38 protein-coding genes, 1 pseudogene and 1 riboswitch (1 of these 40 cut by a window edge) are annotated in these 43,446 nt (G+C 48.6%); of the genes and pseudogenes, 37 read left to right on the top strand and 2 right to left on the bottom strand.

What is annotated here, in order from left to right; all coding sequences use genetic code 11:
* The first annotated feature begins 264 nt into the window (after positions 1-264).
* The 15 genes from FD32_RS08985 (at position 265) to pepT (ending at position 17,502) form a co-directional block, all read left to right on the top strand.
* Positions 265-1,500 (top strand): argininosuccinate synthase, encoded by a 1,236-nt coding sequence (locus tag FD32_RS08985; RefSeq protein ID WP_047769990.1) that lies wholly within the window; start codon positions 265-267, stop codon positions 1,498-1,500.
* Positions 1,490-2,872: an argininosuccinate lyase gene (gene argH, locus FD32_RS08980; protein ID WP_047769992.1), complete on the top strand. Its 1,383-nt coding sequence runs from the start codon at positions 1,490-1,492 to the stop codon at positions 2,870-2,872. Before FD32_RS08985 ends, argH begins: the two co-directional genes overlap by 11 nt.
* Before the next feature lie 162 nt (positions 2,873-3,034).
* Entirely contained in the window at positions 3,035-4,042 is a 1,008-nt protein-coding gene (locus FD32_RS08975) for a PhoH family protein (RefSeq protein ID WP_047769994.1), read from the top strand.
* A gap of 2 nt (positions 4,043-4,044) precedes the next feature.
* The gene (gene ybeY, locus FD32_RS08970) at positions 4,045-4,524 is read left to right on the top strand and encodes an rRNA maturation RNase YbeY (protein WP_047769996.1); all 480 of its coding nucleotides are present in this window, start codon (positions 4,045-4,047) and stop codon (positions 4,522-4,524) included.
* Positions 4,508-4,903: a diacylglycerol kinase family protein gene (locus FD32_RS08965; RefSeq protein WP_191980306.1), complete on the top strand. Its 396-nt coding sequence runs from the start codon at positions 4,508-4,510 to the stop codon at positions 4,901-4,903. The genes ybeY and FD32_RS08965 overlap by 17 nt, the downstream gene beginning before the upstream one ends.
* A 10-nt stretch (positions 4,904-4,913) precedes the next feature.
* Complete coding sequence (gene era, locus FD32_RS08960; RefSeq protein ID WP_047769999.1) at positions 4,914-5,819, top strand: GTPase Era; 906 nt, start codon at positions 4,914-4,916, stop codon at positions 5,817-5,819.
* A 21-nt stretch (positions 5,820-5,840) separates the two neighbouring features.
* Entirely contained in the window at positions 5,841-6,626 is a 786-nt protein-coding gene (gene recO, locus FD32_RS08955; RefSeq protein ID WP_047770000.1) for a DNA repair protein RecO, read from the top strand.
* Positions 6,627-6,910: 284 nt separating this feature from the next.
* On the top strand, positions 6,911-7,909 hold the full coding sequence (gene glyQ, locus FD32_RS08950; RefSeq protein WP_235803798.1) for a glycine--tRNA ligase subunit alpha: 999 nt from the start codon (positions 6,911-6,913) through the stop codon (positions 7,907-7,909).
* Position 7,910: 1 nt separating this feature from the next.
* Positions 7,911-9,986: a glycine--tRNA ligase subunit beta gene (glyS, locus tag FD32_RS08945; RefSeq protein WP_047770003.1), complete on the top strand. Its 2,076-nt coding sequence runs from the start codon at positions 7,911-7,913 to the stop codon at positions 9,984-9,986.
* A 139-nt stretch (positions 9,987-10,125) separates the two neighbouring features.
* Entirely contained in the window at positions 10,126-12,003 is a 1,878-nt protein-coding gene (gene dnaG, locus FD32_RS08940; RefSeq protein ID WP_047770004.1) for a DNA primase, read from the top strand.
* A 1-nt stretch (position 12,004) separates the two neighbouring features.
* Complete coding sequence (gene rpoD, locus FD32_RS08935; RefSeq protein ID WP_047770005.1) at positions 12,005-13,147, top strand: RNA polymerase sigma factor RpoD; 1,143 nt, start codon at positions 12,005-12,007, stop codon at positions 13,145-13,147.
* Positions 13,148-13,382: 235 nt separating this feature from the next.
* Positions 13,383-14,567, top strand: a complete 1,185-nt coding sequence (locus FD32_RS08930) for an aminotransferase class I/II-fold pyridoxal phosphate-dependent enzyme (protein ID WP_047770007.1) — start codon at positions 13,383-13,385, stop codon at positions 14,565-14,567.
* A 148-nt stretch (positions 14,568-14,715) separates the two neighbouring features.
* Complete coding sequence (locus FD32_RS08925; protein ID WP_047770009.1) at positions 14,716-15,417, top strand: tRNA (adenine(22)-N(1))-methyltransferase; 702 nt, start codon at positions 14,716-14,718, stop codon at positions 15,415-15,417.
* A complete protein-coding gene (locus FD32_RS08920) occupies positions 15,410-16,237 on the top strand; it encodes a Nif3-like dinuclear metal center hexameric protein (protein WP_047770011.1) in 828 nt (275 codons plus the stop codon). The genes FD32_RS08925 and FD32_RS08920 overlap by 8 nt, the downstream gene beginning before the upstream one ends.
* A gap of 14 nt (positions 16,238-16,251) precedes the next feature.
* Positions 16,252-17,502 (top strand): peptidase T, encoded by a 1,251-nt coding sequence (gene pepT / locus FD32_RS08915; protein WP_047770013.1) that lies wholly within the window; start codon positions 16,252-16,254, stop codon positions 17,500-17,502.
* A 67-nt stretch (positions 17,503-17,569) separates the two neighbouring features.
* Here the strand turns inward: pepT and FD32_RS08910 are convergent, their stop codons facing one another.
* Entirely contained in the window at positions 17,570-17,773 is a 204-nt protein-coding gene (locus FD32_RS08910; RefSeq protein ID WP_047770015.1) for a DUF2929 family protein, read from the bottom strand.
* Between the two features lie 119 nt (positions 17,774-17,892).
* On the opposite strand from FD32_RS08910, the gene dnaE reads away from it, so the two are divergent.
* The 18 genes and pseudogenes from dnaE (at position 17,893) to FD32_RS08820 (ending at position 38,090) form a co-directional block, all read left to right on the top strand.
* Positions 17,893-21,240, top strand: a complete 3,348-nt coding sequence (gene dnaE / locus FD32_RS08905) for a DNA polymerase III subunit alpha (RefSeq protein WP_047770017.1) — start codon at positions 17,893-17,895, stop codon at positions 21,238-21,240.
* Positions 21,241-21,408: 168 nt separating this feature from the next.
* Entirely contained in the window at positions 21,409-22,830 is a 1,422-nt protein-coding gene (gene pyk, locus FD32_RS08900) for a pyruvate kinase (RefSeq protein ID WP_047770019.1), read from the top strand.
* A 221-nt stretch (positions 22,831-23,051) separates the two neighbouring features.
* Positions 23,052-24,215, top strand: a pseudogene (locus FD32_RS08895) (RNA-guided endonuclease TnpB family protein).
* Positions 24,216-24,417: 202 nt separating this feature from the next.
* A complete protein-coding gene (locus FD32_RS08890; protein WP_047770021.1) occupies positions 24,418-25,299 on the top strand; it encodes a CvfB family protein in 882 nt (293 codons plus the stop codon).
* Positions 25,299-26,186: a tyrosine-type recombinase/integrase gene (locus FD32_RS08885; protein ID WP_047770023.1), complete on the top strand. Its 888-nt coding sequence runs from the start codon at positions 25,299-25,301 to the stop codon at positions 26,184-26,186. Before FD32_RS08890 ends, FD32_RS08885 begins: the two co-directional genes overlap by 1 nt.
* 12 nt (positions 26,187-26,198) lie before the next feature.
* Positions 26,199-26,555 (top strand): hypothetical protein, encoded by a 357-nt coding sequence (locus FD32_RS08880; protein ID WP_047770025.1) that lies wholly within the window; start codon positions 26,199-26,201, stop codon positions 26,553-26,555.
* Positions 26,548-27,336 (top strand): segregation and condensation protein A, encoded by a 789-nt coding sequence (locus tag FD32_RS08875; RefSeq protein WP_047770026.1) that lies wholly within the window; start codon positions 26,548-26,550, stop codon positions 27,334-27,336. Before FD32_RS08880 ends, FD32_RS08875 begins: the two co-directional genes overlap by 8 nt.
* The gene (gene scpB, locus FD32_RS08870; protein WP_047770028.1) at positions 27,299-27,904 is read left to right on the top strand and encodes an SMC-Scp complex subunit ScpB; all 606 of its coding nucleotides are present in this window, start codon (positions 27,299-27,301) and stop codon (positions 27,902-27,904) included. Before FD32_RS08875 ends, scpB begins: the two co-directional genes overlap by 38 nt.
* Positions 27,904-28,620: a pseudouridine synthase gene (locus FD32_RS08865; RefSeq protein WP_047770030.1), complete on the top strand. Its 717-nt coding sequence runs from the start codon at positions 27,904-27,906 to the stop codon at positions 28,618-28,620. The genes scpB and FD32_RS08865 overlap by 1 nt, the downstream gene beginning before the upstream one ends.
* A 117-nt stretch (positions 28,621-28,737) precedes the next feature.
* A riboswitch (FMN riboswitch) is annotated at positions 28,738-28,857 on the top strand.
* An 88-nt stretch (positions 28,858-28,945) separates the two neighbouring features.
* Positions 28,946-29,524 carry an ECF transporter S component gene (locus FD32_RS08860; RefSeq protein WP_047770032.1) on the top strand — a complete coding sequence of 193 codons (579 nt, stop codon included), beginning with the start codon at positions 28,946-28,948 and terminating at the stop codon, positions 29,522-29,524.
* Between the two features lie 107 nt (positions 29,525-29,631).
* Positions 29,632-30,663 (top strand): helix-turn-helix domain-containing protein, encoded by a 1,032-nt coding sequence (locus tag FD32_RS08855; protein WP_047770034.1) that lies wholly within the window; start codon positions 29,632-29,634, stop codon positions 30,661-30,663.
* Positions 30,656-32,098: a RecQ family ATP-dependent DNA helicase gene (locus FD32_RS08850; protein WP_047770037.1), complete on the top strand. Its 1,443-nt coding sequence runs from the start codon at positions 30,656-30,658 to the stop codon at positions 32,096-32,098. The genes FD32_RS08855 and FD32_RS08850 overlap by 8 nt, the downstream gene beginning before the upstream one ends.
* A gap of 86 nt (positions 32,099-32,184) precedes the next feature.
* The gene (locus FD32_RS08845) at positions 32,185-32,763 is read left to right on the top strand and encodes an SAG1386/EF1546 family surface-associated protein (RefSeq protein ID WP_047770039.1); all 579 of its coding nucleotides are present in this window, start codon (positions 32,185-32,187) and stop codon (positions 32,761-32,763) included.
* Positions 32,764-32,783: 20 nt separating this feature from the next.
* A complete protein-coding gene (gene cmk, locus FD32_RS08840) occupies positions 32,784-33,470 on the top strand; it encodes a (d)CMP kinase (protein WP_047770041.1) in 687 nt (228 codons plus the stop codon).
* A 72-nt stretch (positions 33,471-33,542) separates the two neighbouring features.
* Positions 33,543-34,784 carry a 30S ribosomal protein S1 gene (gene rpsA, locus FD32_RS08835; RefSeq protein ID WP_047770049.1) on the top strand — a complete coding sequence of 414 codons (1,242 nt, stop codon included), beginning with the start codon at positions 33,543-33,545 and terminating at the stop codon, positions 34,782-34,784.
* 83 nt (positions 34,785-34,867) lie between these two features.
* Complete coding sequence (der, locus tag FD32_RS08830) at positions 34,868-36,181, top strand: ribosome biogenesis GTPase Der (protein WP_047770051.1); 1,314 nt, start codon at positions 34,868-34,870, stop codon at positions 36,179-36,181.
* 192 nt (positions 36,182-36,373) lie between these two features.
* Positions 36,374-36,649: an HU family DNA-binding protein gene (locus tag FD32_RS08825; RefSeq protein ID WP_047770053.1), complete on the top strand. Its 276-nt coding sequence runs from the start codon at positions 36,374-36,376 to the stop codon at positions 36,647-36,649.
* 178 nt (positions 36,650-36,827) lie between these two features.
* Positions 36,828-38,090, top strand: a complete 1,263-nt coding sequence (locus FD32_RS08820) for a tetratricopeptide repeat protein (RefSeq protein ID WP_047770054.1) — start codon at positions 36,828-36,830, stop codon at positions 38,088-38,090.
* Positions 38,091-38,140: 50 nt separating this feature from the next.
* Here FD32_RS08820 and FD32_RS08815 read toward each other — a convergent pair whose 3' ends face one another.
* Complete coding sequence (locus FD32_RS08815) at positions 38,141-38,968, bottom strand: phage integrase N-terminal SAM-like domain-containing protein (protein WP_047770056.1); 828 nt, start codon at positions 38,966-38,968, stop codon at positions 38,141-38,143.
* A 148-nt stretch (positions 38,969-39,116) separates the two neighbouring features.
* Between FD32_RS08815 and FD32_RS08810 the strand changes: the two genes are divergently transcribed.
* The 4 genes in view from FD32_RS08810 to FD32_RS08795 are tightly spaced (at most 23 nt apart) and all read left to right on the top strand, a layout consistent with a single transcriptional unit that may run on beyond the window.
* Complete coding sequence (locus FD32_RS08810; protein WP_047770058.1) at positions 39,117-40,316, top strand: CCA tRNA nucleotidyltransferase; 1,200 nt, start codon at positions 39,117-39,119, stop codon at positions 40,314-40,316.
* 23 nt (positions 40,317-40,339) lie between these two features.
* Complete coding sequence (locus FD32_RS08805; protein WP_047770060.1) at positions 40,340-42,238, top strand: ABC-F family ATP-binding cassette domain-containing protein; 1,899 nt, start codon at positions 40,340-40,342, stop codon at positions 42,236-42,238.
* Positions 42,239-42,256: 18 nt separating this feature from the next.
* On the top strand, positions 42,257-43,219 hold the full coding sequence (locus FD32_RS08800) for a thymidylate synthase (RefSeq protein WP_047770062.1): 963 nt from the start codon (positions 42,257-42,259) through the stop codon (positions 43,217-43,219).
* An 11-nt stretch (positions 43,220-43,230) separates the two neighbouring features.
* A protein-coding gene (locus FD32_RS08795; RefSeq protein WP_047770064.1) for a dihydrofolate reductase crosses the window boundary here: on the top strand, positions 43,231-43,446 show its 5' portion. 282 nt of this gene lie beyond the right edge of the window; the window shows 216 of its 498 coding nt (coding positions 1-216); the start codon lies at positions 43,231-43,233; its stop codon lies off the right edge, out of view.

Below are 43,446 nucleotides of genomic sequence, written 5' to 3'. Positions count from 1 at the left end.
AAAAAAGCCAATAACCACACGCCTTTGGCGTGATTATTAGCTTTCAAGTTTCAGTAAGGATAATTAAAAAGCGGTTTGATTGCTCGAAAGCCCGGGTAGTTAAACCGCTCTTTTTACTTGTTTAAATACCGCCATTCCAGGTTGACTATACATATTTTTGAATAAAATACGGAAAATTTACAAAAATGCTTGATATATATTCAATAATGTTGTATATTAATTTCAATTAATAAATATGCAAATAAATGAATGGAGACGATATTAATGAGTAAAGAAAAAATTGTTTTGGCTTATTCCGGTGGCCTTGATACCTCTGTTGCAATTGCCTGGTTAAAGAACAAGGGCTATGACGTAATTGCCTGCTGTATTGATGTTGGCGAAGGCCTTGACCTGGAAGCTATCAAAAATAAGGCGGCGGCAATTGGTGCCTGGAAGTCAGTTGTGATTGATGCCAAGCTGGACTTCGCGGAACAGTTTGTTCTTCCTGCATTGCAGGCCCATGCAATGTACGAACAAAAGTACCCACTGGTTTCGGCACTGTCACGGCCACTGATTGTCCAGAAGTTGGTTGCCACTGCCAAGCAGTACGGGGCTACCGCAATTGCGCACGGTTGTACCGGGAAGGGGAATGACCAGGTCCGGTTCGAAGCTGGTATTCATGCCCTGGCTCCTGAAATGAAGATTGAAGATCCTATCCGGGACTGGCACTGGTCACGGGAAGAAGAAATCCAATATGCAAAAGACAATAATATTCCCGTGCCAATTACCAAGGCAAGCCCATACTCAATCGACCAGAACCTGTGGGGACGGGCCAATGAATGTGGGATTCTTGAAGATCCTTGGGCAGCGGCTCCTGAGGATGCCTACGAACGGACAACCCCAATCGAAGAAACTCCTGACCAGCCAACCGTAATGGAAATTACCTTTAAAGAAGGGGTCCCAACCGCCCTTGATGGTGAGGAATTACCCCTGGACCAGTTAATTATGAAGCTCGACAAGATTGCTGGTGATAACGGGATTGGCCGGATTGACCACGTTGAGAACCGGTTAGTTGGTATTAAGTCACGGGAAATCTACGAATGCCCCGCTGCAACCGTCTTGCTAGCTGCCCACAAGGACCTTGAAGACCTGACTCAAGAGCGGGAAGTTGCCCACTTCAAGCCGGTAATTGAAGGCAAGATGGCTGAAATCATTTATAATGGACTATGGTACTCACCTTTGATGAAGGCGTTAGTATCGTTCATTGATGAAACACAAAAGGTGGTTAACGGTGTTGTCCGGGTAAAGATGTTCAAGGGGAACGTCATTTGTGAAGGACGGAAGTCACCAAACTCCTTGTACGATAAGAACCTGGCAACTTATACCTCTGCGGACGAGTTTGACCAAGAGGCCGCAACTGGCTTTATTAAGCTCTGGGAATTACCCGACAAGGTCTATGCCCAGGTCCAAGAAAAAGCTAACCACCATTCACAGAAAGGGGAAGTAACGGATGCCTATTAAGAAGATGTGGGGCGGCCGGTTTGAAAAGGGCGGCGACCAGCTCGTCGACCAATTTGGCGCCTCCATTTCCTTTGACCAGGAGATGGCAAAAGAAGATATCATGGGCTCACTGGCCCATGTGAAGATGCTGAAGAAGACCCAGATTTTATCTGGGGCGGACGCTGACAAAATTATTGGCGGGTTAAATGATTTAATGACCGAACTTGAGGAACAAGGCCTACCGTTTGACGTGGAGAATGAAGATATTCATATGAATATTGAGGCCCTCTTGACCAAGAAAATTGGTCCAGTTGCCGGTAAAATCCATACCGGACGGAGTCGTAATGACCAGGTGGCAACCGATTTCCACCTTTACGTTAAAGAACGGCTGCCTAAGATCATCTTCGCCCTCAAGGATCTTCAACAGGCCCTAGTCAACCTTGCCGAAAAGAACGTGGAAACCATCATGCCGGGTTATACCCACATGCAACACGCCCAGCCGATCTCTTATGGTCAATACTTAATGGCTTACTTTCAAATGTTTCAGCGGGATGTGGAGCGCTTTACCTTTAACAAGCAGCATACCGACCTCTCACCGCTGGGGGCCGCAGCCCTTGCCGGGACGACCTTTCCGATTGACCGGGAAATGACGACGGCACTCCTCGGCTTCAAGAAACCGTACGCTAACTCGTTAGATGCCGTCAGTGATCGGGACTTTGCACTGGAGTTTTTGAGTAACGCCAGTATCTTGATGGTGCACCTTTCCCGTTTATGTGAGGAAATCATTTATTGGTGCAGTTATGAGTTTAACTACATTGAATTATCGGATGCCTATTCAACCGGTAGTTCCATCATGCCCCAGAAGAAGAATCCGGACATGGCAGAGCTGATTCGGGGGAAGAGCGGCCGGGTGTTCGGCAGCCTGATGGGACTCTTGACCACCATGAAAGGTCTGCCACTGGCGTACAATAAGGATATGCAGGAGGACAAGGAAGGGGTCTTCGATACTGTTAAGACCATTCTACCGTGTTTGAAGGTTATGACCGGGATAATTGAAACCCTGCATGTCAATAAGGATAAGATGGCCCATGCCACCCAGCACGATTTCTCTAACGCTACTGAGCTGGCTGACTACCTAGCAACCAAGGGGATCCCGTTCCGGCGGGCCCATGAGATTGTTGGTGAGTTGGTCCTCAAGGGGATTAAGGCCGGCACCGACCTAGCAGACATTCCGCTAAGCGAGTTTAAGCAGATTGACACGCGGGTTGAAGATGATGTCTACCAGGTCTTGAAGCCAGCCGTTGCGGTTCAGCGGCGGAACTCGCTCGGTGGGACCGGCTTTGACCAGGTTAAGGCCCAGATTACTGCCGCTAAACAAATATTAAATAAGTAATACAAGATTGAAAGGCCCTGATGTCAAGACTTACTTGCCGTCAGGGCCTTTTGGTGTCCCGTTGAAGGCGGTTGGGTGCGCTTTAGTTATTAACCCGGGGAAAGCTATGATATAATCAATCTGAAAAAGCGTAATTTAATCGTTAAAGGAGAATTGAATAATTTGGCAGAAAGTACGCAAGAATATGAACAAGTATTTCAAATTGACCAACCAGCAATCGAGGTTGGTATTTTAGGGCCCCAGGATAAGTTTGTCAGTCTGCTTGAGCAGGGGATGGAGGTTACCCTGAACCCCTTTGGCGGCAATTTGAAGGTTAGTGGACGTCGGGAGGACGTTAAACTGACGATTGACGTCTTCCATGCCCTGGTAAACCTTCTTCAACAGGGAATCCACCTGCACAGTACTGATATTGTCAGCGCAATGAAGATGGCCCACCGGGGAACGCTGGAATACTTTGCGGACCTTTACAGTGAGACCATTATCAAGGATCGTAAGGGGCGTGCGGTCCGGGTTAAGAACTTTGGCCAGCGCCAGTACGTCAACGCAATGAAGCATAACGACATCACGTTTGGGATTGGCCCGGCCGGAACAGGGAAGACCTACCTGGCAGTTGCGATGGCAGTGGCGGCCCTCAAGCGCGGTGAGGTTGAACGGATTATCGTTACCCGTCCGGCCGTTGAAGCTGGGGAGAGCCTTGGCTTTCTTCCTGGTGACTTGCAGGAAAAGGTTGATCCGTACTTGCGGCCAATTTACGATGCCTTAAACGATATTTTAGGTACTGATCATACCCAACGCCTGATGGAACGGGAAATCATTGAAATCGCCCCATTAGCATACATGCGGGGACGAACGTTGGACGGTGCCTTCGTTATTCTCGATGAGGCACAAAATACCACTAACGCTCAGATGAAGATGTTTTTAACCCGGCTGGGATTTGGCTCTAAGATGGTCGTTAACGGTGATATCTCACAGATTGACCTGGCCCATGGTGTGCGGAGCGGGCTAGTGAGTGCGCAGCGCATCTTGAATGATATCCAGTCAATTAAATTTGTTCGCTTTAGTGCTGAAGATGTTGTTCGGCATCCGGTTGTTGCGCGAATCATCACGGCATATGAAGAGCACGCAACCAAAAAAGTAAGCAAGGATAAAAAGACGTCAAAGGAGGAATAGTGGTGGACCTGACAGTATATGATGAAACTGGTGGCCAGGTAAGTGAGAATCAATTGACCCTGGTTAAGGACGTTTTGCAATTTGCTGCCTGTAAGTTAGCCCTTAAGGATAACACCGAGATGTCGGTAACCCTGATGACTAACCCCACAATCCGCAAACTTAACAAACAGTACCGGGGAGTCGACCGGGCAACCGACGTTTTAAGCTTTGCTGCGGAGGAGAGTGGGGACGAAACCCCCATCATTATGGACCCAGCGTTGGCAGCCGAACTACCGGAGAACCTTGGCGACCTCTTCGTCTCAATTGATAAGGTCGCAGAACAGGCTAAGTTTTTGGGCCATTCAAGTGACCGGGAACTGGGCTTTCTGGTTATCCATGGATTCCTTCATTTAAATGGCTATGATCATGAAAAACCGGCCGATGAGAAAAAAATGTTTGCATTACAACGGGAGATACTAGATGAGTATGGACTCAAGAGATAAGCACCAGGTAACCAAAAATAATCACCTCCTGCAGGCGATGAGCCACGCCTTTGATGGAATCATCACGATGCTGCGTGAGGAACGTAATATGCGTTACCACGTCCTGGCCGCATTTTTGGTTGTTCTCGCCGGAATATTCTTTCATATTCGGGCGACAGACTGGCTATGGCTCCTCCTGGTGATCTTTTTAGTCTTTGCCGCTGAGTTTTTGAACACCGTCACTGAGGCCGTTACCGACCTCTTGGTGAGCCACCACTATGATGTTGAAGTAAAGAAGGCAAAGGACGTGGCCGCCGGGGGTGTCTTGATTGCGGCGTGCTTTGCCGTCTTGGTGGGCCTGATAATATTTGGCCCATACGTTATGCGGTTATTGAAGTAGGGAGAAGAAAATGGATAATCCAAACTATAAATCAGGTTTTGTTGCGCTAATTGGCCGGCCCAACGTTGGTAAGTCAACTTTACTGAACTACATTGTTGGTCAAAAGGTCGCAATCATGAGTGATGTTGCACAGACGACCCGGAATAAAATTCAGGGGATCTACACGAGTCCCGAAGCCCAAATCGTCTTTATTGATACGCCCGGTGTCCACAAGCCGGTTACCAAGCTTGGCGATTTTATGGAGCGGTCGACCCTCTCTGCTTTAGATGAAGTCGATGCCGTGGTTTATGTTGTCAGTGCCAGTGAGAAGCGGGGCCCTGGTGACAACTTCATTATTGAAAAGTTACGGCAGGTTAAAAAGCCAATTTATTTGGTTGTTAATAAGATCGACCAGGTCCACCCCAACGAACTGCCCGACATCGTTAACCAGTACAAGGATGACCTTCCCTTCAAGCAGGTCATTCCGGTCTCTGCCCTTCAGGGAAACAACGTTAACGAGTTAATCAACCAGTTGGTTAAGGGCCTGCCCCATGGGCCCCAGTACTACCCAGATGATCAGATCTCCGACCACCCCGAGCGCTTTGTCATTGCCGAAATGATCCGGGAAAAGGTGTTCATGCTGACCAGGGATGAGGTCCCCCATTCTGTTGCCGTCGATGTCACCTCTGTTAAGCGTGAGGACGAAGAGCATGTCCATATTTCTGCTAACATTGTTGTCGAACGGCCAGGACAAAAGGGAATCATCATTGGCAAAAAGGGTCAGATGCTTAAGAAAATTGGGACAATGGCCCGTAAGGATATTGAGCGCCTGCTTGGTGACCATGTCTTCCTCCAGCTGTGGGTCAAGGTTGTGCCGAAGTGGCGCGATAAGTCGGCAATGCTTAAGGACTATGGCTACCGCAACAAGGACTACTAATTACTTCAAGGGGGCTTAATGATGGCCCGTGAGACCACTGATTTTACAGGGATAATTATCTACCGGCGGGACTACCGGGAGCGGGACCTGCTCGTCAAGATGTTGACGGATAAGATTGGCCCGGCAATGTTTCACATCCGTGATGGCAAGAAACGGGGCTTTCGCATGGCAAGCGACTTTTTGCCGTTTACGCACGGAACCTATATTGGAGCACTTGACAATCAGGGGCTTAGTTTTGTGAACACGGCGAGTGAAACGCACCAGTACCAGGGGATTGCTACCGACCTGCGGCGTAATGCCTACGCCACCTACATCCTTTCCTTGGTTGACCACGCCTTCACAGATGGCCAGGGGATTGGCGGTTGGTTTAACCAGGTGGCAGCTGCCCTTGACCTAATTAATCGGGGACAAGACGAGCAGGTTGTCACCAACGTAATCGAGACCCAGCTGCTGACGGTCTTTGGGGTTGCCCCGACCTGGGACCGGTGCGTTATTTGTGGCGAACGCCACCGTCCCCTTGATTTTTCGGAACAGTATGGTGGGATGCTGTGTGACCGACACTGGTACCTTGACCAGCGGCGCTTTCATCTTGACCGCCGGACTGCCTATTACTTGCAGCAGTTTGCGGCCCTAAACCTCCAGCAGGTGAACACCATTAAAATTAACTCCTTTACCAAGGAGCGCCTTCAGTACGTTTTGGATACTCTTTACAATGATCAGGTGGGTCTCCGCTTGAAGAGTAAACGATTCATCAACCAGATGAACCGTCTGGAACAAAAAATGGGTAAATTGTCGACCGACGATTGACAATTTGAGAAAGTTTATCTATTATAAATGATGTTTATTGGTAACACTTAATTTGAATATTGGTTGACGTTGACGGAGAAAAGCAATGGTTACGCCTTTATCAAGCGAGTAGGGGAGAGTGAAAGCCCTACTAAAGGTTCCGTTGTAGGCCCTTTACCAGTCATCTTTAACTAAGCTGTTTTGCAGAAATGCAAAAAAGCAGGGTGGAACCGCGATGTAATCTCGTCCCTGCAGTTACTATTCCGTAACTGTAGGGACTTTTTGATATGAAGGGAAGTATTCAGATGACAACAAAAAAGCTGAGTGTTCAGGATATCATCTTCACGCTTGAACAGTACTGGGCAAAGCAGGGCTGCATGCTGATGCAGGCCTACGACACGGAAAAGGGTGCCGGGACAATGAGCCCATACACCTTTTTACGGGCAATCGGTCCAGAACCATGGAACGCTGCATATGTCGAACCATCCCGGCGTCCGGCTGACGGTCGTTATGGTGAAAACCCGAACCGGCTTTACCAGCACCACCAGTTCCAAGTAATCATGAAACCATCACCGGATAATATTCAAGACCTGTACTTGGGAAGCTTAAAGGAACTCGGAATTGACCCGCTTGAACACGATATTCGGTTCGTGGAAGATAACTGGGAGAACCCATCCATGGGTTGTGCCGGTGTTGGTTGGGAAATTTGGCTTGACGGCATGGAAGTTACCCAGTTTACCTACTTCCAAGTCGTTGGTGAACTGCCGATGAACCCAGTGGCTTCAGAAGTTACCTATGGTTTGGAACGGCTCGCTGAATATATTCAAAACGTTGACTCTGTTTACGACCTGGAATGGGCTGACGGGGTCCTGTATGGTGATATCTTTAAGGAGCCAGAATACGAGCACTCCAAGTACGCATTCGAGGAAAGCAACCAGGATATGTTGCTGGCAGCCTTTAACGACTACGAAACCGAGGCTAAGCGGCTCATTAAACTGGGCTTAGTTCACCCGGCATATGACTATGTTCTGAAGTGCAGTCATACCTTTAACCTCCTGGATGCCCGGGGGGCAGTTTCCGTTACTGAACGGGCAGGTTACCTCCACCGGATTCGGATTATGGCAAAGTCAATTGCGAAGGCCTTTGTCGAAGAGCGGCGGAAACGGGGCTTCCCATTGATTCACGACGATAAACTACGGCAAAAGACACTCGATGAGTACACCAAGAAGGCTGAGAAGGCCAAGCAACGCGCGGCTAAACAAGCAGCCAAGAAGGCTAAAAAAGCGCAGAAGGGGGACAAGTAAGATGGCTAATTCATATTTACTAGAAGTGGGCGTTGAAGAAATGCCTGCACATGTTGTTACGCCAAGTATTAAGCAACTTCACCAGCGGGTAGCTGATTACCTGAAGGAACAACGGATTTCATTTGATGACATTCAAGAATATGCAACCCCACGGCGGCTTGCCCTTTTGATTAGTGGCCTTAGCGACAAGCAACCAGATGTTGATGAATCCGTTAAGGGCCCTGCTAAGAAGATTGCCCAGGATGCTGATGGTAACTGGACGAAGGCGGCAATCGGTTTTACCCGGGGCCAAGGGGCCAGCGTTGACGACATCGAATTCAAGGACGTTAAGGGTGTTGATTACGTCTTTGTTGAAAAGCACATTGCCGGAAAGCCAGTTGCCGAAGTGCTGAAGGGCTTACCAGACGTGATTACCGCAATGACCTTCCCAACACTGATGAAGTGGGGTTACCACAACTTACAATTTATTCGCCCAATTCGGTGGTTAGTTTCCCTGCTTAATGATCAGGTGGTCCCGTTTAAGATTCTTGATGTTGAGGCTGGTCGGACTACCCGGGGACACCGTTTCTTAGGACATAACATCGAATTACAAAAGGCCACTGATTATGTCGATGCCCTGTACAAGGATTACGTAATCGTTGACCCAGTTAAGCGTAAGCAGGTAATTAATGACCAAATTGATGCCATTGTTGAAGAACATGACTGGGTAATTGATAAGGATACGGACCTCTTGGAAGAGGTTAACAACCTGGTGGAATGGCCAACTGCTTTTGCGGGATCCTTTGATAAGAAGTATCTGGTGCTGCCAGATGAGGTCCTGATTACTTCCATGAAGGATAACCAGCGGTTCTTCTACCTTCGCGACCATGACGGTAACCTCTTGCCAAACTTCATTGCCGTCCGGAACGGGAACAAGGAATACCTGGAAAATATCATCAAGGGGAATGAACGAGTCCTGGTTCCGCGGCTTGAAGATGCTAAGTTCTTCTACGAGGAAGACCAAAAGCTGACGATTGACCAGTACGTTGACCGCCTGAAGCGGGTTAGCTTCCATGACAAGATTAGTTCGATGTACGACAAGATGCAGCGGACAGCCGTGATTGCACAGTTAATTGGCAAGCGGCTTAACTTAACGGATGATGAGCTGGCTGACCTTGACCGTGCTGCCCACATTTACAAGTTTGATCTGACCACCCAAATGGTCGGCGAGTTTGCCGAACTTCAAGGGGTAATGGGTGAAATCTATGCTAAACTCTTCGGCGAAAAGGACGACGTTGCAACTGCTATTCGGGAACACTATATGCCAATTTCTGCTGAGGGTGAGCTACCACAGACCAAGTTAGGAGCTATCCTTGCAATTGCCGATAAGCTCGACAGCATCTTGAGTTTCTTTGCGGTAGGGATGATTCCTTCTGGTTCAAACGACCCGTATGCTCTGCGTCGTCAGGCGTTTGGAATTGTGCGGATCATTAACGACCGGAATTGGCACCTGCCACTGCTCGGCATCCAGGCAGCCGTTATCAAGGCCTTTGCCGCCGCTAATATTAAGACTAACTTTGACCTTTCAAAGAATGCTGACGCTGTTCGTCAATTCTTCTTAGACCGGGTTAAGCAGGCGCTGAGCGAACGGAAGCTTCGTCACGATATAATTGATACCGTTAGTGATACGAAGGTTAATGACCTGGCGAACATCTTTGAGGCAGCTCAGACCATTGACGACCACAAGAATGATGGAGACTTTAAGGCCGCCATTGAGGCTTTGACTCGGGTCCTGCGGATTGCCAAGAAGGGTAACCAAGCTCCTACTGCTAAGGTTAACCCAGAACTGTTTGAAAACCCGTCCGAGCAAAAGCTTTACGATGCGGTTAATGACCTGAAAAAGCAAGCTGCAGGCCGGACGGTTGCGGAGAACTTTGCTGCATTACGTTCCTTAGAACCAGTGATTACCAGTTACTTTGACGAGAACATGATTATGGACAAGAACGAAGATATCCGTAACAACCGGCTCACTCAGCTGGGGATTCTCGCTCGGCTTGCTGGCGTTATGGGGAACCTAAACGATTTAATTGTTAAGTAAGCTTTTTGATTGTTTTACCGCTGACTTGTGGTATCATATATATTAAGTGAATTATGTGTTGATAAGTAGAGGAGGGTCGCATTCCGTATGGTTGCGACCTTTCGTTACTGTACGCAGATTAATCAAGTGGGGTGGTTCAATGGCGCGCATACCACGTGATACAATCGATCGGGTACGTAATTTGGTTGATATTGTTGACGTAATTGGGCGGTACGTTCAGTTAAAAAAAGCGGGGAAGAGCTTTACCGGCCTATGCCCCTTTCATGAGGAGCAGACCCCGTCGTTCTCAGTGAACGAAGAGAAGCAGTACTACCACTGTTTTGGTTGTGGACGAAGCGGAAATGTTTTCCAATTTCTAATGGATTACCTGCATATTGGCTTTGTTGAGGCGGTGCAAAAAATTGCCAAGGACAGCGGGATTGACCTGCCACAGCAGTACCAAGAGTCAACCGGTCAGGCTACGTCCCAATTTGCCAATAGTGAGGCTGGCCAGTTGATTGCCCTGCACCAAAGGGCCGCCCAGCTCTACCACCACATCCTGGTTAATACCCCTGCTGGTGCTGTCGCCCGGGCCTACCTCAAACGACGGGGAATGACCGATGACCTGGTGGAACAGTTCCAGCTTGGTTATGCTCCGGAACAGCGGGTGTTGAAGGCATTTTGTGACCAGCAAAAGATTGACTACCAGATTCTCCGTAAGTCGGGATTGTTTACAGAGGACCAGGCGGGGGAACTGCACGATCGCTTTGTTGACCGGGTGATTTACCCGATAAAAAACCAGCGGGGGCAAGTAATTGCCTTTTCTGGGCGCCTACTCAGTACTGCAAACAATGACCTGCCAAAGTACTTGAACAGCCCGGAAACCCTAATCTTTAATAAACGGCGGACGCTTTTTAACCTTGACGTTGCCCGCAAGGATGCAAAGCAAACGGGCAAGATATACCTGTTTGAAGGTTTTATGGATGTCATCTCAGCATACGGTGCTGGTGTTTCAAACGGGATTGCCTCAATGGGAACCAGTTTTACTGAGGAACAGGTGGCCATTATCCAGCGGTCAACGCCCCAACTTGATATTTGTTATGATGGTGATAGCGCGGGGCAAAATGCGATCGACCGGGCAATTAAGTTGGTTGACCAGGAAGCCACCGGCAATATGGTTACCAGGATTGTCCAACTACCGGCGGGAATTGATCCAGACGAGTACGTCCAGAAATATGGTGGTGAGAAGTTTAAGAAGTACCTCAGCCAGCACGAAGAAACGGTGGTTGACTTTTACCTGCGTTTCTTCCGTAATGACCGTAACTTAGGCCAACAGAGTGAGTTGATCAACTACCTTGACCAGTCGTTAAAGGTGATTGCGAAGGTAACATCGCCGGTTGAACAGGATATGTACTTGGGACGGCTTGCTGATGAATTTTCTCTTGATAAGGCGGCACTCAAAAGTCAGTTGGTCCAGCTGTCAGAACAACTGGGGATTCATCCGCAAACACCGGGGCAGAGTTACCAACAGCGGGTGGTATCACGCCAAGAGTACGCCCAGCCCGCAATTCAGGAGTCGGAAAAATCAGTCAGTCGGACGGAACTGGCCGAACGAATGCTCCTATATTACATGCTTCATAGCCAAGAGGTGTGGGCGCACGTTACGGCAGAAGATGACTTTCATTTTGTTCATGAACGTTATCAGACACTGTACCTGTTAGCAGCAAGCTATTTTACGGAGCATGGAGACTATTCGGTGGCAGACTTCTTGAACTACCTGAACGAGGATGACCTGCGCAACACCCTCAGTTTAATCGAGCAGTTGAACGTCAACCCGGTAATTAAGATGCCGGTTATTGACGATTGCGTGCGGATCATCATGCACCAGACGCCACTCGCTACACAAATTGACCAGGTACAAAGGAAGCTGAAGGAAGCTAATACTTTGAACAACAATGAGTTGGTGATGCAGCTAACGGTTAAGTTAGTTGACCTATTGAAAAAGCAGCAACAGTATAAAGCAGAGGAGACTAATTAATATGGCAAAGAGTAAGAAAAAGAATCTTGTTATTTCAAACAGTGATGATTTTGGCCAACAAGAATACGATACTGCTGTTGGAAAGCTGATTCGTCAGTACAAGAAGAAAAAGGAAATCCGCTATGACGAATTAACAGAAAAGCTGGCAAAACCATACGAGCTGAACGCCGATGGTATCGATAACCTGTTGCAAAATGTCGAGGATGCCGGTATCAGTGTGGTTGACGAAAACGGTGACCCCGATCCCCGGGCACTTAAGGCAACGGAAAAGCTGTCACAGAAGGCGATGAAGGATACCTCCGCGCCAACCGGGGTTAAGATCAATGACCCTGTCCGGATGTACTTCAAGGAAATTGGCCGGGTTAACCTTTTAACGGCGGACGAGGAAGTTCAACTGGCCCTGCGGATTGAGCAGGGAGATGAGGTTGCCAAGCAGGAACTGGCTGAGGCGAACCTCCGGCTGGTGGTTTCCATTGCCAAGCGTTACGTTGGCCGGGGGATGCAGTTCCTTGACCTGATTCAAGAAGGTAACATGGGGCTGATGAAGGCTGTTGAAAAGTTTGACTACCGGCGGGGATTCAAGTTCTCAACCTACGCAACTTGGTGGATTCGGCAGGCGATTACCCGGGCAATTGCTGATCAAGCCCGGACAATTCGGATTCCCGTCCACATGGTTGAAACCATTAACAAGCTGATCCGGATCCAACGGCAACTGCTCCAGGACCTTGGCCGGGAACCACTACCGGAGGAAATTGGTGCTGAGATGGATATGCCAACCGAAAAGGTCCGGAACATCCTTAAGATTGCCCAAGAACCGGTTTCATTGGAAACACCAATTGGTGAAGAGGACGATTCTCACCTGGGTGACTTTATTGAAGACCAAGATGCTACAAGCCCGGCTGACCATGCCGCTTACGAAATGATGAAAAAACAGTTAGAAAACGTCTTGGATACGTTAACTGACCGTGAAGAAAACGTCTTACGGCTGCGGTTTGGTCTTGATGATGGCCGGACCCGGACCCTCGAGGAAGTGGGGAAGGTCTTTGGTGTCACTCGTGAACGGATTCGGCAGATTGAAGCCAAGGCCTTGCGGAAGCTTCGCCACCCATCCCGTTCTAAGCAACTAAAGGACTTCTTGGAATAAGCCGTCCTAGTTAATATATACGTAAAACAATTGAACAGGTGCCTAAATAGTTGAAAACATTATTGGGTGGGCACAGATAAGCCTTCAGTTTACAGATCTTTTCTCTAAACTGAAGGCTTATTTTATCTTTAAAATAAGATTAAAATATTGTTAAAAAATTCTTGACGCATTTTTCACATAATATTAGAATTAAAGCAAGTTGTTTATAGTTTGTTTGTACAAAAGGAGAACGAATATGCCTGAATTATCATCAGATCTTTATGGTACCGTTAGTCATAAGTTGAACGCTTTGAAGCCCTCGGGGATTCGGGCATTCAATAAGGAAGTTTCTAAGATTCCAGGAATTATTAAGTTGACCATCGGGGAACCCGATTTCAACGTCCCGGAACACGTTAAGCAGGCGGCCATTAAGAGTATTGAAAATAACGATTCCCACTACGCACCACAGGCCGGGAAGCCAGAACTGCTCCAGGCGATTAGTAACTATGTCCAAAAAACGCGCCAGGTAAACTACAACCCGGATAATGAAGTTGTGGTTACGGTGGGGGCAACTGAAGCCCTCGACTCGACCTTCTTTGCGCTCTTCAATACTGGTGATAAGGTAATCGTTCCTACCCCAACTTTTGCCCTTTACTTCCCGTTGATTTCAATGACGGGCGCTACCGGGGTCCAAATTGACACTTCTGCTGATAATTTTGTTCTGACCCCCGAACGGTTAGAAAAAGCAATCGAAAAGGAGGGCGACGGTGTCAAGGCAGTCTTACTGAACTACCCGAATAACCCAACTGGTCGTGAATATCCAAAGGAAGTCCTGGAGGGGTTAGCAAAGGTAATTGCTAAGCACCACCTCTACGTAATTGCGGACGAAATTTACAGCGAGCTGGTTTACGATGTCCAGCACTATTCAATTGCATCAATTATTCCAGAACGGACGATCCTGATTTCCGGCCTCTCGAAGTCACATGCGATGACTGGTTACCGGATTGGCTATGTTGCCGCTCCAGCAAAGATTGCAAAGAAGATTTTGCAAATGCACGAATACCTGGTTACGACGGTTACGGACAACACCCAGGTAGCGGCTGCCGAAGCCCTCACGAACGGTCTGGATGATCCAATTGCCTTCCGGAAGGCATACCAACGCCGGCGGGACATGATCATTGCCGGGTTAACCAAGGCGGGCTTTGAGATGGCAACTCCCCAAGGGGCCTTTTACATTTTTGCAAAGATTCCCCAGTTCTTCGGAATGGATGATGAAAAGTTTGCCCGGAACCTGGCTAAGGAAGCCAAGGTGGGGGTTACTCCTGGTAGTGCCTTTGGTGCCGGTGGACAAGGCTATATCCGTCTCTCATATGCTTCATCCGATGAGGATATCAAGGAAGCATTACGGCGAATCAGTGAATACGTTAAGCAACTTAGCTAAAAATTAACAAGAAGAAAAGCACTTAGGAGCTGGCCGTTTTTGCCTGAGACCCTAAGTGCTTTTATATTGGTGATTGGCTGCCTTGTTCAAGTCCGCTGATCCTTTTGGTATACTGGTAAGTGAATAAGAAAAAAAAGGAAATGATAACGTGGACGAGAAACACCTTTCAAAACGGCTCACCCAGGTGGCGGCATTTGTCCCCCAGGGTGCCCGGTTAGCCGACATTGGGTCGGACCACGCCTACCTCCCAGCGGCTTTGGCCTTAAAAGGGCGAATTCAATTTACGGTTGCTGGTGAGGTTGCTAAGGGTCCCTATGACAACATGGTTAAGGAAATCACAGAGAATGGCCTGACAAAGACAATTATCCCCCGTCTTGCCAATGGTCTAGCTGCAATTCGGCCAACCGATAAGGTCGATACGGTTGTAATTGCTGGGATGGGCGGTGCTTTGATTGCTGACATCCTGGAAAAGGGACGGGCCCAATTAGCAGGTGTTAAGCGCCTAATCTTGCAGCCGAACGTTGGCGAATACCGGTTGCGGCAGTGGCTCTTAAAAAATAGCTACCAGATTATGGACGAGCGGTTAATTGAAGAAGATGACCACATCTATGAAATCATTATGGCGGAGCCGTCCGTGGTTCCCTTCACTTACAGTGAGTATGAGTTGATGTTTGGCCCCTTCCTTTTGGAAAAAAAAGGACCCATCTTCAAGCAAAAGTGGCAAGAATACCAGCAACGCCAGAACGGGGTTCTTCAGCAGATGGCGGGGGCAAAGCAGCCACCGCAAGCGAAGATTAGTCAGTTGAAGAAACGATTAAAGATGGTAGAGGAGGCCATACAGGATGACTAAGGGAACAGAGTTAATCAAACGCTTTGAAAAGTTCGCCAGTCCACAGCTAGCGGAGCATTGGGACCATGTTGGTTTGCAGATTGGGGATCCGGACCAACCAATTCACCGGCTAATGACGACTTTAGATGTGCGCCCCGAAACGGTCGATGAGGCCGTTAGCATGGGGGTCGACTTTATCTTTGCTCACCACCCGGTGATGTTTCATCCTGCCAAGGACCTAGATACCCGCAATCCTCAAAATGCAATGTATGCTAAGATTCTTGCTAACCACATTACGATCTACGCTGCCCATACCAATCTGGATACCGCTAATGGCGGGATGAACGATTGGCTGGCAGCTAAACTAGGACTGACTAATTGCCAGCCACTAGTGCCGGCTGGTAGTGACCCGGTAAGCAAGGAACCCGTTGGAATGGGCCGGGTGGGCACCATTAACGGAGCAATGAACGCACGGGAGTTTGCCGAATTTTGTCGGCGGCTTTTCAAGGTCCCCGGTCTCCGCTTGATTACCAACCCTGCTGATGCCGAAAAGCCAATCCACCGGGTTGCCGTTTTGGGTGGTGCCGGCCAGGACTTCTATGAGCAGGCAGTTCAAGCGGGGGCGGATGCCTACGTAACCGGGGATGTTAGCTACCACTTTGCCCATGATATGATTGCTAATCACTTAACTGTGGTTGACCCTGGTCACCACATTGAAGTAATTTGTGAACACCAACTTGCCCGCCTGTTTAAGCAGTGGCAAAAGGAAAACGGTTGGGAATTCGATATCTGTGAAAATACCATCAATACCGACCCGTTTACCTTTATCGTTAACCAGTAAGGAGGACTTTTTCTATGCTTGTTGAAAAATATGATGGCCTGCTAGACCGCTTCTTAAAGTATGTCAAAACCGAGACCCGTTCCAATCCGGCGTCGTCAACTATTCCCTCAGACCCTAAGGAAACTGCCTTTTTGAATGAATTGGCAGGTGAGCTGCGGGACTTGGGGGTTGAAAATGTCCACATCAACCAGCAGAGTTCTTATTTGATGGGAACTATTCCAAGTAACGTTGATCAGGATGTTCCGGTAGTGGGCTTTATTTCCCACGTTGACACGGCCGACTTTAATGCCCACAATGTGAATCCGCAGATTGTAAAAGACTATGATGGTCATTCAAATATCCAGTTAGGCCAGGATGGCAAGTACCAGTTAACGGTGGCCGACTTCCCTTCACTGAAGAAGTACCAGGGTGATACCCTGATTACCACTGATGGCTCAACCCTCCTTGGTGCTGATGACAAGTCCGGAGTAGCCGAAATTGTCACAATGGCCGCCTACCTCCAGGCGCACCCGGAAATTAAGCATGGTGAGATCAAGATTGGCTTGGGTCCAGATGAGGAAATCGGCACTGGCGCCGACCACTTTGACGTGGCCGACTTCGGGGCGGACTTTGCCTACACCGTTGACGCGGGACCACTTGGCGAGCTTGAATACGAAACTTTTAATGCCGCCCAGGCGGAAATTAAAATTGCCGGGAAAGACGTTCATACGGCGGTGGCCAAGGGAACGATGGTCAACGCTATCCAGGTAGCCATTGACCTCCATGACAGCTTGCCAAGCCACGAACGGGCTGAAAAAACAGCGGGGCGGGAGGGCTTTTTCCACCTCTACAAGTTCAATGGCACTGTTGACCACGCTTCAATGACCTACCTGATTCGTGATCATGACCGGCAGACCTTTGAAGAGCGTAAGCACCTTTTGCAAAGAATCGTCGATGGCCTGAATACTGAGCTCGGTGAAAAGCGGATCACGATGAAGCTTTATGACCAGTATTACAACCTCAAGGATGCCTTAAAGGACCACATGGACGTGGTCGAACTTGCTAAGCGGGCAATGGAAGAACTCGACATTAAGCCTGACATCTACCCAGTGCGGGGCGGAACTGACGGGTCGACAATTTCTTACATGGGCCTGCCGACGCCGAACCTCTTTGCAGGGGGCGAAAACATGCATAGCCGCTATGAGTATGTATCCCTACAAACGATGGAACGGGCACTCGATGTCTTGCTCAAGATCAACGAATTGAACCTGGCTGACCACCAGTAATCGGTTTATCGAAAAAAATAAGGGGCCACGATCTTCGTGGTCCCTTATTTTTAATAAAAGCTGATTTTTACTTTTCTTGTTTAGCAGGGTCAGCCTTGCCGGTAATGGCATTTACACAGTTAACGGCGATGATGGCCATGACGGCACCGATGATTGCCATTAACTTGTAGTCAGGTGTCATCCCTTCAAGTTGGGAAGTGATGTATGCTAACACTTCAGCGAGGATCAGTCCCCAGAGTGCAGCAATAATGTTCTTTGATAAGGTCTTCATGAATTTCATCCCCTCTGTATAAACCTTATTTTAGCACAATTAGGAGAGAAACACAGGGGTAAAAAGTCACCAGGAAGGCGAACTTTTGTTATAATTTTCTCAGGAAAGGAGTGGCCATCGTGGATTACGTACCATTACAGGTGCACAGTAGTTACAGTCTTTTAAACAGTCCCATCCAGATTAATGACCTGGTTCAGGCCGCTAAAGAGCGTGGCTATTCGGCATTGGCTTTGACCGATGAAAATATTTTGTATGGGGCCGTTGAGTTTTATAACGCCGCCAAGCAGGCCGGAATTAAGCCCCTGATTGGCCTCGAGATGACAGTGCACCTGGCGGATATTAACCAGACCCGCTTGCAGCTCACCCTACTGGCCAAAAGCCAGCTTGGGTATCAAAACCTGATGGATATTTCGACAATCCACCAAACAAGGGACCGTGAGCAGTTGCCACTCTCCCTGGCTACCATTAGCAAGTACTTAGGGGACCTTATCGTCCTAGTCCCGGTCCAGGTGGGGGTATTCGGTCTCCTCCGTCAGGGAAACAGTTGGCTAGATGAATTTCAGGGACCAATTGCTCAAAATAATTTCTATCTGGGGGTTAACCTTAGCTTAGACAGTGTTGAGCGGGCCGCGTTGAGCGATTTTGCCCGCGAAAACAGCATATCACTGGTGGCCACCGCCCCGGTTGACTACCTGAACCCAACAGACCTTTTTGCCACCAAAGTCCTCCAGGCAATCGGCCAGGGGGCCCAGCTGAAAAATCTTGCCGACCAATCCAAGGAGGTGGGGGAAAACTTCCTGCCGCCCCAAAAACAGGTGATTGCTGACTACCAGCGTGCTGGCCTGCAGGACGCAGTTGCGGAAACGAGTCGGATTGCTGCTCAGTGTGACGTTACCATGCAGTTTAAGTCGCCGGTCTTACCGCATTTCCCAACTCCAGGCGGTGAAAAGGCGGGGAAGTATCTGCGGGACCTGTGCCTTGCTGGTTTAAAAAAGCGTCCCGTCGCTAACAGCTTCACAGCCGGTGACTACCAGCGACGCCTGGACCGGGAACTGAAGGTAATTCACCAGATGGGCTTTGATGATTACTTCCTGATTGTCTGGGATGTAATGAACTTTGCCCACCAGGCGAAAATAACGACCGATCCCGGGCGGGGGTCAGCGGCGGGGTCCTTAGTGGCCTATGCTTTGGCCATTACCGAGGTTGACCCGTTAGAGTACCACTTACTCTTTGAACGGTTCCTGAACCCGGAACGGGCACAGATGCCTGATATTGACCTGGACATTCCCGATAACCGCCGGGGGGAGGTCCTCCAGTATGTCCATCATAAGTATGGTCACCAGCGGGTTGCCCAGATTATTACTTTTGGGACGCTTGCGGCCAAGCAAGTCATTCGTGACGTCAGCCGGGTCTTTGGCTTAACCCAGTATGAATTGGCGACGGTCATGGCAACTTTACCAAAGAGTTTACACTTTAGCTTGCAACAGGCAATCGCCGAGTCGCAGCGGCTGCGTAACTTGTTAACTGACCAGCCGAAGATAAAGTTGCTCTTTGACGTGGCCCAGAAGTTAGAAGGCCTTCCCCGGCACTATTCAACGCACGCGGCCGGGATTGTTCTTTCTGAAGAACCATTGCATAAGATTGTTCCCCTGCAAAAGGGGAGTGACGGCCTTTTGATGACCCAGTTTCCTAAGGACACGGTGGAGGCCCTCGGGCTATTGAAGATGGACTTTTTGGGTCTGCGCAACCTGTCAATCATGGATAGCACAATCAAACTAATTAAAAAGCGCCAGCCGAAATTTAGCCTGGCAGAGGTGAAGTTGGATGACCAGGCGACGATTCACCTGTTTCAACGGGGAATGACGGACGGGGTCTTCCAGTTCGAATCGGCTGGGATTCGCAATGTCTTAGTTAGCCTTCATCCGGATTGCTTTGAAGACATCGTAGCGGTAAACGCTCTCTACCGCCCGGGACCGATGGAAAATATCGCGCACTTTATTGCCAGAAAGCACGGCCAAGAGGCGGTTAAGCTCCCTGATAATGCCCTGCAACCTATTTTGGGTCCGACCTATGGAATCTTGGTCTACCAGGAACAGGTAATTCAGCTGGCTTCCGCAATGGCGGGATTTACCCTGGGTGAGGCCGACCTGCTGCGACGGGCAATGAGTAAGAAGAAAAAGCAAACGATGGCGGGAATGCGGACCAAGTTCATGGCTGGCGCCGAAAAGAAGGGTTACCGCCAGGAACTAGCAAGTCAGGTATTTGACTACATCGATCGCTTTGCCAACTACGGTTTTAACCGGTCCCACGCGGTTGCCTACTCCAAACTTGCCTTCGAGATGGCCTACCTTAAATGCCACTACCCGGCAGAATTTTACACCGCCCTGATGAATGCGGAGGGAAACGTGGCCAAACTTCGCCAGCACATTACCAATGCCCAAAGGATGGGCGTGAAGGTTAACGGACCCAAGATCAACGTGAGTCAGCAGGGCTTTACCATTAAGGACCAGGAGATATACTTTGGCTTTAGTGCCATTAAGGGGGTCCGCCGTGACTTCGTTGGCGATTTCCTTGAGGAGCGCACCCAAAACGGCCCCTTTACGGACATCCGCAATTTTATTAACCGCCTGCCGAGTAAGTGGCAAAAGGAGGAATTAATTGCCCCCTTAATTTATGTCGGGGTCTTTGATGGTCTGGGCTATAACCGGGCGGAAATGATTGCCAGCTTACCTAAGCTGTTGTCGGGAATCGAACTGTTGGGGATGCTTGGTGACTTTGCCGCGGACCCAAGTCTCCAGTCCTCGATTAGTCGCCAAGCCGAGTTTCCGCTGACGACCCGGTTAGCCAAGGAAAATGAATACCTCGGGGTTTACCTGTCAGGTCACCCGGTCAGTCAGTACCGCGACCTGGCGCAGCGGTTAAACGTAACGCCGGTTAAGGCGGTTCAACCTGGTCAGCCGGTGACCCTGATTGTTTTTGTTAACCGGATCAAGACAATTTATACTAAGAAGGACCACCGGCAGATGGCCTTTATCACGGTCTCAGACGAGAGTGGGCTGGTCGATATCACTGTCTTTCCTCGCCAGTACCAGGAATACCAGCAACTGCTTACCAAGAACCAGGTGCTGGTGATCACTGGTCACGGTGAAGAACGTCCAGGTCACGGCTTACAAGTAATTGCTAAGACGATTCGGGACGCAAGGCAAGTTCGTCAGCAATTTATCCCCCATGTCCGGTGGGTGCTGCGGATTAATCCGACAAAGGACCAACCGGCAATAATAAAAGCACTCCGCCAGTTCATGTCCCAGCACCGGGGGAGGGTCCCGGTCCTCCTCTATTACCCGGAGACGGATGTTAAAATGCTAGAGCCCGCCAGCCGGTGGCTTAATACCAGTGCCGCAACTCAGCAGGGGTTGAAACAAATTTTAGGGCCGACAAACGTTGTTCTTCAGCAATTAAAACATTAAATATTGATTAGAAATAATAACAATTTGGTGATGGCAGCGTTTTCTTGGGAAAATTTGCACAAAAATTACAGACACCAATTTTGAAAAGTGCTATTATACAAGTGTGCAAATGAGGGATGCAAATGGCAGACCGCAGTTGATGCATAAATGCAAAGGAGAGATTCATTTATGAAGAAAACCAAGATTGTAAGTACGCTTGGTCCTGCAAGTACTGATGTTGATACAATCGTTAAGTTGATCCAAGCGGGTGCAAATGTTTTCCGCTTCAACTTCTCACACGGTGACCACCCAGAACACCTGGGCCGGATGCAAAACGTTAAGAAGGCCGAAAAAATCACCGGCAAGCACGTTGGTATTATGCTTGATACTAAGGGTGCTGAAATTCGGACTACCGTTCAAAAGGAAGGTAAGATCGAATACAACATTGGTGATGAAGTACGGATTTCAATGGATGATTCTATTGAAGGTACGCATGATAAGATTGCTGTTACCTACCCAGGCCTTTACGATGACACCCACGTTGGCGGTCACGTTCTCTTCGATGATGGTCTGATTGACATGCAAATTGAAGAAAAGGATGACGCTAACAAGGAACTGGTCTGCAAGGTATTGAACCACGGTGTCCTTGGTTCTCGGAAGGGTGTTAACGCTCCTGGTGTTTCCATTAACCTGCCAGGAATTACCAAGAAGGACTCCAGCGACATTCGTTTCGGCCTTGACAACAAGATCAACTTTATTTCCGCATCCTTCGTTCGGAAGCCACAAGATGTCCTTGACATTCGCGAACTTCTCAAGGAAAAGAACATGGAAGACGTTCAAATCTTCCCAAAGATTGAATCACAAGAAGGTATTGACAACTTTGAAGCAATCATTGAGGTTGCTGATGGTCTGATGGTTCCTCGTGGTGACATGGGGGTTGAAATTCCTGCTGAAAACGTGCCAATCGTTCAAAAGCACATGATCAAGCGGTGCAACGAATTAGGTAAGCCAGTTATTACTGCTACCCAAATGTTGGACTCCATGCAAGAAAACCCACGGCCAACTCGTGCCGAAGTTTCTGATGTTGCTAACGCCGTCTTTGATGGTACTGACGCAACCATGCTTTCTGGTGAAAGTGCCAACGGTGACTACCCTGTAGAATCTGTTGCCATGATGAACGCCATCGACATCAAGGCTGAAAACCACCTTTGGGAATTCGGTACTGAAACCTTTGACTGGGATAAGTCTGACGTAACTGAAACTATTGGTTCCGCTGTTTCCAATGCCGCTAAGGACTTGGACATCCACACCATCGTTGACTACACTGCTTCTGGCTACACTGCTAAGATGATTTCCAAGTACCGTCCAAATGCTGATATCGTTGCCCTTACTCCTAATGAACGGGTAGAACGTGGCTTGATGATCAACTGGGGTGTTCAACCTTACGTTGTTGACGAAATGAAGGACACTGATAAGATGTTTGACCTTGCTGCTCAAAAGGCTGTTGAACTTGGCTTTGCTAAGAAGGGTGACAAGATTATCATCGTTGCTGGTGTTCCACTGGGTGTACCAGGTGCAACCAACATGATGCGTGTTAAGACGATTGACTAATTAATAGTTAATTTGAGATAAAAAGAGCTAGGCATTGCTTAGCTCTTTTTTGAAAACGGGCAAGGAAACACGTTCTTTTAAGGGCGTGATGAATTGCCTATTTTTTAAGTTTTAACCGAACGTATGTTTTGAAATGTGATATAATATCCTTAACAGAGAGATTGGTGTTCAGGTATTGATTAGCTTTGTTGACTGGCCAATGATGAAAGATTGTGGTGAAAATAGCGCAAATTATAAAGGGAATCAAACTTCGTCTATATCCCAATACCCAGCAAAGAGAACAATTGTGGCAGATGTTTGGCAACGATCACTTTGTTTGGAACTAAATGTTGGCAATGGCCAAAGAGCGGTATCAAAATAATCCCGGTAGTCACTTCGTTAATGAATACGGGATGAACTATCTACTGAAGAGACTCAAACAAGAATACCCATTCCTTAGGACGAGTGACTCAACTAGTTTTCTAGTGGTTAATCACAACCTCGCCCAAGCCTTTAATATGTTATTTAAACATCGGGGCGGTTACCCACGTTTTAAATCGCGTCGTGCTATTCGCCAAGCTTATACGGGGCGGTCAGTTTGTCGGGTGCTTGCTAAGCGCCGGGTTAAGTTGCCTAAACTGGGTAGCATTCGTACCAGCAAAACAACATTGTTAGATAATGGCAAGATTAAGTGCTATACGGTTTGCCTTGAGCCCACCGGCCGCTACTATCTGTCATTACAAGTGGCGGTTGAAGCTCCCGAACACTTAAGGAAGACGGGAAAAGCAGTTGGAGTTGATGTTGGCATCACTAATCTAGCCATTAGTTCTGATGGTATTAAATATAGGACCTTTAACGCTAAATGGGCGGAAAAACAAGCAACCAAGTGGCAAAGTAAGTATGCCAAACGGAAGCATCAGGCGACGGTTGCCGTCTGTCAATGGAACCATAACCACAAAGCCTTCAAGAAAGAACTGGGTGATTACCAAAACTGGCAACAAGCACAACAACAAAGGGCCCGTTACCAAGCCAAAGTAGCGAACCAGCGCAAAGATTACTTGCATAAACTAACAACGGCCTTGGTTAAGCAATACGACGTAATCGTCATTGAAGATTTGAAAACCAAAAACCTTCAAAAAAATCATTGCCTGGCTAAGGCCATTGCAAATGCCAGTTGGTATCAGTTCCGGACCATGTTGGCGTATAAGTGTACCTGGTATGGTAAGAAATTAGTAACTGTTAAACCGAACTATACCAGCCAAATTTGTAGTCATTGTGGTTACCATAGCGGACCAAAGCCGTTACAAATTCGTGAATGGACGTGCCAAAGCTGTGGCACCCATCACGATCGCGATATTAATGAGGCAGTTAATATCTTACATCAAGGTTTAAAAGCTATTGGCTAGGGACTAGCCATGGTAAAAGAGTGGAGTTCTGTAAGTTAGGTATCCTGAATACAGGTATAACATCCTAAATACTACTCCGTGTTCCCAGGAGCTCGGTCATTAATGGCCGAGCAGTTCACTGTGTAAAAGCAGTTCTGGTCAAACTAAGTGTGGCCGTGTAAAATAATAGGCAGTACTATAAAAATAAAGAACGGGGTAAAATATGAATTCAGCATTAGGAAAAGTTGTTTCCGCGGTGATGATTGACGAAAATGAGCAGGACTACTTTGTCCAACCGGACCGCAACGGTCAGACTTACCGGCTACCCAAAGTGGAGAGCCCGCAAGTCCTTCACATTGGGGGCCAGGTCCGCGGCTTTGTTTATGAAAACGAAGATCACCAGTTACAGATGACCTGTGCACACATACCAACGGTCCAGGTGGATCACTATGACTATGGCACGGTCGTCAGTGTCCGTCGTGACCTGGGAGTATTTGTTGACATTGGTCTTCTAAATAAGGATATTGTTGTTTCCCTGGATGACCTACCAGAACTAAAGCACCTCTGGCCCCAGCCTGGTGACCGGCTATTAATGGCCCTGCAGGTAGATAGCAAGGACCGAATTTGGGGAAAATTAGCAGACGACGCAATCTATAACACGATTTCCGTGGCGCCTAGCAAAAGACTCCTAAACCGGGATATGATAGCCACCGTTTACCGTCTCAAGCTGAATGGAACCCATGTGATCACCGATGACTACCACCTGGGCTTCATTCATCCTAGTGAGCGGGACCAGGAACCCCGGCTTGGTCAGCGGGTTAAGGCCCGGGTAATCGGTCTGTCCGCTCATGGTAGTTTGAATCTCTCACTCAAGCCCCGTGCATACCAGGCCATTGGTGAAGATGCCCAGATGCTTTTGACAATGCTTGACCACAACCTAAACCACCGACTTCCCTACACCGACAAAACGGATCCCCAGATTATTCGTCAGGTCTTTGGTATTTCCAAGGGTCAGTTTAAGCGGGCGGTGGGGCACCTGTTAAAGGAACGGCTTGTTAAGGAAGAGAATGGTCAGCTGATTCTTTTGGAAAAGAATGACCAGTAATGGACGATGTTGTAGCTACTTACATTCAGTATTTAAAAAATGCGGGGTTAGCAGCAAATACCCTGGAAAGCTACCAACGGGACTTGAAGCAGGCGGCGACTTTTTTTGAAAGGGACCACCAGATCACCGAGTGGGAAAAAGTTGACCAATATGCCATCATGGACCTCATCACCAATCTGAAGGACCAGGGCCGGTCGGCAGCCACCATCAATCGCCTTCTCTCGGCACTGCGCCGGTTTTACCGTTATCTGATTCGTCACCGGGGGCTACGGTTTAATCCCCTGGAACTGGTGGATAATGTTCAACGAGCAACTCCCCAACCACCGGAAATCCTGACGGAGGGTGAAACGCAACGCCTTCTGCAGGCACCGGATAAGACAACCGCACTGGGTTGCCGTGATCATGCAATGTTACTAGTGATGGCCGCTACCGGAATGCGGGTTAGCGAGCTCGTCCAGCTATCGCTAAAAGGCCTGCACTTAGACATTCAGATGGTTCGCTCTGGGGCCGGTAGTAAGCAGGAACGGCTGATCCCCTTGAGTACAGCGGCCAGTGGTAGTTTACAGGAGTATTTGACTAGGGTTCGCGAAAAACTGGCGGGACCAGATGAGAATGCTGTCTTTGTGAATGCACATGGCCACCGCCTTACTCGCCAGGGGGTTTGGAAGAACCTCAAGCAGTTAGTCAAGGTTGCCCAGATCGATAAGGTGGTTACTCCCCAGACGCTCCGCTATTCCTTTGCGGTCCGTTTACTAAACAACGGGGCCGACAGTCGCCTCATTCAGGCAATGCTTGGTTACAGTGAGATGCGGATGCTAAAGCCCTATTTGAAGATGAGTCCCCAGGAACTGGTGAACAGTTACCGCCAGCACCAGCCACGTTTATAAAGGAGTGATTACTTGCTAGTTCGCTACCGGAAGGATTACGAAAAAATTGCCATGGGCCTGATTTCGTTGCTGCCCGAACTGCATAATTATGATCGCTTTACCGAGGAACTGCATAACGCGGTGACCCGGCATTTCCCCATTTACCTGTGGAAGGACGAAGAGGATAACCACTTCATTGCCGTTGTGATCCTCGAGGAGGGGGAGAGCTATGTCCTACTCCGGCAGATCTCTTTCACCCCGAGTGAACGGTCAGGCAGAAACGTCTACGCGCTGCTGGATGCCATTAAGGAGCAGTACCCGCAAAAAAGACTGATGGGGACACTAATAACGCAACCGCTGATAACAGTTTGGGAGAAGAACCATGAGTAAACCATTGACGGAACATCCTTACCAACCGGTGATCAAGATTCCTGACTTTGAGGGCCCCCTGGACCTTCTTTTACACTTGATCAAGGAAAACAAAATGGATATTTATGACATTAAAATCGTCACCATTACTTCCCAATATATGGACTACCTTCACCAGCGTCAGTCGCACCGCTTGGAGGTGGCCGGTGATTACTTCGTGATGGCGGCGACCTTAATGAATATTAAGAGTCAGATGTTACTGCCTAAACCACCCGTGGACGAGGAAGAAACTGGGGAGGACGAAATTGATCCCCGCCAGGAATTAGTTGCCCAGCTTCTCGAATACCAACGCTATAAAAAGGCGGCGGGGGAGTTAAAGAATAAGGAAAGCTTCCGCCAGCAGGAATTTACCCGTCCGGCAATGCACGTCCCGCGCGAATTAATTGCGGCGCACGTTAAACCGGGAGTAACAATTACCCAGCTCCAGGCCGCCTATGCCCGGGTTCTTAAGAACCACCGCCTCAACCAGCCCCTGGTAGAAACGGTCGCGGCAGAGAAGGTGAGCGTTGCCCAACGGATGGGGGACGTGGTAAAGCAGGTGAAGAAGGGACCGGTCCGGTTTACCACCCTGTTTGAGAACGACCGGACACGTGACAGCCTGGTCACCACCTTCCTTGCCATCCTGGAACTGAGTCGCCACCGGCGGATTAACTTGCAGCAAGCGGAACTTTTTGGACCAATCATACTAACGGAGGGACCCAAGATTGACGAACAATCAGTTGACAAACCAGGCACAGATTGAAGGACTATTGTTTATTAGTGGGGATGAAGGAATTACCCTGGGTGACTTGGCCAAGATTACCGGCTTTATGAAACCCGCAATCCGGAAACTACTTAGTGACCTTGCCCAGCGCTACCAGGCGGATCCACACTGTGCCCTCGTGCTTTTGAAAAGTGACGAAACTTACCGGCTCGCCACAAAGCAGGCGTTGGCACCGGTAATCAAGCACTATTTTGAGGTCCCATTGACCGTCCCCCTAACGACTGCACTGTTGGAAACGTTGGCGATTGTCGCCTACCGGCAGCCGATTACCCGGTTAGAAATTGACGATATCCGTGGCGTGCAAAGTTCGGGATCCTTACAGAAGCTAATGGTTCGCGGCCTGATTGATACCAAAGGCCGGTTGGATGCTCCCGGTCGACCGTTTCTGTACGTTACCACCACGAACTTTCTCGACTACTTTGGGCTAGCTTCGCTAGATGACCTGCCACTGTTGCCAGCAGAAAGTGAACTCGCCCCCGACCAGGTAAGTGGGGACCTGTTTTTGACGGCTTTGCAATCACGTGAGAAACGTCAGGAGGATAAGTAATGGAACGTTTACAAAAGGTAATGGCGGAGGCTGGCGTGGCCTCCCGCCGTGCATCAGAAAAACTAATTGCCAGTGGCCATGTTCAGGTTAATGGCCAGACTGTGCGCACACTGGGCACTAAGGTCAGCAGCCGTGACACGGTGGAGGTCGATGGGGTTCCCCTCCATCGTGAGAAACACGTTTACTTCCTGCTGAACAAACCCCGGGAGGTAATCTCGTCTGCTCATGATGAGAAGGGGCGGCGGACGGTTGTCGACATTTTGCGTGAAGAAGGCGTTGACGAACGAATCTACCCAGTGGGGCGTTTAGACTACGACACCACGGGTATTTTGCTCCTTACAAACGACGGTGCACTCGCTAATAAACTCATGCACCCCAAGTTTGAGGTTGCTAAGACCTACATTGCCAAGGTTAAGGGCCCGGTTTCTAACAATGACTTGAAGCAGCTTCGTTTGGGAGTCAAGCTTGATGGGCGCAAGACCAAGCCGGCTAAGTCGCGCTTGAAAGAGAGTGACCGGGTCAAGAAGACGAGTATTGTTCAATTAACAATTCACGAGGGGCATTACCACCAGGTTAAGCGCATGCTGGAAGCAGTGGGGCACCCGGTAATTAAACTCCACCGGGAAAGTTATGGCTTCTTGAACCTGCAAGGGGTTCAACCCGGTGAATTCCGGGAGCTGCGGCCGGAAGAAGTGAAAAAGTTAAAACAACTTTAGGTATAGACGTGCACTCTTTCACAAGAGTGCAATTGGTGCCACCCCTGGCTAAGGTCAAGGGCGAATGCGTTGACATGGTGTCCAATCGCCGGTATAATTGGATTAGAAAATATTACGAATTGTCTTCAAGGCAGGGTGCAATTCCCGACCGGCGGTGATAGCCCGCAACCCGTGTGAACGGTTGAATTTGGTGAAATTCCAATGCCGACAGTAAAGTCTGGTATAGAGAAGATTTCTATAATGAAAGCGTTGTTGACAACTTGTTGACAGCGCTTTTTTCATAGGGAAGCCAACTGAAGGCAATCTCATTGGAGGTTGTTTATTTATGACAGTTTCACATCAGCGAATTCAACGAATGGTTGGTGTTGCCTGCTTAGGGGCCCTCGGCTTTATTTTGATGTTATTTGAGTTTCCAATCATTCCGGTGGCGTCTTATTTAAAAATTGACTTTTCGGATATTCCGGTTCTCCTCGGTGGATACATCTACGGACCCCTTGCAGGGGTGGTAATCGCCTTTATTAAGTGTTTGATTCACGCAATGGTTCATGGCTTTTCGGTTGGTGAACTAATTGGGATCTTTGGTGACTTCGTTTCCTCCTTGGCCATCCTGTTGCCGTTCTGCTTTGTCTGGCGGCAACGCGGCTGGTCCTTCAAGCGGCAAATGGGGATGGGAATTTTGCTTTCGACCATTACCTTAACCGTTGTAATGTCGTTACTTAACCTCTGGGTACTGACCCCGCTGTACATGGCCGTTTGGAACTGGCGCTCTTCACTTCCGGTGGCGCAGCTGGTCGCAATGGGCGTTTTGCCATTTAACTTTATTAAGGGCCTATTGGTATCCGGGGTCTTTGCCCTGATTGCTAGTCACTTGCGCCAATGGCTCTTTCGTCACCAATTAAAATAAGTTCGCATGCCCCGCTAGTGATCGTTTATGGCTAGGGGGCTTTTTTGATGCGCTTATAAATTTCTGCCGTATTATATTAATAGTAGAAAGGAAAGGAGGGGTAGGCGGTGAATGACTTTTTACTTCACTTGTGCAGCTATCACCAGCCACGGCGGGTTCGGGTGATTGAAAATGTTTGCCAAAACCACCCCACAGTTGCCAATTTGTTCTGGGCTCAGCAGTACTCCCTTATCAATTGGCTGGGCTGCCGGCGCGATCTGGACCGTGCCGAGTTTAACGGTGAACTCGCCGCATTAAAAAAGGCGGGGTTGATCAGTTTGCATGATAATCAAGTCCAGCTAACGGCCGCCGGCGTGAGCTACCAGGAAGGAAGTCCCGTCTATGAGCCCCATTTTTTTGACTGGTTCTGGTTAGCCAATACCAGGCGGATTGAGCAGCGCTTTCTCCTGGGAATCCAGGTTGTCTCGGAATTTGCCTACCGCAACCGGCGCTATGTCCCCGTGCATGTTCCCTATTCAGAACAGGGAGCGGTGAAAGCCTGGTTTCACCGCTATGCTTCTGTACAGCTTGTCCAACAGGTTGCTCGGGAGCTCGAGTTGCTGGGAACGGCCTTTGAAGGGGAAGATGAGCAGTTAGTGACGGCTTTTTTTGCTGGCTTAGTAGGACACGATGGCAGTGGGCAGACCATTGCCCAGCTTAGCCAGGAGCTAGGCCTAAACATTGGTGAAATGATGGTCATTAACCATGACGCTCTTCTCGGAATCAGCGCCTTTGCTAAAAACACCACGGGCCCAATCGCCCGACTGCTCCAACCCTTACTTGCCTCTTCACCACTTTCAACTAGCTGTTGGCAGACAATCAATATGCTTAGGCAAGGGGTAGGGTTGGCGGCGATTGCCCAGCGCCGTCACCTTAAACTTGGTACAATTCGTGAACACGTTCTTACCGCGGCGATTTTGGCACCCCAAGTCTACCAATGGGAAAAGCTACTGCCGTCGCAAGACAAAGAGTATTTAAAGCACAAGTATGAGGGGCCCGTTGCCAGCTGGCAGTTTGTCAGATGGGGAGACAACGAAAACCGCGACTTCTTCTGCTTTCGCCTTTACCAGATCATTCGGGGGAGTGAAGAAAATGGATGAGAAAAAAATCTACCAGGAATTGCGGCAGCGCTTTGGCTTTACTGAATTTCGTGATGGCCAACTGGCAACGATTAAAGCCATTATGGGCGGTCACAACACTTTGGCCGTCCTGCCGACTGGTGGTGGGAAGTCTCTTTTATACCAGTTACCGGGTTACCTAATGGCCGAAACGGTACTGGTTGTTTCACCATTAATCTCCTTGATGCAAGACCAGGTCGACCGTCTGCACCGCCGGGGTGAGAAGGGGGCAATCATGCTAACGGGTCAGGTTTACGGTGCAGACCGTCAACGACTACTCCAAAATTTGGCTAATTACAAGTTTATCTTTGCGTCCCCGGAACTCTTGACCAACCAGGCGGTCGTAAAGGCATTGCAACGGGTGCAGATTTCGCTATTGACCATCGACGAGGCCCACTGCATTTCACAGTGGGGTCCCGATTTTCGGCCCGAGTACCTAATGCTCAAGCAACTCCGTCAAGTTTTAGGGGACCCGGTTACTTTGATGTTAACGGCAACGGCAACACCGGCTGTTCGCCGTGATATCATTCAGAAAGTTGGCCTGGTAGGTGATCAAGTGGTGACGGTAAAGCGTTCGGTCAACCGGCCGAACATCTTTTTAGCCGTCGACCAGTGTCAAAACGGTGAGGAAAAGAGGGCCCGTTTGCTGCAGATGGTAACCCAGCTCGGTGGTGCGGGGATAATATATTTCAGTAGTCGGCGCTTAGCAAACGAAATGGCTAACTGGCTGAATACGCAGACTAAAATCGGGGTGGCTTCCTACCATGCCGGAATGTCTTCGGCGGACCGTTTTCGTATCCAACAGCAGTTTATGAATGACCAGGTCAAACTGATTTGTGCAACCAGTGCTTTTGGAATGGGAATCGATAAGGAAAATATCCGTTTCGTGATTCACTACCACCTTCCCGATAGCCTAGAGAATTATGTCCAGGAAATTGGCCGGGCGGGTCGTGACGGTAAGCAAAGTGCTGCTGTTATCCTATACGCCCCTGGGGATGAGCAACTGCCGCGGCAATTGCTGACGGTTGACCTTCCGCCAGCTGACCTGATGCAGGCCGTTCAGCGGGGGAAGGTAGATGAAAAGGCACTAGGGCCCGACTACCAGCTCTTTTCCTTTTACCTTAAGCACCATTTTACGCCCGCCCAGGTTGAGCTGGCGTTTACCCGGCGGAAGAAGCGCCGCCTTGCTCAACTTCAGGTGATGACCAATTATGTTCAGTCTGCTGAATGCCGCCGGAACTTTATTCTCCGTTATTTTGATGAATCGGCCACTACACAGGAAAGGTGCTGCGATCACGAGTTAGCGGACTGGCTGGAAACAGGAATACTAGCAAAGAGAGTACCGCCTTCTCTTAAGTCACCGTCGTTTGACTGGCATTGTCGGCTGGCTTCATTATTAAATCTTGTTAAAAATTAGCTCCGCCATTTTTTGCCATCTAGACAATTAGCAATTCAGTGCGCTACAATCAGAATGTTAACTTTACGTAGAAAGGAGGAGTGAGAATGAGTGACCATCGGCAGGAGAGCCGGCAACAGAACGATGAACTTTGGGATAAGAAGTTCAATGATAATGAAGACCGTGACAGTAGTGGTCACCTATCCCGGACGGAACGGCGGAAGCAGGAATCGCACAGTTCAACGATTACCACCGTTTTGATTGTATTGATTATCCTGTTGGCCGCTACACCATTGATATACTGGCTCAACAACAAGCAGTCGTTTAATCACCCAGTACGAACAGAACAAACCGCTAAATCGGCCGTGAGTAGTAAAAAAAAACCAACCCATCATTCTTCATCAACCTCTAGGGTAAGTAAAAAGACGACGGATGATCGGCAGACAACGGTTAATAGCCTGTCTAGCACCAGTCAAGAGTCACAGACAAGTTCAAGCGCTCAACATTCTTTTAGCAGCAGCCAGCGGGCCAAGTATTCATACAACCGGTACACAACTGTTCAGCGCGGTGATAGTGTTTACCGGATTGCTGCACGAAATGGAATGTCAGCGCAGGAACTAGCCCGGATGAACAACGTGTCCGTTAATACGCCGTTGCGACCGGGACAACAGATTAGGGTACGATAAATGAGGAGTGAATAATAAATATGCAGAATGGAATTCAAGTTGCAATCGATGGACCGGCTTCTGCGGGGAAGAGTACGGTTGCTAAGTTGGTTGCTAAACGTTTTAATTACGTTTATTGTGATACCGGTGCCATGTACCGGGTTGTAACTCTTGCCGCCCTGCAGCAGGGAATCGCAATGGATGGGACCAAACAGATCGCCGATTTAGCCCGCCAAGTCAAGATTTCGTTTAAGCCGGGCGACCCGGAGCAACGGGTTTTCCTCAATGGTGAAGAGGTTACCACAGCAATCCGTCAGGGTGAAATTGATAATAACGTTTCCGCGGTTGCCGCGATTCCGGCAGTCCGCCAAGAAATGACGAACCAACAGCGGCAGATTGCCCAGACAGGGGGAATCGTGATGGATGGCCGGGATATTGGTTCTACCGTTTTACCCAATGCTCCCGTGAAGATCTTTATGGTCGCAACGGCTCACGAACGGGCACGGCGGCGTTACGTTGAGAACAAGGAGAAGGGGATTGCAACGGCTTCCTTGGCGGAGTTACAACACGAAATTGAACTCCGTGACCAAAAGGACTCTTCCCGGAAGGTTTCCCCCCTTGTTCAGGCCCCGGACGCAATCCGCTTGGACACGACAAAGTTAACGATTGACGAAGTCGTTGACAAAATTAGTGATATTATCAAAAAAACTCTCAATGAATTATCGTAAACACTGGAAAAGCGGGAACTTTTCTAGTAGAATAGTGTTCAGAGTTGATTGTTGCAAGGAGGATTTTTTTTAATGGCTGAAAACAACGAAAACAAGAACGATATGTTAAAAGCGCTCGACAGCATTGAAACCGTCAAGGTGGGCGATGTTGTTAAGGGTGAAGTATTGGCAATCGATGATGATCGCCAAGCTATCGTTGGTATTAAAGACGCAGGGGTTGAAGGTGTCGTCCCTGCTAAGGAATTATCAACCAAGCCAGTTGAAGACATCAATGATGCAGTTAAAGTAGGTGACGAATTAGACTTAGTTGTCATCTCCAAGATTGGTAACGATAAGGAAAATGGTAGTTACTTACTTTCTCAACGTCGTCTTGAAGCCCGTAAGGTATGGGATGACATCCAAAAGAAGTTCGACGATGGTGAAACCATCACTGCAAAGGTTACCCAAGCAGTTAAGGGTGGTTTAGTCGTTGATGCTGGAGTACGTGGTTTCGTTCCTGCTTCAATGATCACTGATCACTACGTTGAAGATCTTAACCAATTCAAGGGTCAAGAACTTGAATTCAAGATTATCGAAATCGAACCAAGTGAAAACCGCCTGATCTTGTCTCACCGTGAAATCGTTAAGGCAGAGCACGAAAAGGCTGCCCAAAAGATTTTTGCTGAACTGCAACCAGGTGACGTTATTGAAGGTAAGGTTGCCCGGATGACTAACTTCGGTGCCTTTGTTGACCTTGGCGGCGTTGATGGGCTGGTTCACGTTTCCGAAATTTCTTACGAACACGTTGACAAGCCTTCTGATGTATTGTCCGCTGGTCAAGATGTCAAGGTTAAGGTATTAAACGTTGACCCTGACCGTGAACGGATTTCCCTGTCCATCAAGCAGACTCTTCCTGGACCATGGGATGACATCGAAGAAGAGGCCCCAGCTGGCTCTGTATTAACAGGAACTGTTAAGCGCCTGACGAGCTTCGGTGCCTTTGTTGAAGTCTTCCCTGGTGTTGAAGGTTTGGTTCACATTTCCCAAATCTCCCACAAGCACATTGCTACCCCAGCTGATGTTCTGAAGCCTGGTCAAGAAGTTAAGGTTAAGGTATTAAATGTTGACCCTGAACGTCAACGTTTAGGCTTATCCATGAAGGCTTTGGAGGAACGTCCAAAGGGTGAAGAAAACGGCAATGGTGAAAACTACCGTGGCCGTCGTCGTTCTCGTCGGAACAACAACCGGTCTGCAATGAACAACGCTCCTGAAGAAGAAAGTGGCTTCTCCATGGGTGACTTGATTGGTGACCAATTAAAGAACTTACGTAAGTAATTTCTGAAAATACTAAATATTTTAAGGAGGAAGTGGCACTTTTGTGGTTACTTCCTTTTTATTCTTTGAAGGAAGGTGAAATAATGTCTAATCCTGTAGTTGCGGTGGTTGGGCGGCCCAACGTTGGTAAATCAACCCTTTTCAACCGGATTGCCGGCCAGCGAATCTCCATTGTTGAGGATACTCCAGGGGTTACCCGTGACCGGATCTATGCTCATGGTGAATGGCTTGGTAAGCACTTTAACATGATTGATACGGGGGGAATCGAACTATCTGACCAGCCGCTGCTAACCCAAATTCGTCAGCAGGCCGAAATTGCGATTAACGAGGCAGATGTTATTATCTTTGTCGTGGATATCGAGAGCGGGGTTACGGATGCTGACGAACAAGTTGCCCGGATCCTTTACCGTTCTAATAAGCCGGTCGTTTTGGCCGTAAATAAGGTTGATAATCCGGAGCGGCGGAGCGATATTTATGACTTTTACGCGCTTGGCCTCGGCGAACCCTATCCGGTATCTAGTATCCATGGTGTTGGCCTTGGGGACCTCCTGGACGCGGTAATTAGCAGTTTTCCCGAAAATGTAGCCAACGATGCGGACAACAGTATCCGTTTCAGCTTGATTGGCCGGCCGAACGTGGGGAAGTCCTCAATGGTTAATGCCATCCTGGGTGAAAACCGGGTGATTGTGTCGAACGTTGCGGGGACGACCCGGGACGCTATCAACACCCGTTTCCAGTCTGCCGATGGTCAGGAATTTACCATGATTGACACGGCGGGGATCCGTAAGAAGGGTAAAATTTACGAAAATACTGAACGCTATGCCTTGATGCGGGCAATGCGGGCAATTGACGATAGTGATGTGGTCCTGGTGGTCCTAAACGCTGAAGAAGGAATCCGCGAAATTGACAAGCATATTGCGGGATACGCGCACGAGGCTGGCTGCGGGGTCATCATTGTTGTAAATAAGTGGGATACGATTGAAAATCGGGACCACCGGACAATGACCGATTTCACAAACCTAATTCGAAATGAATTCCAGTACCTGAGCTATGCGCCCATTATCTTTGTTTCCGCTAAAACTAAACAGCGCTTAAATAAACTCCCTGCCCTCATCAAGGATGTTCACGCCCACCACGAGCGGCGGATCAAGTCCTCAGTCCTTAACAACGTGATTATGGACGCCATTGCGGCTAACCCGACACCGACGCAAAATGGTAAACGGTTGCGGATCTTCTATGCTACTCAGGTGGCGACTGCTCCACCGACCTTTGTTGTTTTTGTGAACGACCCGGAACTGATGCATTTCTCTTACGAGCGCTACCTTGAAAACCAGATTCGACAGGCTTTTGACTTTACGGGGACACCGCTTCACCTCATCAAGCGACAGCGGCAATAATAAAACCCTAAAAAATATTAAAATTGACCTGGAAAGTTGGCAAAACCGCTTGCCAGTAGGGTTTCACTATGCTAATCTTAACATTGAAATGATACGAACTCCTCGTAATTATTTCGTTAATTTTGGACCACTCAAAATTAACATTGTGAGTTAGTGTAATTAACTTGCACTAATTGTGGGAGGTGAAAACACATGGCAAACAAAGCAGAATTAGTAAGCAACGTTGCTGCTGCTACTGGCTTGACCAAGAAGGATGCTACTGCTGCTGTAGACGCTGTCTTCAGTTCAATTCAAGCATCACTGGCCAAGGGGGAAAAGGTTCAACTGATCGGCTTCGGTAACTTTGAAGTTCGTCAACGTGCCGCACGGAAGGGCCGTAACCCACAAACTGGACAAGAAATCCAAATTCCTGCAAGCAAGGTACCAGCATTCAAGCCTGGTAAGGCTTTAAAGGATGCTGTTAAGTAATTAACAGATCAAGTGGGGGAGCATGGAACTTCCATGTTCCTAAATCCAAAGAGACTCTTAGTATTCAATTAGCGAATGCTGGGGGTCTCTTTATTTTCCCGGCTTAAATTACCACCGTCAAACTTGATCTATGCTATAGTAGAACCCAGGATAATTCGATGAGGAGACTCGATAATAGATGACTTATTCAGAAAAAATGTTAGAAGAGATTCAAGCAGGGCAGTTAACTACTGCCAAGGCGTCATTTCGGCAGGCACTGGCAAATGACGATGATGACATGCTCTTTAGCCTGGGAGAAGAACTATACGGCCTGGGCTTTTTGCGGCAGGCGCGGCGGGTCTACCTAACGCTTTTACAGCGTTACCCTGATGAGGACCAGTTGCGCACCAACCTTGCGACTATCGCAATTGATGAGGGCCATAATGATGAGGTTCTTTCCTACCTGGCCCAGGTTAAGCCCGATTCACCGGCATATCTGGAGTCCCTGCTGGTGGCGGCCGATCTTTATCAGACCGAAGAAGAGTTTGAAGTTACGGAGCAAAAGTTGAAAGAAGCGTATTCAATTGCTCCGGACGAGCCGGCAGTGGAGTTCGCCCTGGCGGAGTTTTACTTTTTAGTCAGTCGTTTTGACGAGGCAATTGCTTACTACTTTGACCTGATTAAACATGGCTATACCGAGTTCGCCAAGGTTGACATTGCCGGTCGGCTGGGGATGTGCTATGCCCAGAGTGGTCAGTTTAAGCAGGCCCTAGGCTACTTGAAACAGGTGAAGCCAGAGTACCAGACTAACGACCTGCGTTTCCAAACCGGACTTACCCAGTTACACCTCAAGCAATACGACGATGCCATTAAGAGCTTGGAAGCAGTAATTAAAGACGATAACCAGTATGCCTCTGCCTACCCAGCGCTGGCACAAGCGTTTGCGGCCCAAAACAAGTATTCTCAGGCTCTTAAGACCGTCCAGGAGGGACTGAGTGTTGACCAGTATAATGAGCGGCTATTTGCCCAAGCAGCCGAAATTGTTAGTCACTTGGGCAATAGTAAGCTGATGCAAAAGTACCTTGATAAGGCCCACTCCCTGGCACCTGATAACCTAACAATTACCCTCCAGCTCAGTAATTTTCTCCTTCACCAGCATGATGACCAGAAAAACGTTGACCTTCTTTTACCCCTGGTAAAGGAGGATGAGGTTGACCCGCAAATTTATTGGAACCTGGCGCGTTCTTATCAAAGGTTGGAGAAGTTTGACCTTGCTGGTAAGTACTACCAGGCCGCCAGTGAAACCTATGGCGACAATTCAGCCTTCTTGCGGGAAAGTATTGACTTTTACCACGAAACTGGCCAGCGAGATAAACTACTAGCTGCCCTGCACCATTACTTGGCGCTTGAACCGACCGATACAGAGATGCAGGACCTGCTGGATGAATATGAAGAATTTTGATGAATAGTAAAAGCCACCGGCCTCAATTGGTTCGGTGGCTTTTTATAACTTTATTGGTTGGCATGGAGTAAGAGGCGTTGGTAATAGAGCAAGGAGGCCGGGTCAAGCTTGAGGGCATCCTCCAAATCACGGTCGCTTAACTGCCGGTGGTGGGCAAGAAAAAGCAGGATATAACTCTGGTGGAGGTACTTGGGGGCCAGACTAAAGCCTAAGTACTGCTCATCCTTCTTGAGAAACTTATGCAGGGCAGCGTTGCTTAGTTGGGGATTTACTGGGGCGAAGCGCTGCTTCAAGAAGAGGTCACGACTGTTTTGCAGGTCCTGTTGGGGACGAATGAAGACATTGAAAGCCTGGCGAAACTCTTCTTCACCTGGCCCGGACAGGGTGAGCTTATCCCAGACCTGGTAAAAGCCCGGTGCTAAAAATTCCCCCACGGTAAAGCCACACTTGCTCAGTAAGAGGGCCAGGCGGGTGTAATAGTGTACGTGCTCGTCGGCCAAGATATCGGGCAGCTTGGCAAGCCACTTGGTAGAAACCTGCTGGTTGGGGGTGACCGCGTGGCCGTGCAAGGTCAGTGTCGGGTAGCTGTTAATCAGCTGGTGGGTGAAGAGGTAGCGGAAGTAACGGTTCAGCTGGGATAGAATCTTGTTAAAGGTGGTCATGGTAATTTGGCGGTCCGTCCGTAAGAAGGACAGGTAGGCACGGACATCCGTCTCGGTGAGGTTAGCCAGGACCGGGTGCTTAGCAAACTCGGGTCGGTTAGCCAGGAGATAGTCGAAGAGGTTGGTAATCGTTGTATCGTAGGTCTTAATGGTTAAGGGGGCCAATTTCTGATGGCATAAAAACTGGTGGAACCTGGTTTGATAAGGGTAATCCATGAAATTCCTCCTTGTAAGCAATAATTTACTTTAACTACATTATAAAAAACAATCGCTAAAAAAGAAACAGAAACGTTCACATGGCTAAAGGTCTTTTGCTATAATTTATACTGATTATTTCATAAAATGGATGTAAGGATTTGATTGAATGAAGATTGAACAACTACCACCGATTTTTGAACCGGCGCGCCCTGTTTTACAAAAAATTGAAGCAGCGGGATACGAAGCCTACTTTGTGGGCGGCTGTGTTCGTGATACGATTTTAGGCGACCCCATTCACGATATTGATATCGCAACTAGCGCCTACCCAAGCGAAATTAAACAGATTTTTGACCGGACCGTTGATACGGGAATTGAGCACGGGACGGTCATGATTCTGGACCACGGAACAGGTTACGAGACGACCACCTTCCGGACGGAATCAGGTTACCAAGACTACCGGCGCCCTGATCACGTTACCTTTGTTCGTTCACTTGAAGAGGACCTGAAGCGGCGTGACTTTACGATTAACGCCCTGGCCCTGAAAGAAAACGGGGAAGTAGTTGACCTCTTTGACGGTATTAAGGATCTGAAACGGCACGTTATCCGGGCCGTAGGGGACCCAGAAGAACGCTTCCACGAAGATGCTCTCCGGATGATGCGGGCGGTTCGCTTTGCTAGCCAATTGGATTTCAAAATTGATGGGCCAACTTTGCGGGGAATTAAGGAAAATGCTTCCCTACTGCAAAAGATTGCTGTAGAGCGAATTCAAGTTGAATTTGAAAAGATGTTCCTTGGTCAAAAGCCGGCCGCTGGCCTGAACTATTTCTTAAAGTCTGGCCTCTACAGGTACTGTCCAGGCCTTGCCGATTCGGCAGATAAGTTGGGGGGACTAAACCGGACGTTTGCGGGGATGAAGAACATCAACCAGGTTTGGGCCCTGGTTACCTACATCCTGGATCTAACCAACTTTGCGGCTCTGACCACCTTTCTTAAGTCCTGGAAGACCGCTAATGATACCATTCGGCAGGTAAAGAAGATTTTGCCCCTAATTGAAGCTCTTCGTTGGCGGCAGGTGAGTGCCTGGATGCTGTACAAGGCAGGGTGGGAGGCCTTTGCCGATGCTAACCGGGTTGCAGGCGTCTTTAACTGGCAGTTGCCATGGCCTGACGCTAAGGAAAAGTATCAGCGTCTTCCAATTAAGGATGCGCGTGACCTGGCCATTAATGGTCAGACCCTGATTAAGGAGGCTGGAATAAAACCTGGCCCCCAACTTGGTAAGGTTCTGAACCAGGTCACACGGTCAGTCGTTGAAGGGAAACTACCGAACGATAAAGAAACGCTCATCAAACGGGCACAAGAGATTTAAAAAGAATAAGAAGGGTTAATTAGATGCAGACAATGAAAGCAGAAGGCCTGACCAGTACCTATGGTGAAAAGGTACCGTTTGACCATATTGACTTTATTATTAACGAAAATGACCGAATCGGTTTAATTGGGGTTAACGGCAGCGGGAAAACCAGCTTACTTAACGTGATTGCTGGGGATGTCAGCCCAGAAAGCGGCCAGATTACGACTCCAAATGACTACACAATTGGGTACCTAAAGCAGCAACCCCAACTGGACGAAAGCAAGACAATCATGGAAGCGGTCTTTGCCGGTGATCAGACGATTTTTAAGACAGTTCGCCAGTATGAGGAAGCGTTAAACAAGTTTAGTGCCCACCCTGAAGACCCCCAAGCCGTTGATCGTTACAATAAAATGCAGAACCGGATGGATCAAGAGGACGCCTGGGAGGCGGATAGCCGTATCAAGACCATCCTTACCCAGCTAAAGATCAAGGACACCAGCCAGAAAATTGCTGACTTGTCAGGTGGCCAACGCAAACGGGTGGGCCTTGCCCAAGTACTGATCCAGCAACCGGACCTCTTACTTTTGGACGAACCGACTAACCACCTGGACCTTGACTCGGTTATCTGGCTCCAGGACTTCCTGGCCAGTTATAAGGGCGCTGTCCTGGTAGTAACCCATGACCGTTATTTTTTGGACCAGGTAACAAACTATATCTGGGAATTGTCCTTTGGTAAGTTATACCAATACGATGGTAACTATCAGGATTTCGTGGCCAAGAAGGCGGCCCGGCTGGCACTTGCAAAGGAGACTGAACAGAAGAATCAGCAACTCTACAAGAAGGAGTTAGCCTGGATGAGAACGGGTGCTAAGGCCCGGTCGACCAAGCAGAAGGGACGGATCAACCGTTTCCACCAGCTGGAAAATAAGGTAGGGAACCTCAAAACAGATGAGGATATCTCAATTAACCTTGGTTCCCAGCGGCTAGGCAAGGACGTGATTAAGTTTAAAGATGCTAACCTAAAGTTGGGAAACCATCAGATCTTGCAAGACTTTGACTGGCTTGTTCAGGCTGGCGACCGGATTGGAATTACCGGCGAAAACGGCGCTGGGAAGACCAGCCTGTTAAACGTGATTGCCCAGCGTGTTCCCCTGGACAGTGGGGTCTTGAAGATTGGGGAAACGGTCAAGTTTGGCTACTACACACAGCAAACAGAGGGAATCGATGACAGCAAGCGGATGATCAGCTTCCTATCAGAAGTTGCGGAGAGCGTAACCGATAAGGATGGCAATAAGCTCAGCGTTACCCAGCTATTGGAACGCTTCCTATTTCCCCGCTTTATGCACGGGACGCTAATCCGGAAACTCTCTGGTGGGGAGAAACGCCGCTTGTACCTGTTAAAGATCTTGATGCAGCAGCCAAATGTTTTACTCCTGGACGAACCAACAAACGACCTTGATATTAGTACACTGACGGTTTTAGAGGACTACCTCGATAGTTTCGCCGGGACGGTGATTACGGTTTCCCATGACCGTTACTTCCTGGATAAGATCGCCGATGACCTCCTGATTTTCCACGGTAATGGCGATATCCAGCGCTATACCGGTCGGTTTACAGACTACCTGAAGGAAAAGCAGGCAGATCATGAACGTCAGCAAACAGAGAAGAAGCCGGTTAAAAAAGAAAGTAAGCCCGCTCCAACAAAGGAATCTTCTCAAAAGAAGACCAAGTTGACGTATGCAGAAAAAATCGAGTGGGACCAAATTAACCAGGACCTTGATAAGCTCAGTCAGCAGCATGATAAGTTAGAACAGGAAATGGCCGCTAATGCCAACGACTACCCTAAACTAGCAGAACTACAGAAAAAGGTTAATGAGGTTCAAAAGCAGATTGATCAGAAGACGGAACGCTGGGAATACTTGAGTAACTATGTTGACTAATTATAGGAGGAATTAACGGTGGCAGAAAATCAGAATGAACAGCAGTACCTGAACCTTGCCCGGTACGTTTTGGAAAAGGGACACGAAAAGTCTGACCGGACTGGGACAGGGACTAGGTCAGTATTTGGTTACCAAATGCGGTTTGACCTTTCCAAGGGCTTCCCAATCCTGACAACGAAGAAAGTTCCCTTTGGCCTGATTAAGAGTGAACTTTTGTGGTTCTTACGCGGCGACACCAACATCCGCTTCCTACTTCAGCACCACAACAATATCTGGGATGAATGGGCATTTAAGAAGTGGGTGGAAAGTGATGAATATCATGGACCTGATATGACGGATTTTGGTCACCGCTGGCTGAAGGACCCCGAATTTAAGAAACAGTACCTAGCTGAAAAAAAGAAGTTTTGCCAACGGGTTCTTGATGATGACGAATTTGCCAAGAAGTATGGTGATCTTGGTCTAGTCTATGGTAGTCAGTGGCGAGCATGGAAGACTAGTAAGGGTGAAACCATTGACCAGATTGCCAACGTTATTCACCAGATTAAGACAACGCCAAATTCACGGCGGATGATTGTGTCGGCATGGAATCCTGAGGATGTGCCGTCAATGGCCCTCCCACCGTGCCATACAATGTTCCAGTTCTACGTTAATGATGGGAAACTTAGCTGCCAACTCTACCAACGAAGTGCGGATATCTTCTTAGGGGTTCCATTCAACATTGCTAGTTACGCCCTCCTTACCCACATGATTGCCCACCAGTGTGGTCTTGAGGTCGGTGACTTTGTTCATACGTTGGGGGATGCCCACATCTATCTTAACCACCTTGACCAAGTAAGAGAGCAGCTGCAAAGGACTCCCCACCCGGCTCCAAAGTTGATTTTGCCAGCTGAGGCTAAGCCTATTGATCAGTACGAAATGACGGATATTAAGCTTGATGGCTACACTCACGAGCCCGCAATCAAGGCGCCAGTTGCTGTCTGAGGTGAAAAGAAATGAAGAAAATTACCTATGTTTGGGCAGAGGATTTGGACGGTTGGATTGGCAAAGATGGTTCTCTCCCATGGCACGTCAAGGCCGATATGCAGCATTTTAAACGGGTCACGGCTGACCACCCGGTAGTGATGGGGCGGCGGACCTTTGATTCAATTGGCCGTCCCCTTCCCGGTCGGCAAAACATTGTTCTGACCCACCGTGAGATTAAAGATAAA

Origin of the sequence: Limosilactobacillus panis DSM 6035, from assembly GCF_001435935.1 — a bacterium.
Lineage (GTDB): Bacteria > Bacillota > Bacilli > Lactobacillales > Lactobacillaceae > Limosilactobacillus > Limosilactobacillus panis.
This window is presented reverse-complemented; position numbering and strand designations above follow the sequence as displayed.

What these genes read in the sequence shown, in the direction of transcription:
- FD32_RS08985 (WP_047769990.1), top strand. Translation starts at nt 265, where the DNA reads ATGAGTAAAGAAAAAATTGTTTTGGCTTATTCCGGTGGCCTTGATACC.
- argH (WP_047769992.1), top strand. Translation starts at nt 1,490, where the DNA reads ATGCCTATTAAGAAGATGTGGGGCGGCCGGTTTGAAAAGGGCGGCGAC.
- FD32_RS08965 (WP_191980306.1), top strand. Translation starts at nt 4,508, where the DNA reads ATGGACTCAAGAGATAAGCACCAGGTAACCAAAAATAATCACCTCCTG.
- era (WP_047769999.1), top strand. Translation starts at nt 4,914, where the DNA reads ATGGATAATCCAAACTATAAATCAGGTTTTGTTGCGCTAATTGGCCGG.
- recO (WP_047770000.1), top strand. Translation starts at nt 5,841, where the DNA reads ATGGCCCGTGAGACCACTGATTTTACAGGGATAATTATCTACCGGCGG.
- glyQ (WP_235803798.1), top strand. Translation starts at nt 6,911, where the DNA reads ATGACAACAAAAAAGCTGAGTGTTCAGGATATCATCTTCACGCTTGAA.
- glyS (WP_047770003.1), top strand. Translation starts at nt 7,911, where the DNA reads ATGGCTAATTCATATTTACTAGAAGTGGGCGTTGAAGAAATGCCTGCA.
- dnaG (WP_047770004.1), top strand. Translation starts at nt 10,126, where the DNA reads ATGGCGCGCATACCACGTGATACAATCGATCGGGTACGTAATTTGGTT.
- rpoD (WP_047770005.1), top strand. Translation starts at nt 12,005, where the DNA reads ATGGCAAAGAGTAAGAAAAAGAATCTTGTTATTTCAAACAGTGATGAT.
- FD32_RS08930 (WP_047770007.1), top strand. Translation starts at nt 13,383, where the DNA reads ATGCCTGAATTATCATCAGATCTTTATGGTACCGTTAGTCATAAGTTG.
- FD32_RS08920 (WP_047770011.1), top strand. Translation starts at nt 15,410, where the DNA reads ATGACTAAGGGAACAGAGTTAATCAAACGCTTTGAAAAGTTCGCCAGT.
- pepT (WP_047770013.1), top strand. Translation starts at nt 16,252, where the DNA reads ATGCTTGTTGAAAAATATGATGGCCTGCTAGACCGCTTCTTAAAGTAT.
- FD32_RS08910 (WP_047770015.1), bottom strand. Translation starts at nt 17,773, where the DNA reads ATGAAGACCTTATCAAAGAACATTATTGCTGCACTCTGGGGACTGATC.
- pyk (WP_047770019.1), top strand. Translation starts at nt 21,409, where the DNA reads ATGAAGAAAACCAAGATTGTAAGTACGCTTGGTCCTGCAAGTACTGAT.
- FD32_RS08890 (WP_047770021.1), top strand. Translation starts at nt 24,418, where the DNA reads ATGAATTCAGCATTAGGAAAAGTTGTTTCCGCGGTGATGATTGACGAA.
- FD32_RS08885 (WP_047770023.1), top strand. Translation starts at nt 25,299, where the DNA reads ATGGACGATGTTGTAGCTACTTACATTCAGTATTTAAAAAATGCGGGG.
- FD32_RS08875 (WP_047770026.1), top strand. Translation starts at nt 26,548, where the DNA reads ATGAGTAAACCATTGACGGAACATCCTTACCAACCGGTGATCAAGATT.
- FD32_RS08865 (WP_047770030.1), top strand. Translation starts at nt 27,904, where the DNA reads ATGGAACGTTTACAAAAGGTAATGGCGGAGGCTGGCGTGGCCTCCCGC.
- FD32_RS08860 (WP_047770032.1), top strand. Translation starts at nt 28,946, where the DNA reads ATGACAGTTTCACATCAGCGAATTCAACGAATGGTTGGTGTTGCCTGC.
- FD32_RS08850 (WP_047770037.1), top strand. Translation starts at nt 30,656, where the DNA reads ATGGATGAGAAAAAAATCTACCAGGAATTGCGGCAGCGCTTTGGCTTT.
- FD32_RS08845 (WP_047770039.1), top strand. Translation starts at nt 32,185, where the DNA reads ATGAGTGACCATCGGCAGGAGAGCCGGCAACAGAACGATGAACTTTGG.
- cmk (WP_047770041.1), top strand. Translation starts at nt 32,784, where the DNA reads ATGCAGAATGGAATTCAAGTTGCAATCGATGGACCGGCTTCTGCGGGG.
- rpsA (WP_047770049.1), top strand. Translation starts at nt 33,543, where the DNA reads ATGGCTGAAAACAACGAAAACAAGAACGATATGTTAAAAGCGCTCGAC.
- der (WP_047770051.1), top strand. Translation starts at nt 34,868, where the DNA reads ATGTCTAATCCTGTAGTTGCGGTGGTTGGGCGGCCCAACGTTGGTAAA.
- FD32_RS08825 (WP_047770053.1), top strand. Translation starts at nt 36,374, where the DNA reads ATGGCAAACAAAGCAGAATTAGTAAGCAACGTTGCTGCTGCTACTGGC.
- FD32_RS08820 (WP_047770054.1), top strand. Translation starts at nt 36,828, where the DNA reads ATGACTTATTCAGAAAAAATGTTAGAAGAGATTCAAGCAGGGCAGTTA.
- FD32_RS08815 (WP_047770056.1), bottom strand. Translation starts at nt 38,968, where the DNA reads ATGGATTACCCTTATCAAACCAGGTTCCACCAGTTTTTATGCCATCAG.
- FD32_RS08810 (WP_047770058.1), top strand. Translation starts at nt 39,117, where the DNA reads ATGAAGATTGAACAACTACCACCGATTTTTGAACCGGCGCGCCCTGTT.
- FD32_RS08805 (WP_047770060.1), top strand. Translation starts at nt 40,340, where the DNA reads ATGCAGACAATGAAAGCAGAAGGCCTGACCAGTACCTATGGTGAAAAG.